This is a genomic window from Pseudomonas sp. S32, from assembly GCF_016648095.1.
GTDB lineage: Bacteria > Pseudomonadota > Gammaproteobacteria > Pseudomonadales > Pseudomonadaceae > Aquipseudomonas > Aquipseudomonas parafulva.
This window is the reverse complement of the sequence record NZ_JACVVF010000005.1, coordinates 1-56175: the sequence shown is the minus strand read 5'-3', so window position 1 is coordinate 56175 and position 56175 is coordinate 1. Positions and strand designations below refer to the sequence as shown.

The 56175-nt window shown below is 63.1% G+C and carries 55 protein-coding genes and 1 riboswitch (1 of these 56 only partly in view); of the genes, 22 read left to right on the top strand and 33 right to left on the bottom strand.

Annotated features, from left to right (window positions below; all coding sequences use genetic code 11):
* The 7 genes from IAE38_RS04340 to IAE38_RS04310 all read right to left on the bottom strand — a co-directional run.
* A protein-coding gene (locus IAE38_RS04340; protein ID WP_028633925.1) for a response regulator transcription factor crosses the window boundary here: on the bottom strand, positions 1-136 show its 5' portion. Its footprint begins 479 nt before the window's first position; the window shows 136 of its 615 coding nt (coding positions 1-136); the start codon lies at positions 134-136; its stop codon lies beyond the left edge, outside the window.
* 217 nt (positions 137-353) lie between these two features.
* Positions 354-596: a DUF1272 domain-containing protein gene (locus IAE38_RS04335; RefSeq protein ID WP_201216151.1), complete on the bottom strand. Its 243-nt coding sequence runs from the start codon at positions 594-596 to the stop codon at positions 354-356.
* Positions 597-662: 66 nt separating this feature from the next.
* Positions 663-1415, bottom strand: a complete 753-nt coding sequence (cobM, locus tag IAE38_RS04330; protein WP_201216149.1) for a precorrin-4 C(11)-methyltransferase — start codon at positions 1413-1415, stop codon at positions 663-665.
* Between the two features lie 31 nt (positions 1416-1446).
* Positions 1447-1833: a cobalamin biosynthesis protein gene (locus IAE38_RS04325; RefSeq protein ID WP_201216148.1), complete on the bottom strand. Its 387-nt coding sequence runs from the start codon at positions 1831-1833 to the stop codon at positions 1447-1449.
* Positions 1833-2519, bottom strand: a complete 687-nt coding sequence (locus IAE38_RS04320) for a CbtA family protein (protein WP_201216145.1) — start codon at positions 2517-2519, stop codon at positions 1833-1835. The genes IAE38_RS04325 and IAE38_RS04320 overlap by 1 nt, the downstream gene beginning before the upstream one ends.
* 10 nt (positions 2520-2529) lie before the next feature.
* On the bottom strand, positions 2530-2718 hold the full coding sequence (locus tag IAE38_RS04315) for a CbtB domain-containing protein (RefSeq protein WP_201161684.1): 189 nt from the start codon (positions 2716-2718) through the stop codon (positions 2530-2532).
* 88 nt (positions 2719-2806) lie between these two features.
* Positions 2807-3030, bottom strand: a riboswitch (cobalamin riboswitch).
* Positions 3031-3063: 33 nt separating this feature from the next.
* Complete coding sequence (locus IAE38_RS04310) at positions 3064-3555, bottom strand: GNAT family N-acetyltransferase (RefSeq protein ID WP_201216143.1); 492 nt, start codon at positions 3553-3555, stop codon at positions 3064-3066.
* Positions 3556-3687: 132 nt separating this feature from the next.
* Here IAE38_RS04310 and IAE38_RS04305 point away from each other — a divergent pair, with 132 nt between their 5' ends.
* From IAE38_RS04305 to IAE38_RS04290, 4 genes are all read left to right on the top strand, one after another.
* Positions 3688-4308, top strand: a complete 621-nt coding sequence (locus tag IAE38_RS04305; RefSeq protein WP_201216141.1) for a LysE family translocator — start codon at positions 3688-3690, stop codon at positions 4306-4308.
* A gap of 21 nt (positions 4309-4329) precedes the next feature.
* Positions 4330-5211: an alpha/beta fold hydrolase gene (locus IAE38_RS04300; protein ID WP_201216140.1), complete on the top strand. Its 882-nt coding sequence runs from the start codon at positions 4330-4332 to the stop codon at positions 5209-5211.
* Positions 5212-5294: 83 nt separating this feature from the next.
* Positions 5295-6182, top strand: coding sequence for a pirin family protein (locus IAE38_RS04295; protein ID WP_201216139.1), 888 nt, complete (start codon positions 5295-5297; stop codon positions 6180-6182).
* 202 nt (positions 6183-6384) lie between these two features.
* Complete coding sequence (locus IAE38_RS04290) at positions 6385-6645, top strand: DUF1652 domain-containing protein (protein ID WP_060481033.1); 261 nt, start codon at positions 6385-6387, stop codon at positions 6643-6645.
* Between the two features lie 31 nt (positions 6646-6676).
* Here IAE38_RS04290 and IAE38_RS04285 read toward each other — a convergent pair whose 3' ends face one another.
* Entirely contained in the window at positions 6677-6964 is a 288-nt protein-coding gene (locus IAE38_RS04285) for a hypothetical protein (protein WP_201216137.1), read from the bottom strand.
* 106 nt (positions 6965-7070) lie between these two features.
* A complete protein-coding gene (alkB, locus tag IAE38_RS04280) occupies positions 7071-7721 on the bottom strand; it encodes a DNA oxidative demethylase AlkB (protein ID WP_201216136.1) in 651 nt (216 codons plus the stop codon).
* Between the two features lie 161 nt (positions 7722-7882).
* On the opposite strand from alkB, the gene IAE38_RS04275 reads away from it, so the two are divergent.
* The 8 genes from IAE38_RS04275 to IAE38_RS04240 all read left to right on the top strand — a co-directional run bounded on the left by IAE38_RS04275 (position 7883) and on the right by IAE38_RS04240 (position 16975).
* Positions 7883-8623 carry a gluconate 2-dehydrogenase subunit 3 family protein gene (locus tag IAE38_RS04275; protein ID WP_201216135.1) on the top strand — a complete coding sequence of 247 codons (741 nt, stop codon included), beginning with the start codon at positions 7883-7885 and terminating at the stop codon, positions 8621-8623.
* A 3-nt stretch (positions 8624-8626) separates the two neighbouring features.
* Positions 8627-10411 (top strand): GMC family oxidoreductase, encoded by a 1785-nt coding sequence (locus IAE38_RS04270; protein WP_201161693.1) that lies wholly within the window; start codon positions 8627-8629, stop codon positions 10409-10411.
* Between the two features lie 12 nt (positions 10412-10423).
* Positions 10424-11725, top strand: coding sequence for a cytochrome c (locus IAE38_RS04265; protein WP_201216133.1), 1302 nt, complete (start codon positions 10424-10426; stop codon positions 11723-11725).
* A 105-nt stretch (positions 11726-11830) separates the two neighbouring features.
* Positions 11831-12850 (top strand): LacI family DNA-binding transcriptional regulator, encoded by a 1020-nt coding sequence (locus IAE38_RS04260; RefSeq protein ID WP_201216132.1) that lies wholly within the window; start codon positions 11831-11833, stop codon positions 12848-12850.
* Positions 12851-12920: 70 nt separating this feature from the next.
* Positions 12921-13709 carry a sugar phosphate isomerase/epimerase family protein gene (locus IAE38_RS04255; RefSeq protein WP_201161696.1) on the top strand — a complete coding sequence of 263 codons (789 nt, stop codon included), beginning with the start codon at positions 12921-12923 and terminating at the stop codon, positions 13707-13709.
* Entirely contained in the window at positions 13702-14652 is a 951-nt protein-coding gene (locus tag IAE38_RS04250) for a sugar kinase (protein WP_201161697.1), read from the top strand. The genes IAE38_RS04255 and IAE38_RS04250 overlap by 8 nt, the downstream gene beginning before the upstream one ends.
* A 58-nt stretch (positions 14653-14710) precedes the next feature.
* Positions 14711-16003 carry an MFS transporter gene (locus tag IAE38_RS04245; RefSeq protein ID WP_201161698.1) on the top strand — a complete coding sequence of 431 codons (1293 nt, stop codon included), beginning with the start codon at positions 14711-14713 and terminating at the stop codon, positions 16001-16003.
* 9 nt (positions 16004-16012) lie between these two features.
* On the top strand, positions 16013-16975 hold the full coding sequence (locus IAE38_RS04240; protein WP_201216130.1) for a 2-hydroxyacid dehydrogenase: 963 nt from the start codon (positions 16013-16015) through the stop codon (positions 16973-16975).
* Positions 16976-17008: 33 nt separating this feature from the next.
* Here IAE38_RS04240 and IAE38_RS04235 read toward each other — a convergent pair whose 3' ends face one another.
* The 4 genes from IAE38_RS04235 to IAE38_RS04220 all read right to left on the bottom strand — a co-directional run bounded on the left by IAE38_RS04235 (position 17009) and on the right by IAE38_RS04220 (position 20548).
* Positions 17009-17962, bottom strand: a complete 954-nt coding sequence (locus IAE38_RS04235) for an endonuclease (protein ID WP_201216128.1) — start codon at positions 17960-17962, stop codon at positions 17009-17011.
* 103 nt (positions 17963-18065) lie between these two features.
* Positions 18066-19061 (bottom strand): aldo/keto reductase, encoded by a 996-nt coding sequence (locus IAE38_RS04230; protein WP_201216125.1) that lies wholly within the window; start codon positions 19059-19061, stop codon positions 18066-18068.
* 96 nt (positions 19062-19157) lie between these two features.
* Entirely contained in the window at positions 19158-20009 is an 852-nt protein-coding gene (locus tag IAE38_RS04225; protein ID WP_201161702.1) for a LysR family transcriptional regulator, read from the bottom strand.
* 77 nt (positions 20010-20086) lie between these two features.
* Positions 20087-20548 carry an Lrp/AsnC family transcriptional regulator gene (locus tag IAE38_RS04220; protein WP_060481021.1) on the bottom strand — a complete coding sequence of 154 codons (462 nt, stop codon included), beginning with the start codon at positions 20546-20548 and terminating at the stop codon, positions 20087-20089.
* 135 nt (positions 20549-20683) lie between these two features.
* On the opposite strand from IAE38_RS04220, the gene IAE38_RS04215 reads away from it, so the two are divergent.
* Both IAE38_RS04215 and IAE38_RS04210 read left to right on the top strand, forming a co-directional pair.
* Positions 20684-21934 (top strand): Zn-dependent hydrolase, encoded by a 1251-nt coding sequence (locus tag IAE38_RS04215; RefSeq protein WP_201216123.1) that lies wholly within the window; start codon positions 20684-20686, stop codon positions 21932-21934.
* Between the two features lie 66 nt (positions 21935-22000).
* On the top strand, positions 22001-23215 hold the full coding sequence (locus tag IAE38_RS04210; RefSeq protein ID WP_201216121.1) for a diaminopropionate ammonia-lyase: 1215 nt from the start codon (positions 22001-22003) through the stop codon (positions 23213-23215).
* 12 nt (positions 23216-23227) lie between these two features.
* Here the strand turns inward: IAE38_RS04210 and IAE38_RS04205 are convergent, their stop codons facing one another.
* Positions 23228-24412, bottom strand: a complete 1185-nt coding sequence (locus tag IAE38_RS04205) for an MFS transporter (protein ID WP_201216119.1) — start codon at positions 24410-24412, stop codon at positions 23228-23230.
* Positions 24413-24561: 149 nt separating this feature from the next.
* Positions 24562-25443 carry a LysR family transcriptional regulator gene (locus IAE38_RS04200; RefSeq protein WP_201216116.1) on the bottom strand — a complete coding sequence of 294 codons (882 nt, stop codon included), beginning with the start codon at positions 25441-25443 and terminating at the stop codon, positions 24562-24564.
* A 170-nt stretch (positions 25444-25613) separates the two neighbouring features.
* Here IAE38_RS04200 and IAE38_RS04195 point away from each other — a divergent pair, with 170 nt between their 5' ends.
* Entirely contained in the window at positions 25614-27257 is a 1644-nt protein-coding gene (locus tag IAE38_RS04195; protein WP_028633953.1) for an acetolactate synthase large subunit, read from the top strand.
* A gap of 207 nt (positions 27258-27464) precedes the next feature.
* Here IAE38_RS04195 and IAE38_RS04190 read toward each other — a convergent pair whose 3' ends face one another.
* Entirely contained in the window at positions 27465-30008 is a 2544-nt protein-coding gene (locus IAE38_RS04190) for an HWE histidine kinase domain-containing protein (RefSeq protein ID WP_201216114.1), read from the bottom strand.
* A 197-nt stretch (positions 30009-30205) separates the two neighbouring features.
* On the opposite strand from IAE38_RS04190, the gene IAE38_RS04185 reads away from it, so the two are divergent.
* Positions 30206-30823 carry a dTMP kinase gene (locus IAE38_RS04185; RefSeq protein WP_201216112.1) on the top strand — a complete coding sequence of 206 codons (618 nt, stop codon included), beginning with the start codon at positions 30206-30208 and terminating at the stop codon, positions 30821-30823.
* A 15-nt stretch (positions 30824-30838) separates the two neighbouring features.
* Here IAE38_RS04185 and IAE38_RS04180 read toward each other — a convergent pair whose 3' ends face one another.
* The 3 genes from IAE38_RS04180 to IAE38_RS04170 form a co-directional block, all read right to left on the bottom strand.
* Positions 30839-31846: a zinc-binding alcohol dehydrogenase family protein gene (locus IAE38_RS04180; protein WP_201216110.1), complete on the bottom strand. Its 1008-nt coding sequence runs from the start codon at positions 31844-31846 to the stop codon at positions 30839-30841.
* A gap of 75 nt (positions 31847-31921) precedes the next feature.
* Positions 31922-32956, bottom strand: coding sequence for a porphobilinogen synthase (gene hemB / locus IAE38_RS04175; protein ID WP_201216107.1), 1035 nt, complete (start codon positions 32954-32956; stop codon positions 31922-31924).
* Positions 32957-32965: 9 nt separating this feature from the next.
* Complete coding sequence (locus tag IAE38_RS04170; protein WP_201216105.1) at positions 32966-33403, bottom strand: DUF4440 domain-containing protein; 438 nt, start codon at positions 33401-33403, stop codon at positions 32966-32968.
* 101 nt (positions 33404-33504) lie between these two features.
* Here IAE38_RS04170 and hisI point away from each other — a divergent pair, with 101 nt between their 5' ends.
* Genes hisI through dksA form a run of 3 tightly spaced genes read left to right on the top strand, consistent with a single transcriptional unit; the run spans position 33505 to position 35698 of the window.
* Complete coding sequence (gene hisI, locus IAE38_RS04165; RefSeq protein ID WP_236403498.1) at positions 33505-33918, top strand: phosphoribosyl-AMP cyclohydrolase; 414 nt, start codon at positions 33505-33507, stop codon at positions 33916-33918.
* Positions 33915-35261 carry a dihydroorotase gene (locus IAE38_RS04160; protein ID WP_201216101.1) on the top strand — a complete coding sequence of 449 codons (1347 nt, stop codon included), beginning with the start codon at positions 33915-33917 and terminating at the stop codon, positions 35259-35261. The genes hisI and IAE38_RS04160 overlap by 4 nt, the downstream gene beginning before the upstream one ends.
* 32 nt (positions 35262-35293) lie before the next feature.
* On the top strand, positions 35294-35698 hold the full coding sequence (gene dksA, locus IAE38_RS04155; protein ID WP_028633960.1) for an RNA polymerase-binding protein DksA: 405 nt from the start codon (positions 35294-35296) through the stop codon (positions 35696-35698).
* A gap of 44 nt (positions 35699-35742) precedes the next feature.
* On the opposite strand, the gene IAE38_RS04150 is transcribed toward dksA, so the two are convergent.
* From IAE38_RS04150 to IAE38_RS04140, 3 genes are all read right to left on the bottom strand, one after another.
* Positions 35743-35997, bottom strand: a complete 255-nt coding sequence (locus IAE38_RS04150) for a type B 50S ribosomal protein L31 (protein WP_028633961.1) — start codon at positions 35995-35997, stop codon at positions 35743-35745.
* Positions 35998-36068: 71 nt separating this feature from the next.
* On the bottom strand, positions 36069-37043 hold the full coding sequence (locus IAE38_RS04145; RefSeq protein ID WP_201216098.1) for a LysR family transcriptional regulator: 975 nt from the start codon (positions 37041-37043) through the stop codon (positions 36069-36071).
* 108 nt (positions 37044-37151) lie between these two features.
* Complete coding sequence (locus IAE38_RS04140; RefSeq protein ID WP_201216096.1) at positions 37152-39410, bottom strand: TonB-dependent receptor; 2259 nt, start codon at positions 39408-39410, stop codon at positions 37152-37154.
* Positions 39411-39818: 408 nt separating this feature from the next.
* Between IAE38_RS04140 and IAE38_RS04135 the strand changes: the two genes are divergently transcribed.
* Entirely contained in the window at positions 39819-40385 is a 567-nt protein-coding gene (locus IAE38_RS04135) for a hypothetical protein (protein WP_236403497.1), read from the top strand.
* 26 nt (positions 40386-40411) lie between these two features.
* The gene (locus IAE38_RS04130) at positions 40412-40789 is read left to right on the top strand and encodes a hypothetical protein (RefSeq protein WP_201161717.1); all 378 of its coding nucleotides are present in this window, start codon (positions 40412-40414) and stop codon (positions 40787-40789) included.
* A gap of 27 nt (positions 40790-40816) precedes the next feature.
* Here the strand turns inward: IAE38_RS04130 and IAE38_RS04125 are convergent, their stop codons facing one another.
* The 3 genes from IAE38_RS04125 to IAE38_RS04115 form a co-directional block, all read right to left on the bottom strand.
* Complete coding sequence (locus tag IAE38_RS04125) at positions 40817-42106, bottom strand: DUF2254 domain-containing protein (RefSeq protein WP_201161718.1); 1290 nt, start codon at positions 42104-42106, stop codon at positions 40817-40819.
* Positions 42107-42198: 92 nt separating this feature from the next.
* Entirely contained in the window at positions 42199-42975 is a 777-nt protein-coding gene (locus tag IAE38_RS04120; RefSeq protein WP_236403496.1) for an alpha/beta fold hydrolase, read from the bottom strand.
* A 105-nt stretch (positions 42976-43080) separates the two neighbouring features.
* Complete coding sequence (locus IAE38_RS04115; protein WP_201216090.1) at positions 43081-44022, bottom strand: LysR family transcriptional regulator; 942 nt, start codon at positions 44020-44022, stop codon at positions 43081-43083.
* Positions 44023-44109: 87 nt separating this feature from the next.
* On the opposite strand from IAE38_RS04115, the gene IAE38_RS04110 reads away from it, so the two are divergent.
* On the top strand, positions 44110-45033 hold the full coding sequence (locus IAE38_RS04110; protein ID WP_201216088.1) for a carbon-nitrogen hydrolase family protein: 924 nt from the start codon (positions 44110-44112) through the stop codon (positions 45031-45033).
* Positions 45034-45101: 68 nt separating this feature from the next.
* Here IAE38_RS04110 and IAE38_RS04105 read toward each other — a convergent pair whose 3' ends face one another.
* The 8 genes from IAE38_RS04105 to IAE38_RS04070 all read right to left on the bottom strand — a co-directional run bounded on the left by IAE38_RS04105 (position 45102) and on the right by IAE38_RS04070 (position 55920).
* Positions 45102-45887, bottom strand: a complete 786-nt coding sequence (locus IAE38_RS04105; protein WP_201216086.1) for an ABC transporter ATP-binding protein — start codon at positions 45885-45887, stop codon at positions 45102-45104.
* 11 nt (positions 45888-45898) lie between these two features.
* The gene (locus IAE38_RS04100; RefSeq protein WP_201216084.1) at positions 45899-46654 is read right to left on the bottom strand and encodes an ABC transporter permease; all 756 of its coding nucleotides are present in this window, start codon (positions 46652-46654) and stop codon (positions 45899-45901) included.
* Between the two features lie 10 nt (positions 46655-46664).
* Entirely contained in the window at positions 46665-47417 is a 753-nt protein-coding gene (locus IAE38_RS04095; protein WP_201161724.1) for an ABC transporter permease, read from the bottom strand.
* A gap of 259 nt (positions 47418-47676) precedes the next feature.
* A complete protein-coding gene (locus IAE38_RS04090; RefSeq protein ID WP_201216082.1) occupies positions 47677-50124 on the bottom strand; it encodes a TonB-dependent receptor plug domain-containing protein in 2448 nt (815 codons plus the stop codon).
* Positions 50125-50186: 62 nt separating this feature from the next.
* On the bottom strand, positions 50187-52430 hold the full coding sequence (locus IAE38_RS04085) for a TonB-dependent receptor (protein ID WP_201216081.1): 2244 nt from the start codon (positions 52428-52430) through the stop codon (positions 50187-50189).
* 203 nt (positions 52431-52633) lie between these two features.
* Positions 52634-53692, bottom strand: a complete 1059-nt coding sequence (locus IAE38_RS04080) for an ABC transporter substrate-binding protein (RefSeq protein WP_201161727.1) — start codon at positions 53690-53692, stop codon at positions 52634-52636.
* Complete coding sequence (locus IAE38_RS04075; protein WP_201216079.1) at positions 53689-54753, bottom strand: ABC transporter substrate-binding protein; 1065 nt, start codon at positions 54751-54753, stop codon at positions 53689-53691. Before IAE38_RS04075 ends, IAE38_RS04080 begins: the two co-directional genes overlap by 4 nt.
* 18 nt (positions 54754-54771) lie before the next feature.
* The gene (locus IAE38_RS04070) at positions 54772-55920 is read right to left on the bottom strand and encodes an LLM class flavin-dependent oxidoreductase (protein WP_201216077.1); all 1149 of its coding nucleotides are present in this window, start codon (positions 55918-55920) and stop codon (positions 54772-54774) included.
* Positions 55921-56175 lie beyond the last annotated feature (255 nt).

The following is a 56175-nucleotide window of genomic DNA, read 5'->3' as shown; positions in this document are numbered from 1 at the left end:
TCAGTTCACGGGCTACCTGCGCCACTTCACTGCCATTACCGACTTCGCCGATGACGTGGAAGCGTTCACGCTCAAGGAGCATGCGCAGGGATAGCCTGACGATGGGGTGATCGTCGACGATCAGCACGGTAGTCATTAGGAAAACTCCTGTGAGGGTGTGGTGCATTTCCTGGAGCACCCAGGAATACTTCTGCAAGTGAGTCAATCAGAAGCGCAGCAAGATACGACCATTACGGAAGTTTGGTAATGCCGAGTATAGAAGTGTTGATAAACCTTGGCCGTGCTGTCGAAAAATCCTACAAAACGAGGCGGCGGCGCGCGCCCAGGCAGGCGCTGGAGCCTACCTGCCGGTCTCAGGCGCAAGCCGGGTGATGTTTATTGACGCGCAGGGTGGAGGCCGGGTTGTTCGCCAATGCCTGGCCCACCCTTGCAGGGCGGCTGAGCAATTGCCCGCCGCAGTTGGGGCAGTGGTGTTGCAGGCGGCCTTCGGCGCAGCCGCGGCAGAACGTGCACTCGAACGAGCAGATAAACGCGTCAGTGCTGTCACCGGGCAGGTCGACGTCGCAGCATTCACAGTTGGGGCGCAAGTCCAGCATGGGGGAGTGTCCGGTAACAGGAAGGGGTTGGTCAGTCTGCTACCGGATTGCAGTGCCTTGCAACACTCAACCCGCTGGGCGATACAGGTGTGCGTGCCCGGCGCGATACAGGGCGGATTCAGCGAACGGCGTTTCTCCCAGCACGTGGCCGACCAGAATCAGCGCAGTACGGCGGAAACCCTTGGTCGCCACACCTGCGACGATGTCCGCCAGCGTGCCACGTACCCAGTCCTGGTCGGGCCAGGTGGCACGGTGCACAACCGCGACGGGGCACTGTGGCCCATAGTGCGGCAGCAGCAGCTCGACGATACGCGCCAGGTGCTTGACCCCAAGGTGAATGGCCAGCGTGGTGCCGTGGCGTGCAAGGTCTTCCAGCTGCTCCCCGGCCGGCATCGGGGAGTTTGCGCCAAAGCGGGTCAGGATGACGCTCTGGGCGACCTCTGGCAGGGTCAGTTCACACCCCAGCAGCGCGGCGCTGGCCGCAGTGGCGGTTACGCCGGGGATAATCTGATAGTCGATGCCCAACGCCTGCAGATGGCGGATCTGCTCGCCGATGGCGCCATACAGGCTTGGATCACCGCTGTGGACCCGGGCCACGTCCTGGCCCAGGGCATGGGCTGCCCGCATGGCCCCGATGATCTGCTCCAGGTCCAGCGCAGCGCTGTTGATCACGGTTTCGGCCTGGTTGCCTTCCAGCACGGCGGCAGGCACCAGGGAACCGGCGTAGATGATCACGGGGCATTGGCGGATCAGCCGCTGGCCCTTGACTGTGATCAGTTCCGGGTCGCCGGGGCCGGCGCCGATGAAGTAAACCGTCATGAAAATCCTTGGATGTAAATAGATGAACAGGCTAGCCTGCGATGGCCAGTGTTGCCGGGCCCATGACCCGGCGGGGCAGCAGTAGCTCGGCGTGCCCTGCCGCCTGGCAGGCCAGCGCCAAGGCCGTGCTTTCTGCGACGCCCCAGCAACCGCTGTGGGTATACGCAGCGGCTGAGCGATGGCTGAGCAGCGGCTCGTAGGCCTGCAGTTGCACCGCAGGGTACAGCACCAGTGGCAGGCCGAGGCGCTCGGCCAGCTGAAGCAGGCCGGGTTCGCCAGCCTTGAGTGCGATGCTGGCGATGCCGCGGAGGTCACTCAAGGCGAGGCCCCGTTCGGCCAGGCCGGCGAGCAGAAGCGCCTGCAAAACGCCCACCGGGCACCCCCGCCGGCAGCCAAACCCCGCGTACACTGCCGGCATCAGGCCTGGCTGTGGCGGCGGTACAGCCACGCGGTGAGCAGGCCCAATGCCAGCCAGAACGCAGCGTTGGTCAGCCACGAGGCCAGTTTGAACTGAGCTTCCAGCGCCTCGGGCGCCAGGCTCTCGTGCACTTCGGGTTGCGGTGCACCAATCAGGTGGGGCACTGCCAGCACCACCACACCAAGCACCTTCAGCAGCCAGTGGCGGGCGAACACTACCAATGCCAGGCCCAGGGCTGTTGCGCTGGCGGCGCCAACCCACCAGGCCTGGCGCTGGCCCAGGTCCGCTGCAGCGGTGCCCGGCAGTTCTGGCGGCAGGCCTAACGTGGGTGCCAGGCAAAACACCGCAAAGCCGGCCAGGCCCCAAAGCGCACCGGTACCAACACGCTTGGGCTCCCGCAGGCTGTAGAGGGCAGCGAGGATAAGGGCGAAGCCCACTGCGACCACCAGGTTGCCACCGGTGGTGGACAATACTCGCTGCCAGCCATCTTCCGGCGACCAGGCCTCAGCACTGTGTTCGTGCGCCGCTGCGCCCTCGCCATGGGCGTGCTGTTCGGCGGGGGCGGCGGTTTCGTAGGTTTCGGCCTGCAAGATGAGCGGGCTGACCCAGAAGCTTTGCAGCAGGGTGAGCAACAGGGCCGCAAGCAACCCGCTGAAACCCGCGGTACGGGCGATACGCGTGATCATTGGCGGTTACTCAGTGGCAGGGGAAGGCGGCGCTGTGGCGCGTATCGTGGGCAGCGTTGTGTACGGCTTCGATATGCGAAAAGCCGGCAAAGTAGACCAGGCACAGCCCCAGCAGGCTGGCGCCTACCGCAACAGCAATGCGCTGGCTGAGTGTGACGGGGGTGGCGATACTTGGAGTGTTGGCGCTGGTGACGGGCATGACGCGTTCCTCTGCTTTTTGTGGGCAACGGGCAAGCGCGGCAGCCCCGGGCGGCGCCCAGGGGATGCGACAGCGCCCGCCCACCGCGGGGTGTTCATAGGCGCAAGGCCGGTCTCCGGGCTGGCGAGGAGGAGGTTGGCTCCTTGAAAACGTCACCTTCCCATGCCAAGGGTGATGGCACAGTGGTACAGACGCTTCGCTCGCTTACCGTTGCGGGGGCAGCACCGGCTTGGTCAAGGCCCTGTTGCAGGCCTGTGACGCACCGGTTTCCCGTTTCACCCCCAGGGGGGCACCTTGACGCAGGGCACTAGAAAAGCACGAGGTGGGCCAGCCGTCAATTGCCTGTCAAACCGGCAAGCCGTCACGGGCAAACGCTTGCAGTTGCTCCCCCTCCAGGCGGTAGCGCACCCACTCATCCTGCGGCTGCGCGCCCAGCGACTCATAAAACTTGATGGCTGGCTCGTTCCAGTCCAGCACGCTCCACTCCAGGCGGCCCCAGCCATGGGCCACGGCCTCCCGGGCGATGTACCTGAGCATCTGTTTGCCGGCACCGTCCCCGCGCTGATCCGGGGTGATGTAGAGGTCTTCGAGGTAAATGCCGCTGCGCCCCAGCCAGGTGGAATAGCTTTGGAAATACACGGCGAAGCCAATGGCCTGGCCGTCACGTTCGCCGATCAGGCACTGCACGGTGCTGTGCTCATCGAACAGGCTACGTTCAATATCCTGCAAGGTGGCCAGCACTTCGTGCCGGGCACGCTCGTACTCCGCCAGTTCGGTGATGAAGGTCAAAATCTGCTGCGCATCGGTGCGCACCGCCGGGCGAATAACCACGCTCATGATGAATACCCCTGTTTCAAAATTGGCAATACAGTGAGGTGTATCTCATTAATTAAAGGTAACTGTATCGGTCGCTCGGGTGGCGGACTCCGGTAGTGTGACGGCATACCGCACCTACTGGAATGCCTGGCCATGTTTGCCTCTGTCGACCTGCTCGCTGCTTTTATCCTGTTCGCCTTCGTTTCGTCCATTACCCCGGGGCCCAACAACACCATGTTGCTGGCCTCCGGGGTGAACTTCGGCGTACGCCGCACGATCCCGCATGCCATGGGCGTAAGCATCGGTTTCATGGCGATGGTGCTGGCGGTGGGGCTTGGCCTGGGCGAAGTGTTCAAGTCGTGGCCGCCCCTGTATACCGTGCTGCGCTACGCGGGTGCGGCCTACCTGCTCTACCTGGCCTGGAAGATTGCCAACGCCGGGCCTGTGGGCGCAGCGGCTAGCAAAGGGAGTAACCCATTAGGCTTCTGGGCAGCTGCTGCTTTCCAGTGGGTCAACCCCAAAGCCTGGGTGATGGCGGTGGGCGCGATCACCACGTACACACCCGCTCAAGGGTACGTCACCAACGTGGTAGTGATCGCGGCGCTGTTTGCGTTGGTGAACTTGCCCAGCGTCGGCATCTGGGTGATGTTTGGCAGCGCGTTGCGCAGCGTGTTGCAGAACCCGCGCTGGCTGATGCTGTTCAATGTCCTGATGGCCCTGCTGCTGGTGATTTCGCTGTACCCATTGCTGTTTGTAGAATCGGCGTTTCACTAGCACTACAGGTAGCGCGCCGCGATGCAGCTGATTCCATGGTCCCATCAATGCGACGAGGGCTTCACCCTGCGTGGCTGGCGCACAGAAGCCAGTGGGCGACCGCTGTTGCATTTTCTGCACGGCAATGGCTTTTGCAGCCTGGCTTATCAACCCATGCTGGCGCGCCTGGCCGGCCATTTCGACTTGTGGCTCAGTGACGCGCAAGGGCACGGCGACAGCGACCACGGTGGCGTGTTTCGCGGTTGGAACCGCACCGCTGCGCTGGCCGTCGAGGCCTTCGAATGCGGGCGGAGCGAGTATGGCGAGGTACCCCGCGTGGCCCTCGGGCACAGTTTTGGCGGCGTGCTTACCAGCCTGATGCTGGCGGCTGAGCCCCAGCTGTTCCAACGCGCTGTATTACTGGACCCAGTACTGTTCAGCAAGCGCATGTTGGCTGTGCTGGGTGCAGCAAGGGTGGTCGGCCTGCACCGTCACCACCCCATGGCACGCCAGGCTGCGCGGCGGCGCAGTTTCTGGCCTGACCGGCCTTCGGCGCATGCTTCGCTGCAGGGCCGGGGTATTTTCAAGGGTTGGCACGATGCAGCGCTGCAAGCCTACATCGACCATGCCTTGGGCGAATGCGAGAAGGGCGTGGTGCTCAAGTGCAGGCCCAGCCGCGAGGTGGAGATCTTCAGCTCATTCCCCCGGCGCTTGTGGCCAACCTTGTTACGCATCGCCGTCCCCACGCGCATTCTGTACGGGGAACATACCTACCCCTTCGTGCCGGTCTCGGCAAACCGGCTGGCGAGCCTCAACAGCCACGTGAGTGCCCGGCAAGTGGCGGGCGGGCATTGCTTCATGCAGGAAAACCCAGGCAATGCTGCCGACCTGGCAACTGGTTTTTTGCTCGGCACTGTCCCATAGGTGGGACGATGCATGCCATTGCGGCAGGCTACTCAGCTATAGGCACCATTGCTAAGGTGTTCTCAGCCAATGAGGACCTCCCCATGAAAACGATTCTCGGTATCCACCGCAGCCCCCAACCCCACTGGGTGGGTGACGGTTTCCCGGTGCGCAGCCTGTTCACCTACGACAACCTGGCCAGCCGTATAAGCCCGTTTTTGCTACTGGACTATGCTGGCCCTCACACCTTTTCACCCACCCAGGCCCGGCGCGGGGTGGGTGAGCACCCTCATCGTGGCTTCGAGACGGTGACCATCGTGTACCAGGGCGAGCTTGAGCACCGTGACTCGACGGGGGCTGGCGGCTTCATCGGCCCCGGTGATGTGCAGTGGATGACGGCCGCAGACGGTATCATCCATGAAGAGTTTCATTCGCCGCGGTTTGCGCAAACGGGTGGAACGCTGGAGATGGTGCAGCTGTGGGTAAACCTGCCGGCCCGTGACAAGCGTGCCGCAGCGGGCTACCAGACGCTGCTGGCGAAGGATATCCCGGTGGTGCCGCTGGGCGGCGAATCCGGGAGCCTGCGCGTGATCGCCGGCAACTACAAGGGCGCTTTGGGCCCTGCACGCACGTTCACGCCGATGGATGTATGGGACATGCGCCTACAGGCAGGGGCGAGCTTCACGCTACCCGTCGCCGCTGGCCGCAATGCGGCACTGGTGGTGCTGCAGGGCACAGTCACCATCAACGGTACGCAACAAGCGGGGCCTTCGAGCCTGGTGCTGTTTGACCCGGCAGGGCAGGACCTGCAGCTGGAAGCAGCGGAAGCTGCCAGCGTTCTGCTGTTAAGTGGCGAGCCGATCGACGAGCCGATTGTGGGTTACGGCCCGTTCGTGATGAACAGCCAGGCCGAGATCATCGAGTCTTTCGAGGCTTTCCAGGCCGGCAAATTCGGGCAGATGCAGGGCGATCGCGGTGGTGCCTCGCATTGATGCACCGCTCGTCGCAGGGTGGTGATTCTGCCCGAACCTAACCTCACCCCAGGGGTTCTTCAGCTAAGGTGCTAGATGAACCCCTGCATGCTCATCACTGCAGCGCATCGACGTTTGGCCAAAGATGCTCATTATCAATTGGCGCTCAGCCTGCTACAGGCGTAACTACATTAATCAGGCCACCGCCAGAGAGGGTCGTACCATGTCGTTGATAGGCGTTTCGATGCTGGAAATGCGGCAGATGATCGAGCATGCCTGCCTGCCTGATCGTTGTGAAATCAGCTGCGCTGACGGTAACAACCTGACCATCCGCCTTGCCCAGGGCCAGAACTTCGAGCGCGGTGTGAGCCTGAGCGGTGTACCGCTGCACAGCCTCAACAGCTGCCGCGACCTGGTAAACCTGGTTGGGCAGCTGCATGCGCTGCGCTGCAAAAGCCCTGCGCGGGCGAAGGCGATTGCCTGATCACGCCCGGGTTATGTACGCGCTTTAGCCGCTAGCGCAGCTCCAGCAGCAGGTTCAGGCCGCCGTCTCCGCATTTGCCTTTGTCGCGCACTACGCCGTGGTAGCTGCGTCCGTCCAGCATGAATGCAACGCTGTGCGCCCTGTCGACTTTGTCTGGCAGCGGCGGGCAGATGTGCATGCGCAGCGCAGGCCGCCCTTGGAGGCTCAGCGGTGCCAGCTGGCACTGGCACTCCACACTCAGCGCCACGGGGCCGAACAGCGTGTCACGCACGTAATCCAGTTGCACCGATGCATTGGGGGCGCGGCCTGGCATCCTCATGGTCGTGTGCCTCTGGTGGAAAGTGGCGGGACGGCGTGATACTGGGTCATGACAGTCTCCTGTGAGCTGACGGTGGTGCCTGGTGGCACACGTTTCGGCAAATGCACTATCCACAACCCGCCTTGCGGAAGGTCAGGTTGACCCGGCGCTCGCCCATGCGCGGGTGAACCCCGGGCTTGATCGGCAGCACACCGTGAAAGCGTAGACGGTCTTCGCCGCCCCAAACCAGTACATCACCATGGCTGAGCGGGATGCGCTGGGTTCTGTCAGCCCGCTGCAGCCCCCCGAATAGAAACACGGCCGGAAGCCCCAGGGAAACCGACACGATAGGCTGATCGAAATCGCGCTCGTCGCGGTCCTGGTGCAGGGTGAGGCGGGTGCCTGGCTGGTAGTGGTTGACCAGGCATGCGTCGGGAGCGAACCCGTCGAAGCCGGCAACAGCCGCGCTGCGCGAGGCAAACGCAGTGAGCACATCGGGCAGCGCCGGCCATGGCTGGCCACTGACGGGGTCGGTGGGGCTGTAGCGGTAGCCTTTGGCGTCACTGACCCAGCCCAGTTCACCACAGTTGGTCAGCGCCACCGCCATGTGCAGGCCGCCCGGGGTGCACATGTGCCGGAACGGCGCAGCCCGCAGTACCGGGCGCAGGGCGTCCAGTATCGCCTCCAGGTCGGGGAGGGCGAAGCCTGGCAACAGCACCGTGTGGTTGGCCAGGCGATGCGGCTGTGGGCCGAACAGGTCAAGGTCGGACTGAATCATCAGGGGTCAAATCTCTCCGCCGAGTCAATATCGCGGGTTCATGCAAACCTATTGGTGTCAATGCGACATTAAACTCAAAATGTTTCTGAACGCCGTTGGTCAGTGAGCGGTCTTGATCATTGGCCCCGGCCGAGGACGCTTACCGATGATGAGGATTAGAAATGTCTGAGCACGTACCGGACAACCCCCGCAGGGACTTCCTGCGCAAGACCTTGACCCTGATACCTGTGGTAACGGTCGCCAGTACCGGCCTGGGCCTGGGCGCAAGCGCGGTGATAGCCGAGCCAGCACGCAGCCCCAACGTGCCAGAAAAAACCGACGCCGCCCAGTACCAGCCGGCATTTTTCACCGTGGACGAATATGCTTTCCTCCAAGCTGCGGTGAGCCGCCTGATCCCGGCTGACGCGTTGGGTGCCGGCGCCCTGGAGGCCGGTGCCGCCGAGTATATCGACCGGCAGATGGGCACCCCCTATGCCAGCGGGGCCTTGTGGTACATGCAAGGCCCCTTCAATGCAGACGCCGCACCCGAGCTCGGCTACCAGTTGCAGCTCAACCCGCAGCAGATCTACAGGCTAGGCATCGCCGGTGTGCTCGGCTGGTGCAGGGCCCAGGGCAACAAGCCGTTCCATGAACAAAGCGCCGCCCAGCAAGACCGTGTGCTCGCCGCACTGGAGGCGGGCGACCTGGTGTTGCAGGATGTACCTGCCAAGGCCTTCTTCAGCCTGCTGTTGCAAAACACCCGTGAGGGCTTTTTCTGCGATCCCGTGCATGGCGGTAACAAAGGCATGGTCGGCTGGAAGCAGATCGGCTTCCCCGGTGCCCGCGCCGATTTCATGGATTGGGCCGAGCGCAACGAGCGCTACCCGTTCCCACCGGTGTCCATTCGTGGGGAGAGGGCCTGAACCATGGCAAACACGTTGAAGAAAGTGGATGCGGTGATCGTCGGGTTTGGCTGGACCGGCGCCATCATGGCCAAGGAACTGACCGAGGCAGGGCTGCAGGTGGTCGCCCTGGAGCGCGGCCCCATGCAGGACACCTATCCAGACGGCAATTACCCCCAGGTGATCGACGAGCTCACCTACAGCGTGCGCAAGAAACTGTTCCTGGACCTGTCCAAGGAAACCGTCACCATCCGCCACACGGTCAACGACGTAGCCTTGCCGTACCGGCAACTGGGCGCTTTCCTGCCGGGTAAAGGGGTAGGCGGTGCCGGGCTGCATTGGTCCGGTGTGCACTTTCGTGTAGACCCGATCGAGTTGCGCATGCGCAGCCATTACGAAGAGCGCTATGGCAAGTCGTTCATTCCCCAGGACATGACCATCCAGGACTTCGGCGTTACCTATGAAGAACTGGAGCCGTATTTTGATTTTGCCGAGAAGGTCTTCGGCACCTCTGGTCAAGCCTGGACCGTGAAGGGCGAAGTGGTAGGGCGGGGCAAGGGGGGCAACCCATACGCCCCAGACCGCTCCAACCCCTTCCCGCTGGTGTCACAGAAGAACGTGGTATCCGCCCAGCTGTTCCAGCAGGCCACCTCGGCGCTGGGCTATCACCCCTACAACCTGCCGTCGGCCAATACCTCGGGCCCTTACACCAACCCCTACGGGGCGCAGATGGGACCGTGCAACTTCTGCGGTTTCTGCAGCGGTTACGTGTGCTACATGTATTCCAAGGCCTCACCCAACGTGAACATTCTGCCGGCGTTGCGCCAGGTGCCTAACTTCGAGCTGCGGGCCAATGCCCACGTGCTGCGGGTGAACCTGGACGACAGCAAGCAACGTGCAACCGGCGTGACCTACATCGACGCCCAGGGCCGTGAACTGGAGCAACCGGCCGACCTGGTGATCCTGGCCGCGTTCCAGTTCAACAACGTGCGCCTGATGCTGCTGTCCGGGATCGGCAAGCCTTACGACCCTGTGAAGAACGAAGGTGTGGTCGGGCGCAACTTCGCTTACCAGAACATGGGCACGGTCAAAGCCTTTTTCGACAAGGACGTGCACACCAACAACTTCATCGGTGCAGGTGGCAACGGTGTTGCCATCGACGACTTCAATGCCGACAACTTCGACCATGGCCCCCATGGCTTTGTCGGCGGCTCACCCATGTGGGTGAACCAGGCAGGCTCGCGGCCGATTGCCGGTGTCGCCAACCCCCCGGGTACACCTGCCTGGGGCAGTGCCTGGAAGAAGGCCACCGCCGACTACTACACCCACCAACTGTCGATGGACGCCCATGGCGCACATCAGTCCTACCGGGGCAATTACCTGGACCTAGACCCCAGCTACCGCGATGCCTACGGCTTGCCGCTGTTGCGCATGACCTTCGACTGGCAGGACAACGACATTCGCATGAACCAGTTCATGGTCGACAAGCTGAGCAAAATCGCCCAAGCGATGAACCCTAAATCCATCGCCGTGCTGGGCAAGCAGGTGAAAGAACATTTCAACACTGCCAGCTACCAGACCACCCACCTGAACGGTGGTGCGATCATGGGGACCGACCCCGCCACCAGTGCACTGAACCGCTACCTGCAATGCTGGGATGTGCACAATGTATTCGTCCCGGGCGCCTCTGCGTTCCCTCAGGGCCTTGGCTACAACCCGACCGGGCTGGTGGCCGCGCTGACGTACTGGTCCGCCCGGGCCATTCGGGAGCAGTACCTGAAGAACCCCGGCCCGCTGGTGACGGTTTAAGGAGCGATGAACATGAACAGAATGTTGATCGCGACTTTGCTGATGGGCACCGGGCTTTGCGCCCAAGCGGCGCAGCCCGACCCGCAACAGGTGCAGCAAGGTGAATACCTGGCCCGCGCGGGCGACTGCGTGGCCTGCCACACGGCCAAGGGCGGCAAGCCATTTGCGGGCGGGCTGCCTATGGAAACCCCCATCGGCACAATCTACTCCACCAATATCACGCCGTCGCCCGAGGGCATCGGCAGCTACTCCTTCGAGGACTTCGACCAAGCGTTGCGCCGCGGCATCGCCAAGGACGGCAGCACGCTTTACCCGGCCATGCCGTACCCGTCCTACGCGCGCCTGACCGAAGACGATATTCAGGCGCTGTATGCCTATTTCCAGCACGGCGTGCAGCCGGTGGCCGAGCCCAACAGGGACAGCGACATCCCCTGGCCGCTGAGCATGCGCTGGCCGCTGGCGATCTGGCGTGGCCTGTTCGCCCCGGATGCCAAGCCCTGGCAGGCGGCCCCGGCCAGTGACCCGGTCATCGACCGCGGGGCGTATCTGGTCGAAGGCCTGGGCCACTGCGGCGCGTGCCACACCCCACGGGCGCTGACCATGCAGGAAAAAGCCCTGAACCCGCAGGAAGGTGAGGCGTTTCTGGCCGGTAGCGCGCCGCTGGAGGGCTGGATTGCCAAGAACCTGCGCGGTGACCACAAGGATGGCCTGGGCAGTTGGAGCGAGGCCCAGCTGGTGCAGTTTCTCAAGACCGGCCGCAGTGACAACAGCGCGGTATTCGGTGGCATGAGTGACGTGGTGGAGCACAGCATGCAGTACATGACCGATGCCGACCTGACTGCAATTGCCCGTTACCTGAAAACCTTGCCGCCAAGCAACCCGAACGACAAACCGCATCAATACGACAGCAAGGTGGCCGATGCCTTGTGGCAGGGCGATGACGGCAAGGCAGGTGCTGCGGTGTACATCGACAACTGCGCGGCTTGCCACCGCACCGACGGCAAGGGCTACACCCGCGTGTTCCCGGCACTGGCCGGCAACCCCGTGGTGCAGACCGCCGATGCCACCTCGCTGATTCATTTGGTGCTCAAGGGTGGCACGCTGCCGGCAACCCATACGGCACCCTCCAGTTTCACCATGCCAGCCTACGCCTGGCGGCTGAATGACCAGCAGGTGGCGGACGTGGTCAACTTCATCCGCACCAGTTGGGGCAACCAGGCAAGTACCGTCAAGCCCGGCGATGTAGCTGACCTGCGCACCAGCGACATGCGCCAGACATCAGGCGATGACCTGGGGCAGGTGACGGACCACTAGGCCCTGCCGAGGTGTGACCCGACAGATGGCAGATTGACGAATGAGCCGGTTTTTGGTGTATTGAAACCGGTTTCATCGCCCTAACAATAACGATCAGGAACTGCCATGACCGACGCGCCTGCCCATGCCCGCGAACGGGTCACCATCAGCGAAGTCGCCCGTGTTGCCGGGGTCTCCAAGGCAACCGTGTCGCGTTATATCGGCGGCGACCGGCAGTTGCTGGCCGACGCCACCGCCGCGCGGCTGGCCCAGGTCATCGAACAGCTGGGCTACCGGCCCAACCAGATGGCCCGTGGCCTGAAGCGGGGCCAGACGCGGTTGATCGGCATGCTGGTTGCCGACATCCTCAACCCGTATTCAGTGGCCGTGATGCATGGCGTTGAAACCGCCTGCCGCCAGCACGGCTACAGCCTGGTGGTGTGCAACACCAACCGTGACGACGAACAGGAGCGCCATCATCTGCGGGCGTTGCAGTCGTACAACGTCGAGGGGCTGATCGTGAACACCCTCGGCCATCAGCCTGGCGAGTTGCTGAACCTCATGCGGGACATGCCCATGGTGCTGGTGGACCGACAATTGCCCGAGCTGAAGGTGGACCTGGTTGGCCTGGACAACCTCGACGCCGTGGAGCAGGCCATCGCGCACCTGCATGCACGCGGCTACCGGGACATCCTGGCCGTCACCGAGCCGCTGGACGGTACCAGTTCGCGGGCGGAGCGGGTTCAAGCCGTCGGCACCTGTGTAGGTCAACGCCCCGGCATGCGCCAGCAGGTCCTGCACACAGGCCCTGGCCTCGATGCGGGGCTCGCAGCATTCCTTGCGCACAGCGGCCATGGCCCGCAGGCCATCTTCACCTGCAACGGCGTCGCCACCCTGGAGGTCACTCGCAGCCTGCGTGCTGCAGGCCGTGATCTGTTTGCCGACGTCGGCCTTATCGCCCTGGACGACCTCGACTGGTACCCGTTGGTCGGCAGCGGCATCACGGCCTTGGCCCAGCCCACCGAACGCATCGGCATGGCGGCGTTTGACAGCCTGCTGGGCCGGCTGCAAGGCGACAGCGGCATCGCCAGGCGCATCGACTTCAAAGCCTCCTTGCTGATACGAGGCTCGACTTCCCCACGCTAACTACCGGCAGCCTCCGCTTCGGCGAATACTGCTGGCGAAAAATGAAACCGGTTTCACAAGGACAATAACAATGCACCCGATCCCCGTTTCCATCAGCCTCTCCAGCTACGGCGCGGACTATGTTCGCCAGCGTGGCCAGGAGCAATTCATTGATCTGCTGGCACGGGCCGGCGCCCGACGGGTGGAGTTGCGCGAGGAGCTGTTCTCCTGCCTGCCAGACCCACTTGCCCTGGGCGCCGTCATCGCCGCGGCCGGCCTGGACTGCGTGTATTCCACGCCGCTGGAGCTGTGGGCGCCAGACGGCCTGCCCGATACACGAGTGACCCAGAAGCTGCACATTGCGCACGAACTGGGTGCAGCAGCGGTCAAGGTCTCCCTGGGGCATTACCACACCGGCTGCGACCTGGCGGCCTTGCGTGAGCTGGTGCCAGCGCAGGGGCCAATGTTGCTGGTAGAAAACGACCAGACTTCTCAAGGTGGCCGCATCGCAGCGCTGCTGGCGTTCTTCCAGCGGGCGGATGAAGCTGGGCTCGGGGTGGGCATGACTTTCGACATCGGCAACTGGCAGTGGCAGGGCGAAGCCGTGGAACAGGCTGCCAGCCAGCTGGGCCGCTGGGTGCAGTACGTGCACTGCAAAGCCGTTCGACAGCTTGCCGACGGCCGTTTGGCCGCGGCACCACCGCAAGTGGCTGACCTGCAGGCCTGGGACCGGCTGCTGGCGCAGTTCAGCCCGGGTGTGGTGCGTGCCGTGGAGTACCCACTGGTGGGCGATGACCTGCTGCAGGTTACCCGCGACCAGGTGCGCCATCTGGCCGTACTGGGGCTGGGCGCACGGGCCGAGGAGGTGAGCCATGCTTAAGCAGGATGTGCTGTGCTTTGGTGAAACCATGGCCATGTTCGTGGCCGAGCAACTGGGCGACCTCGCCAGTGTCAGCCTTTTCAACAAGCGTATTGCCGGGGCCGACAGCAACGTGGCCATTGGCCTGGCACGCCTGGGCTTCAGCGTACGATGGGTGAGCCGGGTAGGGGATGACTCGTTGGGCCGCTTTGTGCTGGACAACCTGCGCGGCGAAGGCCTGGACTGCTCGGACGTACAGATAGACCCGGCTCACCCCACTGGCTTTCAGCTCAAGGGCCGCTGCGACGATGGCAGTGACCCCGCAGTGGAGTACTTCCGCCGGGGCTCGGCGGCCAGTCACATGACCCCGGCCCTGCTGCAGCCGGGCTGGCTGCAGGCCCGGCATGTGCACGCTACCGGTATTCCGCTGGCCCTGTCCGAGGGCTGCCGCAGCCTGTCGCACACGTTGGTGGATGCCATGCGCAGTGCCGGGCGCAGCGTCTCCTTCGACCCCAACCTGCGCCCTTCGCTGTGGCCGGACCTGCGCACCATGGTGCAGCAGACCAATGCACTGGCAGAAAAGGCCGACTGGGTGCTGCCGGGCCTTGAGGAAGGCCGCTTGCTCACCGGCCAGCAGACCCCGGCCGACATCGCCGGCTTCTACCTGGACCTTGGCGTCGAGCTGGTGGTGATCAAGCTGGGGGACGCAGGCGCCTATTTCCGCAGTGCCAACAGCGAAGGCCAGGTCGCCGCCGTGCGCGCGCCCCAGGTTGTGGACACCGTGGGTGCGGGTGACGCATTTGCCGTCGGCGTGCTCAGCGCGCTGCTGGAAGGGCGTGACATCGGCCAGGCGGTTGCCCGTGGCAACTGGTGCGGCAGCCGCGCCGTGCAGTCGCGGGGCGATATGGAGGGCCTGCCCCGGCGCCACGAACTGGAGGCCTACGAACGGCTGCCACAGCCCTGAAGTTGCCCCAACCAATCACCTGTCGCGACAAAAACAACAAGCTCAGGAGAACCACCCCATGAACAGCAAAAGCCTGGCCCCACGCCGTTGGTGGTACATCATCCCCATCGTGTTCTTCACCTATAGCCTTGCTTACCTAGACCGCGCCAATTACGGCTTCGCAGCTGCCTCAGGCATGGCCGATGACCTGCGCATCACCCCCGTGCTGTCGTCGCTGCTGGGGGCACTGTTTTTCCTCGGGTACTTCTTTTTCCAGGTGCCTGGGGCCATCTACGCCGAGAAGCGTAGCGTAAAGAAGCTGATCTTTGTCTGCCTGATCCTCTGGGGCGGGCTCGCCACGCTCACGGGCATGGTCAGCAACGTCTACATGTTGATCGGCATCCGCTTTCTGCTGGGCGTGGTCGAGGCGGCCGTGATGCCGGCGATGCTGGTGTACCTGTGCCACTGGTTCACCCGTGCCGAGCGCTCACGGGCCAACACGTTCCTGATGCTGGGCAACCCGGTGACCATCCTGTGGATGTCGGTGGTTTCGGGGTACCTCATCAAGCATTTCGACTGGCGCTGGATGTTCATCATCGAAGGCCTGCCGGCGGTGATCTGGGCGTTCTGCTGGTGGCACCTGGTGGACGACCGCCCGGCCCAGGTCACCTGGCTGAGCGACACGGAGAAGCGCGACCTGCAGCACGCACTGGCTGCCGAGCAGCAGGGCATACCGCCGGTGAAGAACTACCGTGAGGCGTTCCGGTCGCGGCAAGTGATCATCCTGTCGCTGCAGTACTTCTGCTGGAGCATCGGCGTATACGGCTTCGTGCTGTGGCTGCCCTCCATTCTCAAGCAGGCTGCCAACGTGGATATCGTCGAAGCCGGCTGGCTGGCCTCGGTGCCTTACCTGGCGGCGGTACTGGCCATGGTGGGTGTGTCGTGGGCATCGGACCGCCTGCAGAAACGCAAGTGCTTTGTGTGGCCACCGCTGCTGATCGCCGCCATTGCCTTCTATGGCTCGTATGCACTGGGCAGCGAGCACTTCTGGTTGTCGTATGGGTTGCTGGTGGTGGCGGGTGCCTGCATGTACGCACCCTACGGCCCGTTCTTCGCCATCGTGCCGGAAATCCTCCCGGCCAACGTGGCCGGCGGCGCCATGGCCCTGGTCAACAGCATGGGTGCGCTGGGGTCGTTCGGCGGCTCCTGGCTGGTGGGTTACCTGAACGGCGCCACCGGTAGCCCGGGCGCTTCGTACCTGTTCATGTGCGGTGCACTGCTGTGCGCCGTGGCACTCACTGCGGCCCTCAACAATTCAACCACCTCCGGCCGGGCCAAGCGTCAGCGCCCGCGGCTGGCGATGAACCACTAGGAAGCGATCATGAACAAGCGCATCGTGCTGTACAAACGCCTTTCACCAGACTTGCTCGCGCGCCTTGAGCAGCACGTGGAGGTGACCTGGGTAGACCTGGCCCAGCCCGATGGGCTGGCCAGGCTGCGCGAGGCATTACCGGGCGCACAAGGGCTGTTGGGCGCAAGCTTGCGCCTGGATGCCAGCCTGCTGGACCTCGCGCCCGACCTTGAGGTGATTGCCAGCGTGTCGGTAGGGGTGGACAACTACGATATCGCTGACCTCGATCGGCGCGGGGTAATGCTCACCAACACCCCGGACGTACTCACCGAAACCACTGCAGACACGGGCTTTGCGCTGATCCTGGCGACAGCCAGGCGCGTGGTGGAGCTGGCCAACTGGGTGCGCGAGGGCCACTGGCAGGCCAGCCTGGGGCCCGCCCATTTCGGCTGCGACGTGCACGGCAAGACGCTGGGTATCGTGGGCATGGGGCGTATTGGCGAGGCCCTGGCCCGGCGCGCAGCGGCGGGTTTCGGTATGCGCGTGGTGTATCACAGCCAGCGGCCCAAGCCTGAGGTGCAGGCGCGATACAACGCCCACCGGCGCGACCTGGACACGCTGCTGGCCGAGGCCGACTTCGTGTGCCTCACCGTGCCGCTCAGTGCCAGTACCGAAGGGCTGATCGGTGCGCGGGAGCTGGCCCTGATGAAGCCTGATGCCATTCTGGTGAACATCTCCCGGGGGCGCGTGGTGGATGAAGCAGCATTGGCCGAGGCGTTGCAGGCCGGGCGCTTGCGCGGCGCCGGCCTGGATGTGTTCGTGCACGAGCCATTGGCGGCCGACTCGCCATTGCTGAAACTGGACAATGTAGTGGCTACACCGCATATCGGTTCGGCCACCGAAGAAACCCGCCAGGCCATGGCCCGCTGCGCGGTAGACAACCTGCTCAGCGCGTTGCGGGGCGAACGGCCAGCCAACCTGGTGAATGGCTAAGCGTCGGGCCCTGGCTGTGACGGGCTTGGCGGGTCAGCGGCAGTTGCCGGCCTTGCGATAACCGGCGGCCTGCGCCTCGCCTTCGCTGGCGAAGTTCACCTGGTTCTTCGACGCGACCTGGTGATAGCCCGGGCAGCCAGAGGCCAGGTGATACACATGGCTGTTGCGGTTGCCAAGCACCGCGCCGACTGCGACGGCACGGGCCTGTTCTGCTGGCTGGCGCGCTGCTGGCACAGCCTGTACCACGCCGTCGCCCGCGGGCTGGTAATTGGCGGTCCACTGGCGTTCGCCGGTCACGAACGGGTTCGCGTGCCCCATGATTGCGGCAATGCGCCGGTCACGTTCCTTTTCCCAGGCCGAAACCGGGTGTTGCCTGTCCCACGCCATCAGTAGCTGTTGCTGCTGGCGCGACATGTTCAGCCGGTAGCGGTCGAACATGTAGAACGTGGTGCGTGCTACCAGGCCTTTCACTTCATCGCGAGGCTCGGCGGCGCGCTGCACGAAGTCGACCTTGGTGGTGCACCGCCCGTACTCGCCGGCGTTACCGGCGACCACGCCATAGTTGAAATTGCTGCGGTCGCCGTTCACTTCACCCACGGCCGGGTACAGGTTGAACAGGTCCGCTTCCATGGCGCGGAATACCGGGTCGGTGTCTACGCAATGCTCACGGCCGCCGTTTCTCCAGCACTGGCGCTGGTTGCCGAACGTGTAGGCAGGCACGATGTGCTCCCACTCGGTACGCTCGGCGCGGTTCTGCTGCTTGCGTGTCTGGTAGCCGCAGGAGGCTGCGTCGATGCGCCCGCCAGACTTGCCCACCCAGGTCCACTGGCAGCCACAGTACAACTCGCCCATGGCGCTGCTGGCCTGGTCCATATAGACCCGCTGCTTGGCCACAACCTTGGCTTCGGTGAAGGTGGAGGGCGGGTTTGCCCAAGCTGTGAAGCTCAGAAGCAGCAGTAGGTTCAGGGCGTAACGCAATGATTTCATGGCTAAACAACACGCGGTTCTAACAGGGGCGCGCATTGTAATGCTTTATGTCTGGCTGAACAGCCCGCTAGCCGCGAGGCGCAGCGGGCCCTGTGCGCCAGGCTTATTTAAACCCGGTTACCCCGTGGGGCACGTAAGGGGCCTGCAGGCGCGCGATGTCATCCTCGCCAAGGTGCAGCGCCAGCGCGGCCAGGGCGTCATCCAGGTGCGCGGGCTTGGAGGCGCCGACGATCGGCGCCGACACACCGGCCTTGCCGAGCACCCAGGCCAACGCCACCTGTGCCATGGGCACCCCGCGTTCCCCGGCTATCTGCTCGACCACGTCGATGACCCGGCCGTCCTCCAGCTCGGTTTTTTCATAGAACGACTGGCCGGAAATATCGGTGCGCGTGCGTTCGGTCTGCTGGCCATTGGGCCGGGTCAGTCGGCCGCGTGCCATGGGGCTCCAGGGCATCAGGCCAACACCTTGGTCGAGGCACAGCGGGATCATTTCGCGTTCTTCTTCGCGGTACAGCAGGTTGAGGTAGTTCTGCATCGACACGAACCGGCTCCAGCCGTGGCTGGCCGCCACCTGTTGCGCCTTGGCGAACTGCCAGGCGTACATCGATGAGGCGCCGATGTAGCGGGCCTTGCCGGCCTTCACCACATCATGCAGGGCTTCCATGGTTTCCTCGATGGGCGTGTGGTAGTCCCAGCGATGGATCTGGTAAAGGTCGACATAATCGGTACCAAGGCGCGTCAGGCTGGCGTCGATGCTGGTCATGATGGCCTTGCGCGACAGCCCTTGCTCGTTGGGCCGGCTGGCGCCTTGCCACATGTTGGCGGGGTAGAACACCTTGGTGGCAATGACGGTTTCGTCGCGGCGGGTGAATTCCTTCAGCAGCTTGCCCACGATCACTTCCGAGGTGCCGGCCGAGTAGCTGTTGGCGGTGTCGAAGAAGTTGATGCCTTGTTCCACCGCGTGGCGGATGATCGGCCGGCTGGCCTCTTCACCCAACGTCCAGGGGTGGGTGCCGGCATCTGGTTCACCGAAGGTCATGCAGCCCAGGCACAGCCTAGAGATGTCCAGCCCGGTGCTACCCAGCTTCACGTATTGCATCGTTGTCTCCTTCAGGGGCGCTAATGAGGGGGTCAGCGTACCGACATCGGGCCTGGGGGCAAATCCCGCAGAGGTGCAGGTCTAGCCTGCAAAAATTCACAAGCGCAGCAGCGGCTTCACCTGCTGCTGCAGAAAGTCCGTAACGGCTTTGATACGTGGCGTAGCACGCACATCTTCATGCACGGCCAGCCAGATTTCGATGCTCATGGTCTGGTCGGCGCGGCCCGCCTCGGACAAACTCTGCTCCTGAGCCATGAACGCGGGCAGGCAGGCGATGCCAATGCCGCCTGCGCAAGCCTGTGCCTGTATGCGCAGGTCATTGCTGCGCAGGGCAAACGGATGGCCTACCGCCTGGTGGTCCAACCATTGCTGCTGCGGTGCGCTAGCCTGGGACTCGTCATAGCCGATGTACCGTCTTGCTGCGCCACTGGCCAGATACGCTGGCGAGGCATACAGCCGGTAGTCCAGGCGCCCCAACAAGCTGACTACCAGGGTGGGTTCCACTGGCCTGGCCAGCACGATACTCACGTCTGCCTCGCGACGTGCCAGCGAGGCGCGGGATTTGCTGCCTACCAGCTTCAGCCGCAACTGCGGGTAACGCTGGTAAAGGTCACCCAAGCGTCGCGCGACGATGCTGCCAAGCAGAGCAGGGGGAGCCGACAGGGTGACCTCGCCTTCCACGGCCTGCTGGCCAGCACTGGCGAAATGCTCCAGCGCAAATGATGACATGGCCATCTGCTCGGCCAGCTCCCCCACCCGTCGACCTTCCTCGGTCAACGCGTACGCGCGCGGGCGCCTGTCCACCAGCTTGAGGTTGAGTGAAGCCTCGAGCGCAGCAATGCGCCGGGCAACCGTGGCGGGATCGACACCCAGCGCTCTGGCGGCAGCCGACAAAGAACCGGTGGTGGTGAAGATGGAAAAATAGCGCAGGTCTTCCCAGTCAAACATAAAGGCTCGGTGATTGAGGGGGGGTAGTCGAGGTTAACGGCTAACACTAAAAAGAGAAAACACCCCAGGGCATGGCGCTACGCCGTCGGCACGCGCACACCGGTCTTGACGTTGCTCATGGAAACCAGCGTATTGAAGCGCTTGACGTTGTTGTTCTCGAAAAACAGCTCACGGGTGAGCTGGGTGTACTGCTCCATGTTGCGCACCAGCAGGATCAGCACGAAGTCATAGGCACCCGTGACGTAGTAGCACTGCTGCACCTGAGGGCAGGCCAGGAAGGTGCGCTTCATGGCATCGAGCAGGTCCAGGCGCTCGTTCTCCACCTCAACCTCGGTGATCACGGTCAGTACATAGCCCAGCTGCACGGGGTCCACCTGGGCCACCGTTGCTGTGATCACGCCATCAGTGGTCATTTTTTTCAGGCGGCGGTTGACCGCGGCCGATGACAGGTTGACTTGGGTGCCCAGCTGCATTTGCGAGGTGGTAGCGTCTTGCTGTACCGCGTCGAGCAAGGCGAGGTCGAAGTGATCGAGAGGCATGATACGCGTCCAGGGAAAACTGAAGGTAATGCGTAATGAAAGTGCGTCAAGCACTCGATAATCAAGCTTTTGTTGCGCTGGCAGTGAATAGAATCTCCCCATTCGGATAAATGATCCTTATGGGCGGAGAACGGTATGGACACGGAACCTGCACTGCGCCTGGATGGCGCACTGCTGCTGCGGCAGCTTCACGCGCTTGGCCAGGTGGGCGCGGACCCTTACCAGGGCGGCCGCACGCGCATCGCGCTCACTGATGCAGACAAGGCCGGGCGGGACATGCTGGTGGGCTGGATGAAGGCCCTAGACCTGCACGTGCAGGTGGACCGCATTGGCAACATCTTTGCCACCTTGCCTGGGCGCGGCAAAGGCGCCGGGCAAGCGCCGTTGATGATGGGCTCGCACATCGACACGGTCACCAATGCCGGCGCCCTGGACGGTTGCTACGGCGTGCTGGCGGGCCTTGCGGTACTGCGCGCCTACCGGGTGGCTGGGCGGCTGCCCGAGCGCCCGCTCACCGTCGCGGCGTTCACCAACGAGGAGGGCGTGCGCTACCAACCCGACATGATGGGCTCGCTGGTGCATGCTGGGGGGCTGGCGCTGCAGCAAGCGCTGGACACCAAAGGCAGTGACGGTACTCGCCTTGGCGACGAACTGGCACGCATCGGCTACGCCGGCCAGCTTGAGCCAGGGGCGATCGCTGCACACGAATATGTCGAGCTGCACATCGAGCAAGGCCCGATCCTGGAGGCAGAAGGCGTTCAGATTGGCGTGGTGGAGCGCCTGCAGGGTATTTCGTGGCAGCAGGTGCAGGTCAAGGGCCACGCCAACCACGCCGGCACCACCCCTACCGCATTGCGGCATGATGCCGGGTACGTCGCCTGTGCGGTGGTGGCAGCGCTGCGTGACCTGGCAACGGACTGCCCAACCACGCTGGCAACGGTCGGTTGCATGCAGTTCGAACCCAACGTCATCAATGTCATCCCGCGCAAGGCAACGTTCACGGTCGACCTGCGTGATCCTGACGAAGGCCGCCTGGCGGCTGCTGAAGCGCGCCTTGAACAGCTGCTGGCCGACCTGGCGGAACGCGAGCAGGTCAGCATCAGCAATGAGCGCCTGGCGCGGTTTGCGCCAGTGGTGTTCGACGCAGGCCTGGCGGATGCCATCGAGCAATCAGCGGCCCGCCTGGGCTTGAGCCATCGCCGCATGGTGTCAGGTGCCGGCCATGACGCGCAGATGATCGCCCGCACGGCACCGGCAGCGATGATCTTTGTGCCCAGCCTGGGCGGTATCAGCCATAACCCGCGCGAGCACACCGATGACGCGCTGTTGATCCAGGGCGCCAACGTGCTGCTGGACGTGGTGGTCCAGCGCCTGAGCAGGGCCTGAGCCACGCCTGTGTGGGTATTTCACTGACTGTTGCTATCGCTGGCTTGCCAGCAGGAGCCGTAATGCATGTTCGTTCGTAACCCCAACGCTTGCCGCCAGCCTTACCCACGTGCCCTTCAAGCGGTGATGAGCATCGCCATCGCCCAACAGAGCCGTCACTGGCTGGGCGGGTGGGCTCGCCTGAACCAGAAGCCCACCCCGCTGTACAGCTTGCCCGGCCTAGCCGCCGAACTGGGTGTTGCGCAGGTAGCGGTCAAGGATGAGTCTGTGCGCTCGGAACTGGGCAGCTTCAAGGCACTGGGTGCGCCTATCGCGCTGCTGCGCCTGGTACTGGGTAGCTTCCCCCTGCAACGCATGCACCCGTACGGCGTGCTTGCGGGGCACCATGCTCAGTTGCTCAGCGAGTTTACCGTTGTCAGTGCAACCGATGGCAACCACGGGCGGGCCCTGGCGGCGGCGGCGCAGAGCATAGGTTGCCGCTGTGTGATCGTGCTGCATGCGCAGGTGAGCACCGAGCGTGAACGGGCCATTGCCGCGTACGGTGCCCTGATCGTGCGTATTGCCGGCAATTATGACGCATCGGTGGCACACGCCGCTGCGCTGGCTGCCAGCAACGGCTGGCACGTGGTATCCGACACGTCCTATGAAGGTTACGAGGTGATCCCGCGGGATGTGATGCAGGGCTACGCCACCATTGCTGCAGAAGTCGTCGAAGCCAACGCCGGGCAGCCACCGTTCACCCATGTCTTTCTGCAAGGTGGGGTGGGCGGCCTGGCGGCAGGTGTTGTCAGCTACCTGTGGGAGCTCTCCGCGGAGCACCGTCCGGTGTTCGTGGTGGTTGAGCCCGAACAGGCCGACTGCCTGTACCAGAGCGGGTTGCGCGGTGAACCGGCCAAGGCTACCGGGTCGGTAGACTCGGTGATGGCGGGGCTGGCCTGCGGCGAGACATCACCGCTGGCGTGGCGCTTTTTGCAACCCAGCGTCGATGCCTTCATGACCATCAGTGATGCTGAAGCGATAGCTGCCATGCGCCGCCTGGCAGCCGGCAGTGAAGGTGACATACCGGTGTTGGCGGGTGAGTCCGCCGTGGCCGGGCTGGCAGGCGCCATGCAGTTGCTTGAACAAGCACCCGACGTTGCAGCGGACCTGGCCCTTGGCCCTGAAGCACGCCTGCTTGTGATCAGCACCGAGGGCGCCACAGCCCCGGGTGTGTATGCCGAACTGGTGGGGGAGCGCGCCGAGTCGGTGCTGGCGCGTCAGGCTGCGTGGGCGGCTGCCTGACGCTGGTAAGGTTCAGTGGCCGCCCTTCATCCGCCGGGCGATGAAGTACAGCCCAAGGCCGGCCAGGGCGGTAGCCGCGCCGATGAAACCGGTGCTGGTCCAGCCCATGCCTGCCGTGATGGCCATACCGCCCAGCCAGGGGCCCAGGGCGTTGGCCAGGTTGAATGCCGCGTGGTTCGAGGCAGCGGCAAGGCTTGGCGCCTCGTGGGCGATGTCCATCAGGCGGATCTGTAACGGGGCTGCCAGGGCAATCATGGTGCCCACCAGGCCCACGCCCAGCAGCAGGCTCCACAGGGCGTGTGCAGCGAAGGTAAAGAACAGCAGTACGGCGATGGACCAGGCCAGCACCAGCCCCACCGCCCGGAACTGCAGCCGGTCAAACAGCTTGCCGCCGGCAATGTTGCCGATGATACCGCCCAGCCCGAATGCGGCCAGGCCAAAAGGGATCCACTGCGGGGCTACCCGGGTGACTTCCAGCATGGTGGGTGCCAGGTAGCTGAACACGCAGAACATGCCGGCGAAGCCAATGGACGCGATGGCCAGCGCCATCCACACCTGGGGCAGGGTGAAGGCCTTGAGTTCCTTGCGCGGGTCGCTGCGCACTTCATCGTGCCGCTGGGGGACGAAGCGCCAGACCATGGCGATGGTGCACAGGGCAATTACGCCCACCAGCACGAACGCAGAACGCCAGCCGAAGTATTGGCCCAGGAAGGTGGCGACCGGGTTGCCCAGCAGCATGGCCAGCGTCAGCCCCATCATGACCCGTGCTACGGCCCCCGCCCGCTGATTGCTGGCCACCATGCTCGAAGCGACCACGGCGGCGATGCCGAAATAGGCGCCGTGGGGCAGGCCGCTGACGAAGCGGAAGGCCACCAGGCCACCGAAGGAGGGCGCAAAGGCAGTGGCCAGGTTGCCCAGTGCATACAGGGCCATCAACAGCAGCAGCATGTGCTTGCGCAGCAACTTGGCCCCCAGTATCGCCAGGGTCGGGGCGCCCACCATCACCCCCAATGCGTAGGCACTGATGGCGTGGCCAACCTGGGGCTCGCTTAACTGCAGGTTGCTGGCGATATCGGGCATCAGGCCCATGATCGCGAATTCGCCGGTCCCGATGGCAAAGCTGCCCAGGGCCATGGCGGCTTCCATCCTGGCGACAGTGCCTTTGGTGGGCAGCGGGGATAATTGCTGAACTGACATCGTGGTCCTTAATGCAACAAGCTGAAACGATAAAGTTGAATCTTAGAGAATCGTGGGCCTTGACGTCGAGCGTGTCTAACGGCAGGCCTGGGGTCTGACCGTGTAAAAGGAGGGAAGTGCGTGCAGGAGTACAAATGTGCTCTTGCCGCTCAACGCTCCAGGTATTGGCTTTGCGCGGCAAAGTCGATGAACCGTTTACTGGCCAGCGATAAGTACTCCCCGGCCCGCCAGCACAGGCGAAAGCTCATCTGCTGCGCGGGTTTAAATGGCACCCCGACGATGCCGGGGGTCCGCAGTTGCACCGAGCGCAGCAATGTCGCGACGCCAAGGTTGTCCAGTGCCGCCTGCACCACCAGCGACACAAAGTTGCTTTGCAGGGCCACCTGGTAGGTGATCCCATGTTCTGCAAAAAACGCATCCAGCAGTTGGCGCTGTACGAAGGTGCGGTCGAACACCACCATGTCGGTGTTGCGCAGGTCCTCGGCCGTCAGGCTGTCTTTACTGGCGTATGGGTGGTCCGGGTGCATGCAGGCCAGCATCTCGTCGCTGCCCAGCAGGATCGACTGTTTGTCAGGGGGTACTCGCCTGGATTCAAGCAAGGCCAGGTCGATGTCACGTTGCTCCAGGCGCTGGCCAATGTCCTCGGCGCTGCCCTCGAACACGGTCATGGCAATGCCGGGGTAGAGGCGGCGAAAGGCGTTCATCAGGCCGGGCACATAGTGCAGGCCGAACATCGGCGGGATGCCCAGGCGCACTTCACCGCGCTTGAGGTCGGCCATGTCGCGCAGTTCCTGGCGGGCCACGTCCATCTCCCGCAGGGCCGATGCAATGCGCGGCAGAAACTGCTCGCCCTCAGCCGTAAGCACCACTTTGCGGGTGGTGCGGTTGAACAGGCTGACGCCCAGTTCCTCTTCCAGGCGCGTCACCGCCATGCTCAATGCTGGCTGGGCGATGTGCAGGTGCTGGGCGGCTTTGGTGAAGCTGCCCTGGCGTACGATTTCGACGCAGCAGCGCAGTGCTTTGAGGTTCATCGGCGGGGTTTACCATTCATAACGTTTTGTGATGCTGAGCATCATAACAATATATTTAATATTATTAACGCGAAGGCCTACGATGCGCGGCACTGAGACATCCTGCAACATCTCAGTCACGCCGCTTTAACAAGCCGCAATTCCTCCAAGATTTCGAGGTAGTACCCTAAATGGCCAAGGCCGCCGATGTCGTTGTGCAATGTCTGGAAAACGAAGGTGTCGAGTACGTATTCGGCATCCCTGGTGAGGAAAACCTCGACCTGCTCGAATCCCTGCGCAAGTCGAAGATCAAGCTGGTACTGACCCGCCACGAGCAGTCCGCAGGCTTCATGGCGGCCACCTATGGCCGCCTGACCGGCAAGACCGGCGTCAGCCTGTCTACCCTCGGCCCCGGTGCTACCAACCTGGTCACCGCCAGTGCCTATGCCTATCTGGGCGGCATGCCGATGATGATGATCACCGGCCAGAAGCCGATCAAGAAGTCCAAGCAGGGCCGTTTCCAGATCATCGACGTGTGCGGCATGATGGACCCCATCACCAAGTACACCCACCAGTTCGCCTCGGCTGACAACATCCCGGCGCGCATGCGTGAAGCCTTCCGCCTGGCAGAAGAAGAAAAGCCCGGTGCCGTGCACCTGGAGCTGCCGGAAGACATCGCCGCCGAGCAGACCGACAGCCTGCCGATTCCCCCCAGCCTGCACCGTCGTCCGCTGGCTGAGCACAAGGCCATCGAGGCAGCCGTGCAGAAGCTGCAGAACGCCCGCAACCCGATCCTGGTGATCGGCGCCGGCGCCAACCGCAAGATGACCGCCAAGGTCTTGAAGCAGCTGATCGACAAGACCGGTATCCCGTTCATCACCACGCAGATGGGCAAAGGGGTGGTGGACGAGCGTCACCCACGCTTCCTGGGCAACGCCGCGTTGTCTTCGGGTGATTTCGTGCACCGCGCCGTCGAAGCAGCCGACCTGATCGTCAACATCGGCCACGACGTAATCGAGAAGCCGCCGTTCTTCATGGTGCGCGGCGGCACCGAGGTTATTCACATCAACTTCCGTTCTGCTGAAGTGGATGCGGTGTACTTCCCGCAGGTGGAAGTGATCGGCGATATCGCCAACGCCGTGTGGCAGATTGGCGAGGCCCTGACCGACACCAGCCACTGGGACTTCACGCGCCTGATGGCCATTCGCGAGGCCAACGAAGCGCAGACCGCCGAAGGTGCCGACGATGACCGCTTCCCGGTCTACCCGCAGCGCCTGGTGGCCGACATCCGTCGCGTGCTGCCGTCCGAAGGCATCGTGGCCTTGGACAACGGTATCTACAAGATCTGGTTTGCCCGCAACTACAAGGCCCACAAGCCTAACACCGTGCTGCTGGACAACGCCCTGGCGACCATGGGCGCCGGCCTGCCTTCGGCCATGGCGGCGCACCTGGTGTACCCGGACCGCCCGGTGATTTCGGTGTGTGGCGACGGTGGCTTCATGATGAACAGCCAGGAGCTGGAAACTGCCGTACGCCTGGGCATGCACGTGACCGTGGTGATTCTGCGCGATGACGGCTACGGCATGATCCGCTGGAAGCAGGCGAACATGGGCTTCACCGATTTCGGCCTGGACTACGGCAACCCGGACTTCGTGAAGTATGCCGAGGCCTACGGTGCCAATGGCCACCGTGTGGAAAGCGCTGAAGGTTTGCTGCCGTTACTGGAGCACTGCATCAAGACCCCAGGCGTGCATGTGATCGACTGCCCGGTCGACTACAGCGAGAACGACCGCATTCTCAACAGCGAGCTGCGCGAGCGCGCATTGGCTATCTGAGATTAAGGTGGCGGGCGAACGCGACCCGCCGCCTGCCTCTTTCCGGGTGCTCTGCGCCCGGGTTGCCAGCTAGATCTGTTCTCATGAAGTTCACATAACCTATTGATTTACGGAGACTCTGTGGGAGCGGCTTCAGCCGCGAACACCGGCGAAGCCGGTGCCATGTATCGCGCTGACTGCTTCGCGGGTGAACCCGCTCCCACAGGGTTACTGTGGCTTCAACAAGCTCTGCAGATTTGCCAGGATGGTGCTGGTGTCATAGGGCTTGCGTGTGACCGGGATGTGCTTCAGGTGCGCGGGGATGCTGATGCCGTCGCCGTAACCGGTGGCGAACAGGAAGGGTATCCCACGGCGCGTGAGCTCATCAGCCACGGAAATCGACGTGCTCCGCCCCAGATTCACATCCAGAATGGCTGCATCCGGCTGGCGCACCGTCAGCAACTGCATGGCTTCGTGCTCGGAACTCGCCGTCATCACGCAATCCACACCCGCGTCGGTCAAAATCTGCTCCAGGCCCACGGCAATCACCAGCTGATCCTCCAGAATCAGCACGTTCAAACCTGCCCGAGCCGCAAAGCGCTCCCCGGACGATGCCGCCGTTGTGCCGGCTGTCGCCGCAGCCTCCGCCTCGCCAAGCGCCAGGTGTTTATCAGGGATGGTGAAACAACCACGCAGCCCCTCCGGGCAATACTCGACCTGGCTGGTGCCACCCAGGTCGAAGGGGATGCTGCGGCTGATCAGCACCGAGCCAAAACCATTGCGGCTGGGCGCGCGCACGGGCGGGCCGCCGCGTTCCTGCCACTCGATGGTGCAGGCACCTACTTCATCCAGTGACCAGCTGATCGACAGGGTGCCGCCCGGGCGCGACAACGCCCCGTACTTGGCCGCGTTGGTGGCAAGTTCATGCAGGACCAACGCCATCACCGAATAGGCCCGTGCATCGAGGATCACATTCGGCCCCTGCAGCTCGATCACCCCACTGGCGGTGCGGTAGGGCGACAGCTCCGCGTCCAACAGCGCCGCCAGCCGCCCACCGCCGTCGCCGCGCACCACCTGGTCGTGCGCCAGCGCCAGTGCCTGGATCCGCCCCTGCAGTGTGGCCACATAACCCTGTAGCGTCTGGCTTTCGGAGGTGGGGTGGGCGACCAGCGCGCCAATCAGCGACAGGATGTTCTTGACCCTGTGGTTCAGTTCTTCGTTGAGAATGCGCTGGCGCACCTCTGCCTTGGAACGCTCGCTCGCCAGCAACTCGCTGTTGTGCAGCACGACTTCGACGATGGCAGTGCGGATGGCATCGCCGAACTGACGGTCCTGCTCCGTCCAGGGCAATGACTGCTGGTGGACCGTTTCTTTCCAGATGGCAAAGCTTTTGCGTGGCGTCAGGCGGTCACCCAAAGCGCCGCTGATGTAGGTTTTATTGGGGTCGCCCGCCCAGTCGAGGGTTTCCACTACCTCCTTGCGGAAGAAGATGATGTAGTCCCGCGGGCGCTGCGATATAGGCAGTATCAGCACCCCGGACACCTCGGTGAAGTACGCCTGGGCTGCCGGGTGAGCCGTTGCCAGGCGATGGGATGCCCAGGTTCTGCCTTCGGTGATGCCGTCGGCAAACCGCAACAATTCGGGTAGCGCGGTTTTTGGCGGCACCGTGCCGGAGGACGACCAGCGCCCCTGCAACGACAGGCCAATGCCATCGCACGGTATCAGCGCCATCAGGCGCGGCAGACGCCCCTGGAAGAACATGTCCATATCGGCGGCATGGTTGGCATCGCGCAGCATTACGTCGAGGGTTTCGTGCACCTGCACGGCGGCTTCGAGTTTTTGCCGGCTGTGCAGGGTCTCGATGTGCAGCGAGAAGAACTCACCGAACATCTCCGCTGCCACGCGTTGACCCATGTTCAACGTGCGCGGCGAATAGTGATGACAGGCAATCAGCCCCCACAGCTCACCTTTGACGATGACAGAAATCGACATTGAGGCGCCCACACCCATGTTGTGCAGGTACTCGCAGTGCACGGGGGAGACGCTGCGCAGGTGCGCGTAGGAAAGGTCCAGCGGCTCACCTGAAGCGTCGACCACAGGTTCGATGGCGACTGGCTCGAAGCCTACATCCGGGATGACCCTGATCAGATTGCGCAGGTACAGCGAGCGTGCCTGGGGTGGAATATCGGAAGCCGGAAAGTACTGCCCCAGAAAGCTCTCCAGAATGCTGCGCTTGGCTTCGGCGATGACCTTGCCGGCACCGTCACTGTCCAGTTGGTAGATCATCACCCGGTCATAGCCCAGCACCGCCCGCACAAAGCGCGCCGCGTCACGGAACAGGCGGTTGGTTTTGTCGATTTCCCGCAGCTCGGCAATCAGGGTGCGGGCCAGCTCGACGGGTTCGGCGCCACTTTGGCCGGCCAGCTCGAACTCCAGCAGCGCATTGCCCTTGTACAGGTGGGCGGTCACGTCCACAGCCACGCCGTTGGGCAGCACCTCTGCGAAGCGAAGCGCAGGGCGGGAGCCTTCGCGCAGGCGTGCCAGGGCATTGCGCAGGGTATGAGCAAGTTCGGCACCGAGGACGGCGTCCAGCTTCTGGCCATTGATGGCACCCTCTACCCCCAGCAGTTGCGGGGCGTTCAGCGAATGACGCAGGAGGGTTGTTGCGGACGCGTCGCAGGTCAGCAGGCAGCCATGGGGCTGGATGCTGCCTGGAATCTGGATGGGCTCGTGGTCGCAGTTGCTCAGGTTTACCAGTGGGTCGGAGGTCATTAGCCAGGCCTGTGAAAAATGTAAAGGCTGCCCGCTGGGCCGCCTTGGTCAGCCTAGCAGGCCGGCTGGCCCGGGCATAGCTGGCGGTTGCAGGGCTAGCGGTTTTTTTGACGGTCAGCTGTTTGAATGGACGGTTGGCTTGTCTGAACACGGGGTTCGGTGGTCTCATGCCGCCCACTGCTCAACGGGTAACCCTAATGAACCGACCGCTTTTCATTGCCATGGACGGGCCCAAAGGCACCGGCAAGACCACATTGCTGGAAGCCGTGACCCAAGCGCTGAGGGCTGGCGGCAGAAAAGTGATCAGGCTCTGTGAGCGCAAGTGCGACCCGGCACGGAGCGACACCATGGCCTTGGTCAATCAGCTTGCCCGGCAACCCGGCGCCGAGCTGGAGCTGCGCGTGTGCGAGCGCCTGGCGCACAGCCGGGCCTGGATCACCCGGCACGTCCTGCCCCGGCAACCCCAAGACAGCATCATCCTGATTGACCGCTGGTACCCGTCTGATGCAGCGTTTCGCCGAACCCTGCCGTTCAGCCAGATTCTGCAGCTGAACCGGCAATACGGTGTGCAGGTACCCGACCTGCACATCGCCGTGGTCACGGCCCCGCAGGTTTCCTGGGCCAGGGCTGCCTCACGCACCCGTGGGCTGCGCAGCACCGTGATCCATACTTTGGAGGAGCAGGCCGCGTGCACGGCCGCGTTCACGCGCGCCGCTCAAGAGCATGGCTGGCTGCTGTGCCACAACGACGGGCCCATCGATTTAGCTGTGGCGCAAATCGTGGCTGCAGTCGAGCGCGTACACAGCGAGCGCTAGCGCATCGATTAAGGGTTAGAACCCCTCAAGCACAATCTTGCCCCGCGCCTTGCCGCTTTCGATCACCGCGTGAGCGCGTTTCAAGTTGGCCGCATTGATCTTGCCAAAATGCTCGCCCAAGGTGGTCTTCAGCACCCCGTCATCGACCAGTTGCGCGACACGGCACAGCAATTGGTGCTGCTTGATCATGTCGTCGGTCTGGTATAGCGAACGGGTGAACATCAATTCCCAGTGCAGCGACAACGACTTACGCTTGAGCGGCATCACATCCAGCTGTGCCGGGTCATCGATCAGGGCCAGTTGACCCTGAGGGCGCAGTACCTCTACCAACTGCTCCAGATAGGTGTCGGTGTGGGTCAGGCTGATCACGTGGTCGATGGGCTCCAACCCCAGTTCGCGCAACTGCGGCGCCACCGGCGCGCTGTGGTCGATCACATGGTGTGCGCCAAGGTCCTTGATCCATTGCCGGGTTTGCGGGCGTGAGGCCGTGCCGATTACGGTAAGTTGGGTCAGGCGCCTGGCCAGTTGCACCAGTATCGAACCTACGCCACCGCCGGCGCCAATCACCAGCAGGCGCTGGCCCTGGCCGCCTTGCTCTTCGACGCGCAGGCGGTCGAACAGCAGTTCCCAGGCGGTGATGGCGGTCAAGGGCAGGGCGGCGGCCTCCGCTACGTTCAGGCTGTGCGGCTTGGCGCCAACGATGCGCTCGTCGACCACGTGAAGCTCGCTGTAGCAGCCCGCGCGATCAATGGCACCGGCGTAGAACACCTCATCGCCCGGCTTGAACAATGAAGCATCAGCGCCCACCTCGCGCACCACGCCAACGGCGTCCCAGCCCAGCACCTGCGGCGTGTCGCCACCACGGCTGGCCCTGATCTTGGTGTCGACCGGGTTCACCGCGATCGCTTTCACTTCTACCAACAGGTCACGGGCGCCTGGCGTTGGGATGGGCAGGTCTGCGTCATACAGCGATTGCGCATGCTCGATCGGTAGACCGGGTTGCGAGTAAACGACAGATTTCATGGGGCTGGCCTTGAGCAGATAGGAAAGAGAGTCAGGGTATTCCTGTCGCTGAAAGAGAAAAATAGCCTTGAAGCATTAAGACTTTGTCTTTGGCAGTGAAAGTCGGTCGCGGGCCAGCAGCCGGGCGGCGTCTACCGCGAAATAGCTCAATATTGCGCTGCAGCCAGCACGCTTGAAGGCCAGCAGGGCTTCCAGCACCGCGCGTTCCGGGTCCAGCCAGCCATTGTCGATGGCGCCTTTGATCATGGAATACTCGCCGCTGACCTGGTACGCCAATGTGGGCACGCCAAAGGTGGTGTTTACCCGGTGGATGATGTCGAGATAGGGCATGCCCGGCTTGACCATCACCATATCGGCACCTTCCTGCAGGTCCAGGGCCACCTCTCTGAGCGCCTCGTCACTGTTGGCCGGGTCCATCTGGTAGGTACGCTTGTCGCCACGCAGCGCCTGTGCACTGCCCAGCGCGTGCCTGAAGGGGCCATAGAAGGCCGAGGCGTATTTGGCTGCGTAGGCGATAAGCCGTACGTGCTGCAAGCCGGCATGGTCCAGCGCAGCCCTGAGCACGCCAATGCGTCCATCCATCATGTCGGAGGGGGCCAAGGTATCGAAGCCAGCCTCGGCTAACACAACCGCCTGTTTTGCCAACAGCTCCACGCTGGGGTCATTCGCCACCGTGCCACCGCGTATTACACCGTCATGCCCATGGTCGGTATAGGGGTCGAGCGCGACATCGCCGATCAGGCCTAGGGCAGGGAACGCGGCCTTGAGCAACCTGGCTGCCCGGCACATCAGGTTGTCGGGGTTCAACGCCTGTGTGCCCTCGGCATCCTTGTGTTCGCTTGCCAGGCAAGGAAACAGCGCAATGGCCGGTATGCCCAGCGCAACCGCCGCCCCGGCATGGTCGACCAACTGGTCCAGTGACACCCGCCACTGCCCAGGCATGGTCGCAATGGGCTCCCGTTTGCCTACCCCGTCCATGACGAATATGGGCCAGATGAGGCCGTCTGCCGACAGCGCGTGTTCGGCCACCACGCGCCGTGTCCAGTCATCTGCACGGGTGCGGCGCAGGCGCACAGCCGGGTACCGGCCGGGTAGGTAAGGGCTGTTCATGGTGACCCCTCACGCTTCGATCGACGAATGATGCCCAGTGATAAGCCATTGTTCATCAAGGCGTTCGAAGGTGAACAGAAAGCGCGCCGGTACGGTGCGCTGCTCGCCACCGTCCCGGTAGACGAACGTGTAAAGCCCACCCACCACCACGGTGCCCAACTTGCGGCTGACACGTTTTTTGAACACCTGGATGTCGCACACCAGGCCATCGTTGGCCAGGAAGTTCTCGAAGTAATTACGGCGGCTGTCGTCGCAGTCGCGTACCAGGTTGGACAGGGTAGGGACCAGGATCGCGTCGGCAGCATACAGCGCCAGCACCTTGTCCACTTCACGTGTGGCCACGGTTTCGGCCCACCTGTACAGGGCTGCCTTGGCGCCTGCCAGGCAGGCCATCTCTGTGTCGGCATAGGGTGCCTGGGTGGCAGGTGATGGGGGGTACTGGCTCATGAAGGCTTACCTTTTTTATGGCTGACACGAGGGAAGGGAGGCTGAAAAGACAAAAACATATGTTATGTTATAACACATGCATTTTACTCAGGTCCCAGTCTATGTTCACTACCCTCGAGCACGCACGAGCGGGCGGCCGCTTTCCCCTGGCCGATGTCATCGGCCATATGCCCTGGAACGACCAGGGGCTGGTGCCTGCCGTCGCCGTGCAACACGACACTGGCGAGGTACTGATGCTGGCGTGGATGAACCGCGCCGCCCTGCATGAGACCTTGCACACCCGCCGTACCTGCTACTGGTCCCGTTCGCGTCAGGGCCTTTGGCGCAAAGGCCTGACCTCTGGCAGCGTCCAGCACGTAAAAGAGGTGCGCCTGGATTGCGACGGGGACGCCTTGCTGCTGCTGGTCGACCAGGTTGCGGGGGCTTGCCATACCGGTCGACGCAGCTGTTTCTACAACGTCATCGAAGGTGATGAGGTGGTGGTGCAGGGCAACCCGGCGGTGTCGGTGCCATGAGCAGCGTTCTTATCCGTAACGCCCGGGCGGTCAACGAAGGGGCAGTGTTCGACGCTGATGTCTTCGTGGCTCATGGCCGAATTGAAAAGATCGCCTCCAGCATCAGCAACGGCTCGGCCGAGGTGGAAATCGACGCCGAAGGGCGCTGGCTCATCCCCGGTATGATCGATGACCAGGTGCACTTTCGTGAGCCGGGTGCCAGCCACAAGGCGACCATCGCCAGCGAATCCCGAGCCGCCGTGGCGGGCGGTATCACCAGCTTCATGGACATGCCCAACACCAACCCGCCCACGCTCACCCTCACCGCACTGGAGGACAAGAAGCGCCGGGCGGCGGCCTCATCGATGGCCAACTACGGCTTCCACTTTGGCGTGAGCAACGACAACCTCGACACCGTGGCTGCGCTGGACCCACGCCAGGTGGCAGGCGTGAAGGTATTCATGGGGGCATCCACGGGCAACATGCTGGTGGATGACCCCAAGGTGCTTGAGCGGCTCTTCGCGCAGGTGCCTACAGTGCTGCTGGCGCATTGCGAGCACACGCCCTCGATTCTGGCGAACGAGGCGCGTTACCGCGAGCGCTTCGGCGACCATGTGCCGTCCGCGATGCACCCGCTGATACGCGACGCCCAGGCGTGCTGGCGCTCGTCCAGCCTGGCTGTGGAGCTTGCCAACACCCACGGCACACGGCTGCATGTGCTGCACCTGACTACCGTACGGGAGCTGGCGCTGTTCGAGCCTGGCCCGGTGCGCAACAAGCTGATCACCGCCGAGGTCTGCGCGCACCACCTGCTGTTCGATGACAGCGACTACGCCGCCTTGGGCCACCTGATCAAGTGCAACCCGGCCATCAAGGCCCGCGAAGACAGGGATGCCTTGCGCCGGGCATTGCTCGACGACCGCATCGATGTGATAGGTACCGACCACGCACCCCACACCTGGGCTGAGAAGCAACGCCCCTATGCGTCGGCACCCTCCGGGTTGCCCCTGGTGCAGCACGCCTTGCCGGCCCTGTTCGAGCTGGTGGAGGAAGGCCTGTTACCCCTCACACAGTTGGTGCGCAAGACCAGCCACGCGGTGGCCGACCTGTTCGGCATCCAGCATCGCGGCTACCTGCGCGAAGGCTACTGGGCGGACCTTGCACTGGTCGAACGGCTGGCCGTGCCACGCCCGGTTCGCCTCGACCCTGTCCTTGCCCACTGCCAATGGACGCCGTTCGAACACCACAGCCTGCGCCACCGGGTTACCACCACCCTGGTGTCCGGCCAACTGGCCTGGCATGAGCAGCGCCTGCACGGCAGCTGTCAGGGCCTGCCATTGGCCTTCGCTGCCTCGCGTCGCTGACCTCACTACACGCAGAATCAAGAGATAACACCATGACGGAACAAGAACTGCTGGGCATGCCTGCCGAGGCCTACATGGACGCCGCCCAACTGGCGTTTTTCCGCGACCTGCTGCTCGCCCAGCGTACCGATTTGCAACAGCGCATCGACCACGAGTTCGAACAGATGCGTGACTACGAGCCCAGCAGCGACCCTTCCGACCTGGGCACTGTGGAGGAGCAACGGCAGTGGCAGCTGCGCCTGCTGGAGCGGGAGAAAAAGCTGCTGGACAAGATCGACGAATCGCTTGAGCGCATTGCACGCGGGGAGTACGGCTGGTGCAAGGACACCGGCGAGCCTATCGGGCTGCGCCGCATGCTGTTGCGGCCCACGGCCACACTTAGCATCGAAGCCAAGGAACGGCAGGAGAGAAAGGAGCGCCACCTGCGTGACGATTGAACGGCCCTGGCGTGCCTGAGGGCAGTGGCCAGGGCAGGGCGCGGTTATTTGCCGGTGAACGCCGCGAAGCGCTTGTTGAAGCCAGCAACGCGGCCTTCGGTCTTGGCCTTGCGTTCCTGCCCGGTATAGACGGGGTGGGAGGCACTGGAGATGTCGAGTGTCACGTACGGGTAGGTCACGCCGTCGCTGTGGGTGTGCGTCTTGTCGGTATCGATGGTTGAACCGACCAGCCAGAAGGCATTCGCAGAGACGTCATGGAACAGCACAGGGCGGTAGTTGGGGTGGATGCCAGGCTTCATGAGTAAGGTCCTTGAAATGATATAAAGTATCAATATAGATGATATTCACTCTCATTCCAAGGTCGGCACTCTCAGTTCGCCAGTTTCAACGCAGGGCCGAATGCAGCAGACCTGGCGTCAGCCTCTTTGATGTATTCCAGCAGCCGCTCGCAAGCCGGGCTCAGCCGCTGCTCGCGCCGCTGGATGACTGCATAGCGGGCAAACGGGCGCAACCCCTCTTCCAGTTGATCCAGGGGTTGAACGCCGAGCGCGGCCATTTCCGCTTCAAAGCCGGCCACGTGCGTGAGCCCGATCAGATCGCTGCTTGCCACCACCCGCAGCAGCCCGTTGGCAGTATCGCTTTCCAAGGCTACCGCTGGGGGCTGAACCCCCAGTACCCGGGCCATGTGGCCGAACACCGGGCGTGCACCGGCTGGTAGCGCGACCGGGAAGCTGAACAACCGCGCGGCTGTCAGTCGGCCAGGCTGTTGCAACAGTGGGTGGCCCGCCCTGCAAACCAGTGCCATGCGTTGGGGGTGCAATGGGGTTACTTCGTACTGCTCATCCAGCGTGAAGGGTTCCGAGGCCGTGATGAGAAAATCCAGCGTGTCACGCTTCAGCCCACGCACCAGTCCTTGCCAGTGCGCCACCTCAAGGCGTACCTGCATGCGCGGGTAATCGCCCAAGAAACGCGAAATAGCGGGTGGCACAAGCAGTTCGCTGGCAAACGGTGCGCAGCCCACACGGATTTCGGCGGCCTCCAGCCCAGCCCCGTCGTGCAGTTCGCGGGTGAGGCGCGACATGCCCTCCAGCACGCTGCGGGCATGCTCAAGCACCCGCTCGCCCTGTACCGTAGGCTGAAAGTTGCGGCCGGAGTGGCGATCGACCAATTGGCAACCCAGCGCCTCTTCAAGGCCGCGAATGCTACGGCTGAAAGCTGGCTGGGTGATGTTGCAGGCTTCGGACGCCCGCACGAAACTGCGGTGTTCGATGAGGGCGACAAAATGGCTGAGCTGTTTGAAGTTCATGGCGCGGTCGACGGTAAGGAAGGCGCCGGCACTAAACATGCCGGCGCTTGGGACGACCAGAATAAGGAAATTATTTATTCCTAAATAGAATCAATATTCATATTCTTATGCGCCTATATTTACTGCCTGCCACCTGATTGTTTTTGCTCAGAAGTCGACTGACGCGCTCAGGGACAAGGTGCGTGGCGCACCCAGTACCAGGTAGTTGGAACCCGGGTAGCCACCGGCCGACGCCCAATAATCACGCCCGGCAACGTTATCCAGGCGTGCACGCAGGGTCACGTCCTTGTCGTCCACCTTGAAACCGTAACGCGCACCCAGGTCCAGACGGGTCCAGGACGGGATTTCCAGGCTGTTGGCGTTGTTCACGTACTGGCGGCTGGTATAAATCACCCGGCTGGTCAAGGTCAGCCCATTCACGCCAGGTACGTCCCATTCACCACCCACGTTAGCCTGGGTTCTGGGCACGCCAATGGGTTCGTTGCCATCATTCTGGCCGTTCTGGGTCTTGGTCAGTTCAGCGTCCAGCAGCGTCACACCCCCCAGCAACCGCACCCCAGGGGTTGGTTCGCCGAACAGCGAGAGCTCGATACCGCGGTTGCGCTGTTCGCCACCGTCCTTGAATACCTGGTTCTCGACAATACCCACCGGCTTGCGGGTCTCGAACACGGCCAGGCTACCGCCCAAACCGCCGCCGTCGTATTTCACGCCGAGCTCAGTCTGTTTGGCCACATAGGGTGCCAGGGAGGCGCCGGCGTTGAGGACGGGAGCCTTCGAGCCGTCGGGCAGGGTAGTGGTGGCACCCGCCGTGTCGCCCTTGGTCAGGCCTTCGATGTAGTTGGCGTACACGGAGAACTGCTCATTGAGCTGATACACCACACCGGCTACAGGGGTGGTCTCGTAGCGGTTGTACTGGGACGTTTTGTCACCGGAGTTGTAGTCGTAACCGGTCACGTCCAGGCCCTGGCGGCGTGCGCCGAGGGTAACGAGTAACTGGTCATCGAAAAAGCCGAGTGTGTCGGCGATGGCAAGGCTCTGGGTGTGGGTGCGCGAGGTGATGTGTGGGTCGGACATCGAGCCGCTGAAACTGGTGTTGCCTGGCTTGGCCACGGTGAAGGGGTCGTACAGGTCATTGGCAAACCCGGTAAAGTTGCCAGCCCAGGCATTGCGGTCCTTGGTGTCGTACATTGCGCCGGATACCACCCACTGATGCGACACGGGGCCGGTCTGCAGGCTGTAACGCATGCCCACCTCACCGGTGGTTACGGTTTCTTCCCGGTAATTGTCAAAGCGCGTGGAGCGTGTCACGCCGTTTGCATCGGACGACGGGTTGGCCAGCACGTTTTTCTCTTCGCCCTTGCGCATGCCCACCGCCGCCCAGGTGGTGAGCGCGTCGGACAGGTCGTACTCGGCGCGGAAGGTCCCGAACGTCTGTTTTTCTTTGGAATAGGTCCAGGGTTGCCCGTAGTTCTTGTCGGCATCCGGTGGGCTGGGCACCCGGCCTGTGGGGGTGACGCTGGGCAGCGGGTTGTCGATGAAGTGGTACTGGTTGCCAAGGTCCGCCGACAGGCGCAAGCGCTCACCCTGGTAATCCAGGCCCAGGGCGAACATGTCCAGCGAGCGGTCCTGGTCCTGCACCGCCGTTTCACCGCCGCGTTTGGCCACGTTCACGCGTACGCCAAAGCGGTCCTCTTCACCGAAGCGCCGGGCCACGTCGGCGGCCACCGTGCCGAACCCGCGGTTTTCCGCGCCCACGGTCAGCCGGGTGAGCGGGGTATTTGGTGCGCGTTTGGGCAGAATATTGATAGCCCCGCCAATGCCCGTGCCGCCCGGGGCTGCGCCGTTTAGGAACGCGCTGGCACCACGGAACACTTCAACCCGCTCGATGAATTCCGAGGCCACGTATTGCCGAGGCAGCAGCCCGTACAGCCCGTTGTAGGCGATGTCATCGGAGTACAGCGGGAAGCCGCGCATCATGTACAGCTCCTGGAAGTTGCCGAACCCCCTGGCGATGCGCACAGAAGGGTCGTTTTGCAGGATATCCGCGACGCTGTGGGCCTGCTGGTCCTGGATCAGCTGGTTGGTGTAGGAGGTGGAGGTGAACGGCGTCTCCATGTAGTCCTTGTTGCCCAGAATACCCACCCGCCCACCGCGGGCCACCTGGCCACCCTCGTACTCAGGCACAAGGCCGTCCCTGGATGCGTCTGCACTGGCCGATACCGCTGTCTCGTCCAGCTCCAGTACCGCCCCCTGTGCCCCCTTGGCGCTGGCCGGTTGCGTAGTGGGTACGGGGATTTCCAGGCTCTGCTGTGCCAAGGCCATGGGGGATGCAACGCTCGCAACAAGCCCAAGGGGCAGCCAGACAGCGCGCAACGCGCATTTGCGCGGGAAGTTGGGGACGTACATGAGTCGACCTGCTTGAGGAAAAGGGGATGGCGGGATCCAGCCTGGCGGCGGAGAACTGCATGATAGCGATTGCGAATCATTACTGCTTAGATTTTATGTAACGGCGCGAATGGCCGTTTGCAAGCGCAGGCACGTCATCAGAAGGGATCGGGAAGGGCAGGCAGGTCAAATCGCGGGCAAAAGAAAGCCCGCTGCTAGGCGGGCAAGGTCTATCACACGTAGGGATAGCTTCAGGATCGCGCAGAGGGGGTGAAAATTAAGTGAAAGGAACGTCTTGGGTTTGTTTATTTTTGCGGTAGCAGGCAGGCCCTCAGTGCACCCGCCTAGTGCGCATGTACTAGATAGCCCTTTGCCAACCAACGACCGTGCAACGCTTGCAGTTTTTCACTAATGGCAAAGGAATGGCTCATGATGCGCTCTCCAACATGGCGATTGCTGCCGCTAGCACTGCTGTGCAACGCCCTCTCGGCCCAGGCAAGTGATGTGCTGATGGGCGACTACTGGGTGGTCCACTATCAGGGCGGTCTGGGCAAGCAACAGGTGTTCCTCGCCGATGGCGACCCAAAGAATATCTTTGCCCGCCCGGGTGGTGCACAGTCGTTGGGGGTGTACCGGCTTTACGAAGAGCCCGGCAAACCTAACTTCACGGCCTATGACGTTGAAATCGACTGCAAGAAGAATCGTGCACGCGTGATGGGCGCGCAGGACTTCAGCAGTGTGTCCAATCAATTTCGCAAGGCCAAGTTCAATGCCCAGTGGCAAACCAAACCTGAGCCTTGGGTGGCGCAAAGCCGCGATTTTGTTTGTAAGCCAGGCGAACGCCCAGCGAAGAAAATGGAGCGCCTGGGTGTGATGTCTGCATCGCAAATGACCAAGGCGGGCCCTCAACTGTTCGAGATCCTCAACCGTGAATCGCTCAAGGTCGAGCTGATCAAGCAGATAGACGAAGCCTTTGCACAGATGCCTGCCAAGTAAGCCGGCTTTCAGGGAGAAATAACCTAATGCACCGATTGTTCATGCTGTGCCTAGGCGCGGCCTTGCTCAGCGGCTGTTCTTCACTGGAGGCCACCAGTGCCTGGAAAGGCCGGCCTGTTGGCGAATTGATCGACCATTTCGGCGTGCCGCGGGTGATCATGATTGCGCCGGACCAGGACCTGGTGGTGCTCAGATACGTGCGAGACACCGACTACATCACCCGCGAGGCGGCAGGCACGTACACCGGGCCAATGAACGGGCAACTGGTACACCAGGAATACTGGGAAGACGTGCGGCATTCAGGCAGCTGCGAAATCAATGTATTCGTGAACCGGGCGCACATCGTCGAGAAGGTCAGGGCCAATGGCCGGTGCGCGGTTGTGCAGATGGCACCGAATACGTAGCCAGGCATGCTGACACGCCTTTGCCAATTAGCTCGGTCTACTGCCGGGCAATGGCGCCGACGACAAAACCAGCGCCTGCAGCCGCGCTTTGTCTTCCTCCAGCGGTAGCGCGCGTTCAGCGCGCTTGACCAGCAGGGCGGCATGCATGGCGCAGGCCTGCCCAAACTTGTCTGCGTCAATAGCCGCCAAGCTGGCGAGTGCCTTGATAAAGCGGATATCGATTTCAAGCAGGCCCGCTCCGTCGCGCGCGATCAGCGTGAAAAAGTCATCGAACATGTCATCCACACTCAGCGCACGCACGTATACATCCCTGCATGGGTGTTTGGCTTCCTGCTCGGGCGCCTGTTGAGCCCACTGGGTGAAACAGCGTACCCCCCGGCCTATCACGTCTATCACGGTGCCTGAGTCGTTGGTGGCGGGTGACAACGCGCGCGATGCGATCTCTGCCAGCACCGACAGCCCGAAGCGTGGGTCTTGCTCATAAGTGCGGCGCAAGCCGATGGTGAGCGCGGCCAGTACCGCAGTTTGTAACTCAGCGCTGACCTCCTGGCTCCCTTTGCCCACGATGTGCGCAACCACAGCACCCAGGTGCAGGAAACTGCCTGGCAGCACTTCCAGGTAAATGGCCACACCATGCTGTTTGGCCGCAAGCGCCAGGGCATTCACATCCACGTGCTGGACGTAGCCGGTGCCAGTACTCACGAGGGTGCTGGCATGGGCGGGCAGGGCAAAGTCGCGGGGGTAGGCTTCGCCGCCCAGAAACGGCCAGCGCGCCCGGTTTTCCAGCGCCGTGATGGTGGCGACCTCCACACGGTCGATGGTTTCACCGACGCGGCCGAGCTTGGACAGGTGATCGATCCAGCGCAGCAGCGTGTACACGATCAGAATCACCATCACGAGGGTGACCGCAAACAGCACCACCCGGCCCTGCGCGCCATAGGCACCAGTGCTCAAGGCAATGATGCCCACCAGGCTGAACAGGAACGAGCCGATGAACGTGGCCAACGCATTCTGGGTTGTGGAGTCCTCCATCACCAGGCTGGTGGCCCGCGGGGTCACGCCGCTGCTGGCGGCGCCATAGGCCGACACCATGGTGCTGAGGGAGAACGTGGTCACTGCCAGCATGCTGGAGGCGATGATGCCGAGGATCTTGTCCACCGAATCCGCACCAACCTTGGCCGGCAGCGAGGGCGGTACGAAGTCGCGGAAGGCTATCGCCAGCAAGGCGGTGAGCACACCGATGAAGGAAAACAGGGTGGCGCGAAACCACAGCCGTTTTGTGGTTTGTGCCAGTGCCCAACGCCAGCGAGCGATCATGGGGGTGCCCTTGTTTCGTGATCAACGATTGAGAGACGACAGAACTGCCGCTGTATTGGCCGATTGAGTGGGATCAAGGCGCAATAGTTTCATCACCGTGGGTTGAGAAACGCATCCACCATCGGCATCAGCCATTGAGGCCGGCTTTCATGGGGGGAGTGATCGGCAAAGGCGAGGTTGAGCAGCCGCGCTCCAGGCACTTGGTCTGCAAGTTCCAACGCATTGATGCGGGACACCAGCCGATCTTCGTCACCGCGCACCACCAACAAAGGGGCGGTGATGGCACTGACGCTGGCGCCTGGGTACCCCGCCTCGCTGGTATCGAGCCAAAGTGCTTTGACTGCATCCATCAAATGGGCAAAGTCAGGTTCCGGATTCAATGATTCGTACTGTTCGACTTCTTCTGCAAACAGCCCTCGCCACTTCGCAGCGGTGATGCCTGCATACAACCCACGCGTGGGGTCATCCTGCTTCAACGCCCAGTGGGCACCCAGGGTAACCAGCTTGTCCACTTGAACCTGCTTGGAGGCAGCAATGCGCAGGCCGACGATGCCGCCATCGCTGTGCCCAATGACGCTGACCGATGTAAGCCCCAGATGCTCAATAACGCGCTCTACATCCTGCTGCAAGCGCTGGTAGGTAAGGCCGGCAGTGCCCAACGTGGATTTGCCTTGGCCCCGGCTGTCGATACCGATCAGGCGCCAGTGTTCGGCAAGGTATGGGGTGATGGTATTGAAGGTTTCGATGTGGCCGAGGCCGCCGTGCAGCAGAATCAGTGCAGGGGCGTCTTGCGCACCCAGCTGTTCGAAATAGATACGGGCGTCGTCGATATCGAGGCACGCGCCGTCACGATGATTGAAGACACTCATGTCAGAACCTTCCCTGTTGCAAAGCGGTGAACGGATAGAGGGCGGCATTGTATGTTGGATTGCGGTTGGGCCCAATCAAACCGAGCCGGTCAAATCACGCCGCACTCAGTCATGACCGAGCATCAGGTCGTGCGCCCTGATAGCCTGCAGAACCTCGCCAATCAAACCGCTGACCTTCTGCACCACCGGGTCACGCGCGCTGTCCACCCGCCAAGCCAGTTCGACCGAGTACCTGGGCAAGTCGATGGGGCAGGGGCAGCAGACCACCGCACTGGTCTTCGCCAAGGCATGAGCTGCATGGCTTGGAAGCGTGGCCACGCAATGGGTACCCGCCAGCAGGCTGGGCAGTGCGGCGAAGTGGGTGGTGGAGGCCTCGACCGTGCGTGACCTGCCCAGCGCTGCCAGGGCTTCATCGACCACGCCTACGTACCCACCCGACGACACTAGCAGGTGGTTGCGCTCGAGAAACCCGTCCAGTGTCAGCTCCACCGGTCGCTGATCGGCTTGCCGGGCGATCAGGCAACTGTAACCGCCTGTGCCCAGCACCTTGCGGCCCAGCGCCCGCGAACCGTTGGTACCTGCGGTCAATGCCAGGTCGATATGCCTGCCCATCAAGGCATCGCCTGCCACCATGCTGTGGGTCTGTTTGAAGATGATCCTGAGCCCCGGCGCGCTGCCCTTGGTCAGGTCGACCAGTAGCCTGCCGATGGCCAGTTCGTGGTCATCGGAGAGCCCGAGCGTCAAGGTGCGCCCCGTGAACCCGTCGCGATCGGGGCTGGCGAGCAATAGGCTCTGACGGCACTTTTCCAGGGCGCTGGCGATCACCGGCCGCAGCTCTTCGCTCTTGGCCGTGGGGCGCAGGCCCCGGCCGGTCCGCTCGAACAGGTGGTCTGCGTACACCACACGCAAGCGCGTCAACGCAGCACTGACGGCCGGCTGCGTGATACCCAGGCGGATAGCGGCGCGGCTTGCACCGCCTTCTTCGTACAGGGCTTCGAACACTTTCAGCAAGTTGAGATCCATGCCCAAGATATCATTACTGCTCATATCAGTTAGTCATTCCTGCGGATTGATTGATAGGTGGCCTGGGCGGACTATACCCATATTCCAGCCATAACACGCGAGATGACGACCATGGCCACCACTACCGTTGCTGCACTGCAAATTGGCTCCCGGCCTGAAGGCAAAACCAGCACACTCGAGGCCATCCTGGCCTACGAATCACAGATCAAAGGGGCGGGCGCCAACCTGGTGGTCATGCCAGAGGCCGTGCTTGGCGGCTACCCGAAAGGTGAAACCTTTGGCACTTACCTGGGCTATCGGCTGCCAGAGGGGCGGGAAAGCTTCCAGCGTTATTACGAGAACGCCATCGATGTGCCGGGCGTGGAAACCGACGAGCTGGCCGGGCTTGCCGAACGCACCGGTGCTCACCTGGTTGTGGGTGTGATCGAGCGGGGCGGTAATACCCTGTACTGCACGGCATTGTTTTTCTCACCGGAGCAAGGGCTGGTCGCTAAGCACCGCAAACTGATGCCAACCGGGACCGAGCGCCTGATCTGGGGCCAGGGGGATGGCTCGACCTTGCCTGTGCTTGAGGCGCCATTCGGCAAGGTGGGCGCGGCGATCTGTTGGGAGAACCACATGCCGCTGCTGCGCACTGCGATGTACGCCAAGGGCGTGCAGGTCTGGTGCGCCCCTACGGTGGACGAGCGGGATGTATGGCAGGCGTCAATGCGCCACATTGCTCACGAGGGCCGGATGTTTGTGGTCAGCGCCTGCCAGGTGCAGCCTTCGCCCAAGGAACTGGGGGTGCAGGTGCCGCATTGGGACGAGGACCGGCCACTGATCCAGGGCAACAGTGTGATTGTGGGACCACTGGGCGACGTGCTTGCCGGGCCGTTGCGCGGAGAGGAGGGGTTGTTGACAGCGCAGGTTGATATCGAGGAATTGACCCGGGCTCGGTATGACTTCGATGTGGTTGGGCACTATGCGCGGCCAGATGTGTTTTCATTGGCTGTAGATGAACGGGTCAAACGTTCGGTGGTGTTCAACTGTTGATCACGGGGCGGTGATGTCGGCGTAGGCTCGGCCAGCGCGCTGTTCCCAGCGCGCCCGTCGGTTCCTCCTCAAGCGTCTGCCAACTGTCGCAACAGCCGCTGTTTGAGATCGTGCAGAAGCTCACTGTCCCGCTTGCGGGGATGAGGTAGATCGATGCTTATGTCTTCCTTGATTCTGCCTGGCTGCGCATCCATCACCACTACCCGGTCACCCAGGTACAGTGCTTCCTCGATGTCATGGGTCACCATGATCACCGTGCAACGCTCCTGCACCCAGATGCGTTGCAGCTCCTGCTGCAAGCGTACCCGGGTCAGGGCATCCAGTGCGCCGAGCGGTTCATCCAGCAGCAGCACCTTGGGCTTGTTCACCAGCGCCCGGGCAATCGCCGCGCGCTGGGCCATGCCCCCAGACAACTGGTGCGGGTAGGCCTGCTCATAACCACTCAGGCCTACCAGTTCGATGTGCTCGGACACCAACCGGTCCTTGTTGGCTGCTGGCAATTGATGGTTTTTCAATGCCAGGGCAATGTTCTGCTGTAGAGTCATCCATGGGAACAGGCGATGGTCCTGGAACACGATGCCGCGCTCCAGGCCTGGCCCGCGCACGAGGTTTCGGTCCAGTAGAATCTGCCCCTGGTAGTCCTGGTCTAGCCCGACAATCAGCCGAAGCAGGGTGGACTTGCCGCAGCCGCTAGCACCGAGGATGCTGACGAATGCGCCAGGGCGGATATCTAGGTCGATGCCTTGGAGCACCTGCACCGGCTTGCCCTTGAGCTGGTACGTCTTGTTCAGGCCACGGATGGTCAGGGCGCCAGTGCTGGCGGTGGTGGGTACAGCGTGGGCGATGGCGTTCATGGACGGGCCTTTCAATGGTGGGTGCGCCAGCGCAGCAGGCGGCGGGTTAGCAGGGTGCATAGCCAGGACATCAGGTAGCCACTCAGGCCGATGCACAGCACGCAGACCATGATGATCTCCATGCGCGCAGCAGCTTCGGCGTTCATCATCAGGCTGCCGAGGCCGGCCCCGGCAGACAGGAACAGCTCGCTGCCTACCGAGGTTACCCAGGCGAAGGCCAAGGCTTGCAGCACTCCTGCGGCAATGCCTGGCAGTGCGGCGGGCAGCAGGATCAGCCAAAGCTGCTGCCAGCGGGTGAGCATCAACACGCGTGCTGCTTCGCGGTGCTGGCCGCGGACCTGGCGCAGGCTTTCAAAGGTGTTGAGCACCATCGGGTACAACGCTGCCAGGCTGACAATCAGCAACTTGGCGCCTTCACCATTACCCAGCCACAAGGCGATCAGCGGGATCCAGCCCAGCATCGGCACTTGACGCAGGGCGTGGAACAGCGGGGCGATCAGGCGATTGGCGGGGGTGGACAGGGCCATCAACGCCCCCAGCCCGACCCCGCCGACGATGCCGATGGCAAGCCCGCTGCAGGTGCGTAACAGGCTGGCCCACAGGTTGACCAGCAATTCGCCGCTGCCCAGCAGTTCGGCCAGTGCTGTGCCCACCTGCGCCAGGGGCACGAACGCATAGGCACCGGCCGCCCCTTGGCGAGAGGCATACTCCCAGGCACCGATCAACACCAGCGGCAGCACCAAGCCTCGCAAATCAGGTCGTTTCATCACGGCCTCCTCAACGGCATTGCCAGGCTGACAAGTGGCGTTCCACGCGTCGCAGGGTGAAGTCCAGGCTGAAGCCGATCAGCCCGGTCAGCACCACGCCGACCATAACGACATCGATGCGCAGCATCTGCCGGCCCATTTCGATCATCTGGCCCAGGCCGCTGTCGGCTGCCAGCAGCTCGCAAGCTACCAGCACCACCCAGGCGCGGGTCAGGGCCACGCGTATGCCGGTGACAATGGCCGGGACTGCAGCGGGCAGGGCAATCCGGCCCACCAGCGTGGGCCAGCGCAGGCGGTACACCGCAGCCACTTCGAAATGGCTTCGCGGGATTGCGCGGATACCTTCGCAGGTGGCCAATGCCACCGGGAAAAACGCAGTCTTGGCGACGATGACCACCTTGAAGGTTTCGTCCACGCCAAACAGCAGCACGAACATCGGGATCAGCGCGATGCTGGGCACCTGGCGCAGGGTGTGGAACAGCGGGGCGCAGTAGGCCTCAACGGTTTTCGACAAGGCCAGCGCCGCGCCAAAGCCTAGGCCGGCCAGTGCGCCGCCAGTGAAACCCAGCGCCAGCCGTGACAGGCTGCCGGCCAGGTGCTCTTGCAACTCGCCGGTGGCCAGCAGGTCGGTGAGGCTGTGCCACACTTCAAACGGCGGGATCAGCAGGTTGGCCGGGAACAGCCCGGCATTGGCCACCACGGCCCAGACAGTAAGCAGGGCCAGGGGTGACATGAACCAGGAAAGACGAGAGAGCACGCGCATGGCTGGCCTTGGGAAAGCAGAAGGTAGAGCTGTATCGCAAGAGCTGTGCCAGGCGGCGCGGGCCCCAGTTTGGCAGGCTGGAGGGAGAAGGGTGATGCTGGGGCAGCAGTCAGGTGCTTCCAGAGCAGCAGTAAGTCAGCAATATCGGTGCTGGCATCTTCGCGGGTGAACCCGCTCCCATAGGTACTACGCAGGTTCGATGATCAGCACTGCCCTGTGGGAGCGGGTTCACCCGCGAAGAAGCCAACCCGGTTTCAGCTTAGAAGTCGTAACTCACGCTGGTGTAGTAAAACGCCCCCTGTGCGCCCTCCGGGCTGGTAATGGAGTATTTGGGTACCCCATAAAGCTGGGCCCCCTCTAGCTTGTCAGGATGGCTGTCGAAAAGGTTGATCGCGCCCGCCGACACTGTCAGGCCAAGGTTGAAGCGGTACGAAACATCCAGGTCAGTCACCCACTGCGGGCTAAAGGTCTGATCGAGCGCGGGGTTGGCGGCATTGCGGTTTTTCCATTCGCCATAACGACGCTGGGCAACGGTGACGCTCCAGCCGTCATACAGCCAGTTGGCACTGAGGGTGAGCTTGTCTTTGGGGGTGCCGTCTTCAATCAGCCCCTGGGTATTGCGGCCGATGATCTGGTTGCCGGGGATGTTGCCCACGTTGTCCAGCCCGGTGATGCGGGTATTGTTGCGTGCATAACCACTATTGAAGTCCACACGCCCCCAACGGCCCACATCGAGTTGGTAATGGCCGGCCAGTTCGACGCCATCGGTGCGGGTGTCGGCGATGTTGGTGTAGAACGCCGCACTTTGGATGCTGGCGTAGGGCGTGCCGGCGAAAATCGGGCCCACCACGGACGCAGGCAACTGATCGGACAGGGTGATGCGGTTGTCGATATCAATCCGGTAGGCATCGATGGTCACCGAGGCATTGGCCAGTGGCTGCCAGACCAGGCCAACAGAGAAGTTGGTCGACTCTTCCGGCTTCAGTGCCTTGCCGCCGAGCAACGCAGCTTCCGCACTATCGGCACGCAGGGTGCGCTGTTGTACCTCGACCCAGTTACCGCTGCCTGGCGGCTGTTCCACCACCTGCACGCTGAACGATGACAACCCGCTCTGCACAAGCGACGGCGCCCGGTAGCCTGTGCTGGCGCTGGCGCGGGCAGCGATCTGAGGGGTGAAGTCGTAACGCATCGACAGCTTGCCATTGGTGGTGTCGCCGAAGTCCGAATAGTGCTCGCTGCGCACCGCCACGCCGGCTTGGAATTGCTCGGTCACTTGCGCTTCCACATCCAGATACGCGCCGATTACGCGGCGGTCCAGCGATACTGCGTCGACCTGGGTGATGCCTGAGTAATAGCCAGGAATGCGCCGCCCGGTTAAGGGGTCACGCGTGTTGAACAATGGCCCGTTGGACCACCCGGCAGCATCGCCCTCGTTCAGGTCGTAGTTTTCCTGGCGCCAGGCCAACCCGGCAGAAACGGTCAATGGTTTGAACAGCCAGCCGTCGGCGAAGTCGCGTGTCCAGTCCAGGGTCAGGTTGGTCTGGTCGGCTTCGCGGCGGCCGGTGTAGATGGTTGACGGGCTAGCGGATCCCCAGCTCGGGTTGATCGCATCGTGGTCGGTGGAGTCGACCCGGTTGGCACCGTAGTTCAGCGCGAGGTCGAAGTTGCCCAGGGGTTGGCTTTCAAAGCGCAGCCCCCCGGTGACGGCAACGTCTTCCAGGCCGTAGCGGGTGATCGGCAGGCGGCCGTCAGGGTAGCGCGCCAAGGCCACGCTGCCGTAGTTGTTGCGCAACGTGGTAGGCGGGTCGAAGAAGTTCTCGGCATCGGTATTCTTGTGCGCATAAGTAGCAAAACCGTAGGCGCTGAGGCCCTCGCCCAGACCCATCTCGGCATTGGCGGTGAAGTTGTATTGGTCAGAGACATTGCCCGACCCCCAACGCCAGTTGCGGTAGCGATTATTTTGCTCGCGCGCGGTGCCGACGCTGGTGGAGCCGGGGTAGAAGATGCGGTTGTCGTCGCGGGTGTCGCTGGCCGGGTCCTGGCTGCCGGCGTCGAAGGCTAGGGTCAGGAAGCCATCGTTGGGCAAAGCGAAGCCTTTCCAGCCGCCCAGTTTGCGTTGCAGGCCGTCACCTTTCTTGTAACCGCCGAAGCGGTAGCCGGCGTTACCGCCTTCGTCGCGCTCCTTCAGCACGATGTTGATCACCCCGGCGATAGCGTCGGAGCCGTACTGGGCGGCCGCGCCGTCACGCAGGATTTCCACGCGTTCGATAGCCGACAGCGGGATCAGGCTAAGGTCCACGGCAGCCGCGCCACGGGCATTGACCAAGCCCTGGCGGGTGACATTGGCGCTGGTGTGGCGGCGCTTGCCGTTGACCAGCACCAGCACCTGATCCGACGCCAGGCCGCGCAGCGAGGCGCCCTGTGCGATGGAGCCGGCAAAGGCGCCTTGGGGCGACTGCGGGAAGCTGAACGAGGGCGACAGCGCAGTGAGCGCTGTGGACAGGTCGCTGGCGCCGGTTTCCTGGAGTTTTTCACCGCTCAGCACATCGACGGGCGCGGCGCTTTGCAGGGCAGTGATGTCGCTGCGGTGGGTGCCGACCACGACCACGGTATCGAGACGGTCGTTGGGTTCGGCGGCGAAACCGGGCGCGGCGAGGCCGGTAATGGCCAGGGCAATGGCGCTGGCCAAGAGGGTGTGATGGGGCATGGCGTAGTCCTTCCAAACAGCGTGGGGCTGTGGGCCGCGCTGCGGCCACAGTGGTTTTCAAATCAGAATCGGCTGGTAACGCTGACCCCGACGGTGCGTGGGTCGCCGTAGGTGATCACGTACTGCCCAGCGGTGCCGTTGGGCCGGCCGTGTACCTGGTAGCGACGGTCGGTAAGGTTGTTGACGAAACCGGTCACGCTCAGCTTGTCATCGTGGCTAAACCAGCTCAGACGGGCGTTGGCCAAGGTGTAGTGGGGCTGGCTGAGGGTTTGGTCGGCGCTGCTCTGGCGGTCGGCCAGGAAGTACTCCTTGTCACGGAAGCTAACGTCCCCACCGGCCACCAGTTTGCCCCCCACTTCCAGCGGGATGGTGTAATCGGCACCCAGCGACACCACGTTGCGCGGTGAACGCACGAAGCTGTTACCGCTATAGTCGCCGGTTACCGCACCGGTGTTGGGGTTGGTGTTCTTGAAATCGGTGTATTCGGTGTCGAGGAATGACACCGCTGCGCGCAGGTGCAGGCGCTCGGTCGGCTGGCCTTCGACCTCCAGCTCTGCGCCCTTGACCTTGCCCTTGGCGCCATTGGTCAGCGCGGTAGTGAGCACGCCGTTGTTCACCGTCAGCAAATTGACCTGGATGTCGGAGTAGTCGTAGTAGAAGAAGTTGGCGTTGACGGTCAGGCGGCGGTCGAACCATTCCGACTTCAGCCCTAGCTCGTAGGCGTCCAGTTCTTCCGGGTCGACCGTGGTCAACTGCGCCAGGCTGGTGGAAAGCCCGGTGTTGAAGCCGCCCGAGCGGAACCCGTGGGCGTAGCGAAAGAACACCCGCAGATTGTCACTGATGCGGTACTCGGGCGTGAGGTCGTAGGTCCAGGCTTCCCAGGTCTTGTTTTCCTGGCGGTTGCCGTTGGTGCCCGCGCCGCCCAAAGGGATCAGCGGGCCGTTGGCGCTGGCGCGAGTCAGCTGCAGCAGGTCCAGGTCGATGTCCTTTTTCTCTTGTGTCCAGCGCAGGCCGCCGGTGACGCTGAAATCGTCGGTGAAGTCGTAGGTCAGGTTGCCGAACAGCGCGTAGCTGTCGGTGCGGTGGTCGAAGCCCATGTCGCGCAATGCCGTGGTGCCCACCTGATTCGAGCCGGTGCCGTTGGGCGTAGGGCCGGGGGTTACCACCCGCTGCGCCGAGCTGTCGAGGTCTTCGTGGAAATAGTGCGCACCCAGCAACCAGTGCAGCGGGCGGTCTTCCGGCGACGCCAGGCGTAGCTCCTGCGACCATTGGCGGTAGCTGTTGTCGGTGATCGATGCACCGTTGACCTCGTAGGGGGTGTAGTCAGCGTCACTGGTGGAGCGGTTGCGGATGTAGTCGTAGGCACTGATCGACGTCAGCGTGTAGTCACCCAGGTAGTAATTGAACGTCAGCGAGGCGCCGTCGTGGTCCAGCCGGTAGTCTTCGTTGACGTTCAGCGAAATGTCGCGCCCATGCGGGCGTTGGTAGCCGACGTTGTAATAGCGGCCCACAGGTAGCGAGCCATTGCTGCCGTCGCCCTTGAACTGGCGGCTGTGTACCTTGAGCAGCGCGTCAAGGTCGGGGTTGAGCTGCGCCAGGAACTGCAGGCGGATGGCTTTCTTGTTCACATCGCCATAAGTGTTGCCGTCGAAGTCGTTGTTCTGGAAACCATCACGCTCCTCGGAGTACAGCGCCACGCGCCCGGCCAGTTTTTCGTCCACCAGCGCGCCGCCGATGGCACCGGTGACGATGCGCTCGTTCTTGCTGCCAAAGCCGACGGTGCCATACCCGTCGGTGTCGAAGGAGGGCTTTTTCGAGATCACGTTCACTGCGCCGGCCGTGGTGTTCTTGCCATAGAGGGTGCCCTGCGGCCCTCGCAGGATTTCGATGCGCTCCAGGTCGAACAATGGCCCGCCGCCGGCAACGGGGGCGTTGAGGTAGACGTCATCGGCGTAGATGCCGACCGGAAAGACCGTTGCCGCGCCGGTGTCGCCTGTGCCCAGGCCGCGGATGTACCAGCGCGGACGGCCGTCGCCGTCGGGGTTCTTTGCCGAGGCGTTGGGCACAAAGGTGGTGATGTCGCCCATCGAGCGCACGCCATCGGCGGTGATGCTGGTGCCTTTGATGGCCGATACGGCTACCGGGACTTCCTGCAAGGTCTGCTCGCGGTGCTGGGCCGTGACCGTGACCGTTTCCAGGGCCGGTTCGGTTTGGATCTCTTCGGTCGCGGCGAAGGCCTGGCTGCCGGTGCCGCCCAACAGCAGCGCGAGGCTGATCTGGCGGGCAAGAGGGTTGAGCTGGTGCATGGTGGATCTCCCCGTATGTAAAGCGTTGTTGGGGAGAGCTAGAGCAGGGACTGTGCCAGCTTGTTAACTATCTGTTTACAAAGGTCTTTTTCAGATTTCTGGAAAGGCCTTGCCTACTGGACAACAGTGGACTGCTGGGCGGGTGCTGCTGGGGCAGCAGCGCGGCCCTAGAGTGCCTGGGGCTGCGCTGCAGCCCCAAAAACTCATACGGCCAACCGAGAGGTCGAACCGATTACACTTTCCAGTACGCGAAAATCAATCCACGCCTTTACGTCGAAACGCCGTGGTATGAACCCCCACCTGAAGAGAAACTCGGTAAAGTCCTGCAGCGCCTCGATCGAGCGGCTGTCCAGGGCAGTACGCAAGCGCCGGTGTGCATCATCGCCATAGGCCGCCGCCACCCAGTACTCGCTGGTGTTCAACTCCCGCGCCAGAAAACGCCGGGTCTCGACAGGGTTGGCCCAGGCCCATTGCTCGGTGCGCAGCACCGTGTCGACCAGCGTACGGCTGGCATCGAAATGGTTTTCCAGCAGGTGCCGGTCCACGGTCAACGTGCGCGGGGTACCGTTGTTGCTACGGATCAGCGGGTCAGGGTGGCTGCCGGTGTCGACCACCACACGCAGGCCGAACTCATGGGCCAGATGCACCGCATGCGCACCCTTGAGAAAGATGGCGTCAATATCGCCGCGCAGCAGGCCAATCAGCTCGTTGTTGCGGCGGCTGACGCGGCTGGTGCCCAGGCTTACTTCGGCGCCGTACAGGTGCCGCTTGGCATCGTCGCTGTAAGTGCCGCCATAGGGGTAGTCGACCAGCTCTACATCGCCAACCGCCAGGCCTTCGAGCTTGAGGGCGTTTTCCAGCCCCCGCAGGGCTTGGGCACGGGTGAAGTCGATCTGTACGTTAGCCCACTTGGGTATGCCGAAGCGGCGGTTCTTCAGGTCGCGAATGCTGCGTACGCCACTCTCTTCAGTGGTGAGGATCAACTGCACTTCATCGCTCCACGACAGCCCCAGCACACGGGTCTCGACGCCGCTGGCGTATGCCCAGATCGCCGGGATGTTGCCGCCGTGGCGCACCGAGTTCTGCAGGTGATGGTCGTAGTGAGCTTCGCGCACCTCGCGTTCGCTGGATTCACGCAGCGACTGGATGTTGGTGCCGAACGGCGTGAAAGCCTCGGCCAGGCGCCCCGACTGCACGGCGATGCCGAGGCCGGTGGGCACGGGGCTGTGGGTGTACCAGAGCGTTTCCAGGGGCTTGGTCATGGGGTAACGGTTTTCCTGTCCATGGGGAGGGGGGGCAGCAGCTGTTCCAGTGGTTGCCGAGTGACCCAGTCGTGTACTTCGAAGCGCGCCGGGATGAAGCGCCAGCGCTGGAGAAACTCGACGAAGTCCTGCAGGGCATCAATGGCCTCATCTTCCAGCCGCGTGCTCAGGCGCAGGTGGGCGTCGCTGCCGTAAGCCACTTGCACCCAGTACTCGCTGCTGTTGGTTTCTCGCGCCAGGTAGCGACGGGTTTCGTCAGGGTGCTGGTGTGCCCAGCGTTCGGCGCGCAGTACCGAACCGAGCAGGGTACTCACCACCTGCGGGTGCTGCACCAGCAGGTGGCTGTCCACCGCCAGGGTACGTGGTGTGCCGTTGTTGCTGCGGATCAGCGGATCGGGGTGGCTGCCGGTGTCGATCACCGTGTGCAGGGCAAAGGCGTGGGCCAGTTGCACGGCGCTGGCACCCTTGAGAAAGACCGCATCGACCTCGCCGCGCAGAAGGCCGGTCAGCTCCAGGTTGCGGCCTTTGCTACGGGTGCTGGACACCGGCGTACCGGCTACGTTGCGCACCGGGCGGTCGCTGAAAGTGCCGTTGTAGCGGTAATTGACCACCTCCACGTCACCCACTTGCAACCCTGTAAGCTTAAGGGCGTTTTCCAGCCCGCGCAGGGCTTGGGCACGGGTGAAGTCGATTTGTGCCGCAGGCCAGTCGGGCAGGCCGAAGCGGCGGCCCTTGAGGTCTTTTACGGTGCGGATGCCGCTGTCTGGCCGGGTCAGGATCAACTGCACCTCATCGGCCCAGGAGAGGCCGATGACGCGGGTGTCGCGGCCTTGGGCACGGGCCCAGATGGCCGGGATGCTGCCGCCGTGGCGTACGGAATTGAGCAGGCTATGATCGAAGTGCGATTCACGCACCGCCTGCTGGTCGGCCTCACGCACGGACTGCACCTGGGTACCGAGCCCGGCCAGGTCTTCCTGCAGCCAGCCTTGCTGCACGGCAATGCCCAGGCCGGTGGGCACCGGGCAGCGTGTGTACCACAGGGTATCGAGGGGTTGGCTCATGTTCAGCTCCGATGGGTTTCAGGCTCTGGCCTGCTCAGGGGTGGTGGCTGCCTGCTGCACAAGCGGCAACACCTCCTGGCCGATACGCAAGGCTTCTTCCAGGTGCGGGTTGGCGGCGAGGATGAAGGTGCTGAAACCGGCATCTCGGTACTCAGCCAGGCGCTCTGCGATGTGTTGATGGCTACCCACCAGGCCTACGGTGGGGCCGGGCTTGGCCTTGGCGAAGCCGGCCCACAGGTTGCGTGCCAGGATAAGTTCGTCAAAGCCCTGCAGGCCTTGGTGATAGGCCGCCTGGCGTGCACCACCCACAGAGTCCGAACCCGTCACGAAGCCCTTGGCGCCGGCGCTGGCCTTGCCCTCCAGGCGCTCGAACTGCTGGCGCAGCTCGCGCCAGGCTTGTTCTTCGGTCTCCCGGGCGAATAGGTCGACACGCAGGCCAAAGCGCAGGGTGCGGCCTTGCTTGTCGGCCAGCTCGCGTACCCGTTCGATATGCGGCTTGAGCTTGTCGATGGGCTCGGCCCAGTTCAGGTACACATCGGCATGGCGCGCGGCCACGTCCAGCGCGGCATCGGAAAAGCCGGAGAAGTACACGCCCGGTTTGCGTTCGTGTTGCAGGCCCGGTGGCAGGCTGCCGTTTTCCAGGCGGTAGATATCGCCTGCGTAGTTGAACTTGTCCTGGGTCCACAGGCCCTGGATCACGTCGAGGAATTCGCCGGTGCGCTTGTAGCGCAGGTCATGCTCCAGGAAGTCGCCATTGGCCCGTTGGCTGGCCGGGTTGCCGCCGGTGATGATGTTCCAGTCCAGCCGGCCACTGCTGAGGTTCTGCAGGATAGCGGCCTGCTGGGCGGCGTAGGCGGGCAGGGTCCAGGTGGCCTGGAAGGCGATGAGGAAGCGTATCCGACGGGTTTCTCGGGCCAGCGCGGCGGCCGCGATCCACGGCTCAGGGCCGGTGGGCAGCAACGCGCCTTCGAACCCGGCCAGCTCGGCGGCCTTGGCCACCTGGGCGATGTAGTCGATGTAGGTGAAGCCGTCGGCCTGTCCATTGGGCAGGCGGCCGGGGGCGATGTTGCCGGGGCGGTGCGCGGGGTTGCCGCGGTTATGGCGGTCGGTGGACAGCTGTGGCCCGTCGGTGCCCAAGGGCAGGCGCCAGAAGAATTCGGTGGTCATGGGGGCTCCTGAAGGGAGAGGGTATGCGAGTGTGGGAGGTGGTGCAACGGCTGTGCCATGCGCGTTGCATGGCCTGTGGGGCGGGGGTTTGAGGCGTGGACGGGAGTAGGGGTGCTGCTGTGGCAGCAGTGCGGCAGCAATGGTTGCTGGGGTAGCAGCATGAGGGCCGCCAGGTGTAGGGCTTGGGTGATGTGGCGGCTGGGCGATCGAGCGCCGCCTGCGCGGCGCATCGCGAGCTGCGCTCGCTCCTACGTT

Coding starts and splice junctions, on each gene's coding strand:
- IAE38_RS04335 (WP_201216151.1), bottom strand. CDS start 596: ATGCTGGACTTGCGCCCCAACTGTGAATGCTGCGACGTCGACCTGCCC.
- cobM (WP_201216149.1), bottom strand. CDS start 1,415: ATGACGGTTTACTTCATCGGCGCCGGCCCCGGCGACCCGGAACTGATC.
- IAE38_RS04325 (WP_201216148.1), bottom strand. CDS start 1,833: ATGCCGGCAGTGTACGCGGGGTTTGGCTGCCGGCGGGGGTGCCCGGTG.
- IAE38_RS04320 (WP_201216145.1), bottom strand. CDS start 2,519: ATGATCACGCGTATCGCCCGTACCGCGGGTTTCAGCGGGTTGCTTGCG.
- IAE38_RS04315 (WP_201161684.1), bottom strand. CDS start 2,718: ATGCCCGTCACCAGCGCCAACACTCCAAGTATCGCCACCCCCGTCACA.
- IAE38_RS04310 (WP_201216143.1), bottom strand. CDS start 3,555: ATGAGCGTGGTTATTCGCCCGGCGGTGCGCACCGATGCGCAGCAGATT.
- IAE38_RS04305 (WP_201216141.1), top strand. CDS start 3,688: ATGTTTGCCTCTGTCGACCTGCTCGCTGCTTTTATCCTGTTCGCCTTC.
- IAE38_RS04300 (WP_201216140.1), top strand. CDS start 4,330: ATGCAGCTGATTCCATGGTCCCATCAATGCGACGAGGGCTTCACCCTG.
- IAE38_RS04295 (WP_201216139.1), top strand. CDS start 5,295: ATGAAAACGATTCTCGGTATCCACCGCAGCCCCCAACCCCACTGGGTG.
- IAE38_RS04290 (WP_060481033.1), top strand. CDS start 6,385: ATGTCGTTGATAGGCGTTTCGATGCTGGAAATGCGGCAGATGATCGAG.
- IAE38_RS04285 (WP_201216137.1), bottom strand. CDS start 6,964: ATGAGGATGCCAGGCCGCGCCCCCAATGCATCGGTGCAACTGGATTAC.
- alkB (WP_201216136.1), bottom strand. CDS start 7,721: ATGATTCAGTCCGACCTTGACCTGTTCGGCCCACAGCCGCATCGCCTG.
- IAE38_RS04275 (WP_201216135.1), top strand. CDS start 7,883: ATGTCTGAGCACGTACCGGACAACCCCCGCAGGGACTTCCTGCGCAAG.
- IAE38_RS04270 (WP_201161693.1), top strand. CDS start 8,627: ATGGCAAACACGTTGAAGAAAGTGGATGCGGTGATCGTCGGGTTTGGC.
- IAE38_RS04265 (WP_201216133.1), top strand. CDS start 10,424: ATGAACAGAATGTTGATCGCGACTTTGCTGATGGGCACCGGGCTTTGC.
- IAE38_RS04260 (WP_201216132.1), top strand. CDS start 11,831: ATGACCGACGCGCCTGCCCATGCCCGCGAACGGGTCACCATCAGCGAA.
- IAE38_RS04255 (WP_201161696.1), top strand. CDS start 12,921: ATGCACCCGATCCCCGTTTCCATCAGCCTCTCCAGCTACGGCGCGGAC.
- IAE38_RS04250 (WP_201161697.1), top strand. CDS start 13,702: ATGCTTAAGCAGGATGTGCTGTGCTTTGGTGAAACCATGGCCATGTTC.
- IAE38_RS04245 (WP_201161698.1), top strand. CDS start 14,711: ATGAACAGCAAAAGCCTGGCCCCACGCCGTTGGTGGTACATCATCCCC.
- IAE38_RS04240 (WP_201216130.1), top strand. CDS start 16,013: ATGAACAAGCGCATCGTGCTGTACAAACGCCTTTCACCAGACTTGCTC.
- IAE38_RS04235 (WP_201216128.1), bottom strand. CDS start 17,962: ATGAAATCATTGCGTTACGCCCTGAACCTACTGCTGCTTCTGAGCTTC.
- IAE38_RS04230 (WP_201216125.1), bottom strand. CDS start 19,061: ATGCAATACGTGAAGCTGGGTAGCACCGGGCTGGACATCTCTAGGCTG.
- IAE38_RS04225 (WP_201161702.1), bottom strand. CDS start 20,009: ATGTTTGACTGGGAAGACCTGCGCTATTTTTCCATCTTCACCACCACC.
- IAE38_RS04220 (WP_060481021.1), bottom strand. CDS start 20,548: ATGCCTCTCGATCACTTCGACCTCGCCTTGCTCGACGCGGTACAGCAA.
- IAE38_RS04215 (WP_201216123.1), top strand. CDS start 20,684: ATGGACACGGAACCTGCACTGCGCCTGGATGGCGCACTGCTGCTGCGG.
- IAE38_RS04210 (WP_201216121.1), top strand. CDS start 22,001: ATGTTCGTTCGTAACCCCAACGCTTGCCGCCAGCCTTACCCACGTGCC.
- IAE38_RS04205 (WP_201216119.1), bottom strand. CDS start 24,412: ATGTCAGTTCAGCAATTATCCCCGCTGCCCACCAAAGGCACTGTCGCC.
- IAE38_RS04200 (WP_201216116.1), bottom strand. CDS start 25,443: ATGAACCTCAAAGCACTGCGCTGCTGCGTCGAAATCGTACGCCAGGGC.
- IAE38_RS04195 (WP_028633953.1), top strand. CDS start 25,614: ATGGCCAAGGCCGCCGATGTCGTTGTGCAATGTCTGGAAAACGAAGGT.
- IAE38_RS04190 (WP_201216114.1), bottom strand. CDS start 30,008: ATGACCTCCGACCCACTGGTAAACCTGAGCAACTGCGACCACGAGCCC.
- IAE38_RS04185 (WP_201216112.1), top strand. CDS start 30,206: ATGAACCGACCGCTTTTCATTGCCATGGACGGGCCCAAAGGCACCGGC.
- IAE38_RS04180 (WP_201216110.1), bottom strand. CDS start 31,846: ATGAAATCTGTCGTTTACTCGCAACCCGGTCTACCGATCGAGCATGCG.
- hemB (WP_201216107.1), bottom strand. CDS start 32,956: ATGAACAGCCCTTACCTACCCGGCCGGTACCCGGCTGTGCGCCTGCGC.
- IAE38_RS04170 (WP_201216105.1), bottom strand. CDS start 33,403: ATGAGCCAGTACCCCCCATCACCTGCCACCCAGGCACCCTATGCCGAC.
- hisI (WP_236403498.1), top strand. CDS start 33,505: ATGTTCACTACCCTCGAGCACGCACGAGCGGGCGGCCGCTTTCCCCTG.
- IAE38_RS04160 (WP_201216101.1), top strand. CDS start 33,915: ATGAGCAGCGTTCTTATCCGTAACGCCCGGGCGGTCAACGAAGGGGCA.
- dksA (WP_028633960.1), top strand. CDS start 35,294: ATGACGGAACAAGAACTGCTGGGCATGCCTGCCGAGGCCTACATGGAC.
- IAE38_RS04150 (WP_028633961.1), bottom strand. CDS start 35,997: ATGAAGCCTGGCATCCACCCCAACTACCGCCCTGTGCTGTTCCATGAC.
- IAE38_RS04145 (WP_201216098.1), bottom strand. CDS start 37,043: ATGTTTAGTGCCGGCGCCTTCCTTACCGTCGACCGCGCCATGAACTTC.
- IAE38_RS04140 (WP_201216096.1), bottom strand. CDS start 39,410: ATGTACGTCCCCAACTTCCCGCGCAAATGCGCGTTGCGCGCTGTCTGG.
- IAE38_RS04135 (WP_236403497.1), top strand. CDS start 39,819: ATGATGCGCTCTCCAACATGGCGATTGCTGCCGCTAGCACTGCTGTGC.
- IAE38_RS04130 (WP_201161717.1), top strand. CDS start 40,412: ATGCACCGATTGTTCATGCTGTGCCTAGGCGCGGCCTTGCTCAGCGGC.
- IAE38_RS04125 (WP_201161718.1), bottom strand. CDS start 42,106: ATGATCGCTCGCTGGCGTTGGGCACTGGCACAAACCACAAAACGGCTG.
- IAE38_RS04120 (WP_236403496.1), bottom strand. CDS start 42,975: ATGAGTGTCTTCAATCATCGTGACGGCGCGTGCCTCGATATCGACGAC.
- IAE38_RS04115 (WP_201216090.1), bottom strand. CDS start 44,022: ATGAGCAGTAATGATATCTTGGGCATGGATCTCAACTTGCTGAAAGTG.
- IAE38_RS04110 (WP_201216088.1), top strand. CDS start 44,110: ATGGCCACCACTACCGTTGCTGCACTGCAAATTGGCTCCCGGCCTGAA.
- IAE38_RS04105 (WP_201216086.1), bottom strand. CDS start 45,887: ATGAACGCCATCGCCCACGCTGTACCCACCACCGCCAGCACTGGCGCC.
- IAE38_RS04100 (WP_201216084.1), bottom strand. CDS start 46,654: ATGAAACGACCTGATTTGCGAGGCTTGGTGCTGCCGCTGGTGTTGATC.
- IAE38_RS04095 (WP_201161724.1), bottom strand. CDS start 47,417: ATGCGCGTGCTCTCTCGTCTTTCCTGGTTCATGTCACCCCTGGCCCTG.
- IAE38_RS04090 (WP_201216082.1), bottom strand. CDS start 50,124: ATGCCCCATCACACCCTCTTGGCCAGCGCCATTGCCCTGGCCATTACC.
- IAE38_RS04085 (WP_201216081.1), bottom strand. CDS start 52,430: ATGCACCAGCTCAACCCTCTTGCCCGCCAGATCAGCCTCGCGCTGCTG.
- IAE38_RS04080 (WP_201161727.1), bottom strand. CDS start 53,692: ATGACCAAGCCCCTGGAAACGCTCTGGTACACCCACAGCCCCGTGCCC.
- IAE38_RS04075 (WP_201216079.1), bottom strand. CDS start 54,753: ATGAGCCAACCCCTCGATACCCTGTGGTACACACGCTGCCCGGTGCCC.
- IAE38_RS04070 (WP_201216077.1), bottom strand. CDS start 55,920: ATGACCACCGAATTCTTCTGGCGCCTGCCCTTGGGCACCGACGGGCCA.